This is a genomic window from Methanobacteriaceae archaeon (genome assembly GCA_030656015.1).
Classification (GTDB): domain Archaea; phylum Methanobacteriota; class Methanobacteria; order Methanobacteriales; family Methanobacteriaceae; genus UBA349.
This window is the reverse complement of sequence record JAUSNX010000001.1, coordinates 460,966-517,813: the sequence shown is the minus strand read 5'-3', so window position 1 is coordinate 517,813 and position 56,848 is coordinate 460,966. Positions and strand designations below refer to the sequence as shown.

Genomic DNA, 56,848 nt, shown 5'->3' with positions numbered 1-56,848 from the left:
TAAAATTTTGACTAGAGAAGATGTGGAAGAAGATATAATTCCTATAAAAGAGGCAGAAAGCAAAAATGTTGCTTTTTTAATTGCTGGGGATCCATTAATCGCCACTACACATACTGATATGATGATGGAAGCCAAAAAAAGAGGAATAGAAACTCAAGTCATACACTCATCATCTATACTATCTGCCGCACCAGGAATATCTGGCCTGCAGGCCTATAAATTTGGTAAAGTAACTACGGTGCCTTTTACAGAAGAAAATTTCTTCCCTCATTCTCCTTACCTGGCCATTAAAAACAACCTGGAGCAAGATGCTCATACTTTGGTATTATTGGACATCAGGGCCCATGAAAACAGATACATGACTGTTAATCAAGGTCTAGAATACCTTATGAAAGTGGAAAATGATAGGCAAGAAGGTGTATTGTCGGAGGATACTTTGGCCGTAGCTATTGTCCGCGCGGGTTCTCTACAGCCTCTGGTGAGGGCAGATAAAATAAAAAATTTAATTAAGGAAGACTTTGGAGGCCCATTGCATTGTTTGATAATTCCTTCTAAAATGCATTTTATGGAAGCCGAATATCTGGTGGCCATGGCCGGTGCTCCTGAGGAGATATTGTGAGAGTATATTGTAATTAATTGCTCTGAAGGATATTGTAACTAATTATTAAATATGGTAACATTAATTTCATATTATCAAAAACAATGAATTTCATTAATATCAAGAATAAGAAATTGATTAAGGGGAAATTTTATGAACGATTATATTATAGATGCCCAGGAAATCACCAAGGAGTATGATGGATTCAAAGCAGTGGATGGTTTGAATCTTCAAATAAAAAAAGGTGAAGTATTTGGCTTTTTAGGGCCAAATGGGGCTGGAAAAACCACATCCATTAGTATGATGGTGGGACTGCTTAAACCAACCAGTGGCCAGATATTAATTGATGGTGTTAAAATTGAAAAAATTGACAAGGGTATGATTGGAATATGTCCTCAAGAACTGGTTCTTTGGGAACATTTAACTTGCCTGGAAAGCCTTAAACTCATGGGAGACATGTATGAGGTTCCAGGTGCTATTTTAAAAGAGAGGGCTCAGAAATTATTGGAAGATCTTTTCTTAGATGAGAATGCTAATACTCTAGTGATAAACCTTTCTGGGGGGATGAAACGGCGTTTAAATTTAGCTTTAGCATTAATACACTCTCCGGAGATAGTAGTTCTAGATGAACCCTCTGAAGGTTTGGATCCCCAATCAAGGAGAGTTTTGTGGAACTTTATTAATTCTTTAAGGGATGATGAAGGCAAAACTGTAATTTTAACCACTCATTTAATGGATGAAGCTGACAAATTAAGTGACCGCATTGCCATTATTGACCATGGTAAACTATTGAGACTGGATACTCCTGAAAATCTAAAAAAAGATATTGGTGAAGGGGATGTTGTGGAAATTCTTTTATCTAATCCTGAAGAGAATAATGGCGCCCTAAATATTTTGAAAGAAATGGAAGAAATAGAATCAGTCATAGAAATTAATAATAAATTGGATGTTCGGGCTTTAAATGCAGTTTCTAAACTTCCAGCTATTATGAAAATTTTGGAAGATGAAAAAATTTCAATTGAAGATTTATCAGTTCGACAAAACACTTTAGAAGACGTATTCATTGAATTAACTGGAACGGGGCTGCGAGAATGATTAAATTTTTAAGTATTGCTATAAAAGATTCTAAAGAACTTTTAAGGGATCGAAAGGGCCTTTTCTTGATATTGGGGTTTCCTTTGTTTTTCATGTTAATATTTGGATTTGCTTTTGGTGGAATGGGCCAGGAAAATGAGACTCATAATTTGGCTATTGTGAATTATGATCAAGGAGCGGTATTTCCAACCACTAATGCAAAAATAAACTTTGGTAATAATCTTACCACGGTGCTAAAGGATACCAAGTACGAGGATAGTGAAACCCATATCTTTAATGTTACTAAAACAACTGAAAACAATGCCAATAACATAATTAAAAATAGTAATGCTGATGCTTTACTTATTATACCTAAAAACTTTTCTCAAGCCATGGTTAATTTATTAAGTTCGAATATTAATCAAAATGCCCTCTCAAGCAGTTCTAGTAGTGTTTCTTCAGGTTCTACTTCATCTAATTCAAATGTCACTGCTAAATTAATTATCAGAGGCGACAGTAGTTCGGTCAGCTTTGGTGTGTCTCAAGCCATTTTGGTAGGGATTATTGGAAATTATCAGGATCAAGTAGTTAATAATGTGAAAAAAAGTGTTTCAGGTTCTTCTTCATCGCAGATTGAATATATAAAAACTGATGTGGAATCTGCTTCAGGAACTAGCTCATTTACCACCTTTGACTTTTTAGCTCCTGGAATGATGGTTTTTGCCATACTTTTACTGGCCACTACGGTAGCTTCGGGTTTAACTCGGGAGGTAGAGTCTGGAACATTAAAAAGACTAAAATTATCTAAAATGAGGTCATTTGACCTTTTATTCGGAGGTTTAATACCTTGGTCTTTAATTGCTGCATTACAAATCTTGATACTCCTGGGAGTAGCCATAGCCATTGGTTTTCATTGGCAAGGTGGTACAAACTCCATAATTTTAGCCATGATTGTGGCCATTATTGGAGGGGTCGCTTCTGTGGCTTTAGGAATGATAATTGCATCTTTTGCTCAAAATGACCGTCAAGCTACTAATTTAGGTACATTAGTAACGGTACCCGTATCTTTTTTATCTGGTGCATTTTTCCAGCTCCCTCAAGTGGTCATGGGTAATTTCATGGGAAACACGGTTGAAATATATGATCTACTACCATGGAGACACACACTTTTAGCATTGAGGAGAATTCTTATATATGGTGGGAACTGGAATGATATTTCCTATCAAGTGGCTTGGATGGTTGTTCTTACCGTGATATTGTTTGTCATTGGTGTGGTGCTATTCTCTAAAATGAGACTACAAGCTGAAAAATAATTCAATATTTCTATTAATTAAATTTAATTGAATTTTTGGATTACTGGCAAAAAATCAATAAAAATGAATTATAGGGGACAATAAAGTGGCTGATGATAAAAAAATACACAAGCATGGTGGAAAATCAAGTAGTGAAATTCTAAGTGCTTCGGAAGTTTTAAAAAATGTAGGTTTAAAATCAGGCGATATAATTTTGGATGCTGGCAGTGGGGATGGGTTTATTTCACTAGAAGCATCAGAAATTGTAGGTGAAAATGGTGAAGTCTATGCTGCTGATGTTCACAAACCATCAATGGATATTCTTCGCCAGAAAATTGAAGAAAAAGATTTAAAAAATGTAAATCCGATTCTAGCAGACATAACTTCCAGCATTCCTGTCGCAAATAAATCAATAGATCTATATCTCACCGCCAATGTTTTCCATGGGATAGTGGGTAATGCTGAATTAGATAGTACCATGAAAGAAATCAATCGAGTTTTAAAAGACGATGGAGTTTTAGCTATCGTGGAATTCATTAAAGAAGAAGGAATGCCTGGCCCACCAATGGATGTTCGTCTGGAACCACAAGATGTTGTAGATAATATTAAAAAATATGGCTTTATGGAAAAAGAAGTTAAGCAAACGGGGCCTTATCATTATGTGGTTTTAGCTTCTAAAAAATAAAATCGATTTTTTTCTCTTTTTTGATACAAATTCATTAATTAATTTTTTTCATATTTTATTTTTAATTTTCATTAATTTATCTAATTTAATTTCAAAAAAATAATATAATCTTAATTTTTAAAAATAAGAATGGAAATTTTAAACAAATAAAATTAAATAAAATGTTTGAATTATTTGTTTGATTTTGTTTTGTTAATTAAATTTTATTTTAGTAAAGTGGAGTGTACTTTTCCAAAAAATCAGCATGATTTTTATCTAGCATTCTTAAAAGGGACATGTTCTGTGGGCAAGAACAAGATAAAGACTCAACCAGATTTCTAAGGGTCCCATTTTTTATATTTTCCCTTACTTCTCTAGTTACTAAATCCAAGGTTCTTTTATTATATTCAAAAAGTTCATCTTGCTCTAACTGGTAAATCTGGTATTTTTCAAGGTTATATGAACTTCCAGGAGTCATCATAATATTCAGATAGCTGTAAAATTCACAAATGGCATCTGAAAATAGGTCTATCCCCATATATGAAATTATAGGTATGAAAGAGGCCTCGGCAAATGGGAAACACAGGGTTGTATTGGGGCTGATAGATTCTCTTAAATCTGATATTATTTCTGCTATATCTCGTGGCCGCCGAACCAGCTCATCGGCATTGGCTATTAATAAAGTTTTATAACCCATTTCTTCCAGCTTTTGAGCACATTCAATTCTTAAATCTGAGTATTTGGCTCCATGAACAACTGCAAAAGCATTTTCAATAGATTTATCATCATCTTTGTATTCTGCTGCTTTTTCAATGGTCTTTTCAACAGACCATTCAGCCAATGATAAAGGAACATCATAGGCCATGGGTTCATCAGGGCATATTTCCATGGTTTTTGCATTGATTATGGTGGGAGTTTTCAATTCTCCAATTTCTCCCATACGTGCAGGTCCATCATGGCCTTTTATTTCAATATTTTTGTTTTTAGCCATTTTATCGCCATTATTTATAATTTTTACATGTAAATTTATTTGTGATTTCAATTTTACTTAATTTATAAAATATTTAGACTGATTTATCAAATTAAACTTCTAGATTTAATTCTATATCTTTTAATTAGATAATTTAATTGTATTATATTATATGAATCTTGTTTAATAAAACATGTGAATTCCATTAAATTAACCTGAAAATAATTTTAATAATATTAATTTTTACATCTTTTTTAAATTATTATTTTTAAATTAAAAATCTAATTAATCCCCTGTGTAACTAAAAAGGTTACACTAAGCAAAATTTTAGGAACCTTTATATATGGATATAAATCACAGTTTAATAAGAGAATCCGAGGTTTAAATATAAATAAAACCTGTGAATATTCAAGGTGTGAAAACTAATGTCCGTATTAAAACGCCTTAAAAATATGTTAACCGGGGAAAAAGAAGAGGAAGCAGAAGAGAAGAACTCAGAATCATCTGATAAAAAATCTCCTGAAGCTAAATCTTCTGAAACTTCAAGCAAAACTAAGGAAAAAACTTCTAAAAAATCTAAAAAAGGAAAAAAGGAAACTAAGGCTTCTGGAAAACCTAAAGAGAAAATAGAAGAAACTAAAACCAAAAAAAGTGAAGCTGAAGATTCAAAAATCCCTACTGTAACTGAAGAAGAAAAACCAAAATCTAAAGTGAGTGATAATATGAGTTTATTGCAAAAAGATGAAAACTTAATGAAATCTGATGCTAAAGACAAAGAGTTTTCCGAAACAATCAAAGCAGCTGGCGGTGACAGTTTAGAATACTGTTTCCAATGTGGGACCTGTACTGGATCCTGCCCATCTGGAAGGAGAACTCCTTACCGAGTCAGACAAATTATCAGAAAAACTAACATCGGATTAAAAGATGAAGTAATTTCTGACCCTAACCTATGGATGTGTACCACCTGTTACGCTTGCCAAGAAAGATGCCCACGAGGTATCAAAATTGTGGATGTTGTGAAATTAGCCCGTAACGAAGCAGCTAAAGCTGGATTCATGGCCCCTGCCCACAAAATGACTGGTAAATTCGTTATTGAAAGTGGACACGGTGTACCAATTAACGATGCTACCATGGAACTAAGAAAAAGAGTAGGCCTGGGCGAATTACCACCAACCACTCATTCTTTCCCTGAAGCTCTAGAAGAAGTGCAAACTATCTTAAAAACTACTGGATTTGACTCCCTGATTGGATACAACTGGGAAACAAAGGAAATAGAATAATCAATTTTAGGAGGATCAAAAATGGAAATCGCATACTTCTTAGGATGTATTATGAACAACCGATACCCTGGTATCGAAAAAGCTACTCGAATCCTATTCGACAGATTAGACATTGGATTAAATGACATGGAAGGAGCTTCCTGCTGTCCTGCTCCTGGTGTATTTGGTTCTTTTGACAAAACTACTTGGGCTGCTATTGCTGCTCGTAACATTACCATTGCTGAAGATATGGGAAGCGACATCATGACCGAATGTAACGGTTGTTTTGGCTCCCTCTTCGAAACCAATCACATGTTAAAAGAAGACGAGGAAATGAAGGAAAAAATTAATGCCATCCTCGCCGAAACCGGAAGAGAATTCAAGGGAGATGTCAATGTTAGACACTTAGCTGAAGTGTTATACAATGATGTAGGTCTTGAAAAACTCGCTGAACTAGTTGACCAGCCATTAAACTTAAACGTTGCTGTTCACTACGGATGCCACTTCCTCAAACCAAGTGACGAAATTCAAATTGACAATGCTGAAAAGCCAACCATATTAGACGAAATCGTCGAAACTACTGGTGCAAAATCTGTTCCATATAAGGACAAAATGATGTGCTGTGGTGCTGGTGGTGGAGTAAGATCCAGAGACATTGATGTGGCTCTAGATTTCACCAAAGAAAAACTCAACAACATGAAGGATGCTGGTGTAGACGCTATTGTAAACGTTTGTCCATTCTGTCACTTACAATTTGATGTAGGTCAAATGGAAATTAAAAACAAATACGGCGATGAATTTGACATCCCTGTTTTCCACTTAGCTCAATTATTAGGTCTAGCTATGGGATTAGCTGGTGACGAATTAACTTTAGACAGTCACCAAATCTGCACTGATGACGCTGTCAAAAAGTGCTTAGATTTCTCAGAATTTGATGAAGTCACTGGTGGAGAATAATTCTCCCCATTTTTTCTTTTATTTATTGTTAGGATTAATTGAATTTGCATTCCTTTTAGAATTAATTTTTGGATTTTTTTATTATTATTATTTTTATTACCAAATTTTATAATTCATAAAATTTCATTTTTAATAAAAATTTATTTAAATGAATTTTACAAATATATAATATTGATATTCATTAAGTTTCAGGGGACTAATATAAAATAAAATTCCAGTTTCTTATGAATGTTCAAATTATATTTAAAAACATAATCAAGAGGTGTTTTCATGTTTATTGCAACTCTCACAGGAATATTTGAATTCAAGGATTTACCTGAGGAATATGGATCTTTTGCACAATATAAGGCTGGATTGGAGAAAAGAGAAATCAAGGATAATGATGAAATCGCTGTTTTAAACATACAAGGCACAGAGAGTTATCATATTCTTTTCTTAGATTCTTATAAAGATATAAAAGAAATTCAAGACGAATTGAAAGCTGCCGATGCTAAAGTTAATCACACTACCTTAAAAATACTGGAAGGACATTTATGAGTAGTGGTATTCCAGTAGAGCAAACCTGGCTGATTCTGGTTGACTTATTAACTGATTTGAAAAAAAAAGGTGTGGATGTTCCTACCAAAATCAATGAAGATATAAGATTAATAAAAACATCAATTAACTTTTATAAATCAGATCCCACTCATCCAGATACTATCAAAGAACTAGATCGGATAAATGATTCCATAAATTCTATTCAAAATACTTTAATGGATTTTGCGGAAACTATTGGAAAAGATTATTATACGGAATGGCTTGAAAAACTCAAAAAAGCTTCTTTAGGAGAGGAAGTCTATAAAACACATGAAACCAAATCACGTTTTATTGTAGGTGCACCTCCGGGATTCCAGGTTGCCAGGATAACTTTAAAAGAACCCCTGGCTGAGGACCGAGTTCAAGAAATTGCAGAAGAAAACAATTTAATAATAGAATTTGAGAAAGATGAAGTTATTGCTATTTATGGTGATTCTGGAAATGTAAAAAGCGGATTAAAAGAAATTGGATCTTTTTTTAAGGATTAAATATTTCTTTTATTTTATTTCTTTTAATTAAATTTTAAGATTATATCCATGTTTTTTTTATTTATTATTAATTAACATTAAAAAATTTCTTAGACCAGATATGGTGGGTGATTAATATGAATATTTTAGCAATTAGTGATTTACATGGTTCTACGCATAAAGCTTTAAATAATTATTTAAAGAATAATAAAATAGATTTAATTGTCATAGCAGGAGATATAACTCATTTTGGCCCTGCAGAGCTTGCAGAAGACATATTAAATGAAATTTCTTCATATGATATACCTGTAGTTGCTATTCCTGGAAATTGTGACCCTCAAGGAGTTTCTAGTCAATTGGATAATTCTAATGCCATAAATATTCATGGGAAAAGCACGGCTATAAAAAATGTGGGCATCTGTGGATTTGGGGGATCTAATCTTACTCCCTTTGATACTCCATTAGAGTTTGGTGAAATTGAAATTTTTGAGGAATTGGATAAAATAATGGTGGAAATGAAGGACCAAGATATTAAAATTCTGGTTACACACGCCCCTCCTTTAAATACAAATGCGGATAAACTACCTAATGGTGATCACGTAGGCAGTGAAAGTATCCGGAAAATTATAGAGGATTATAAGCCAAATATTAATATTTGTGGACATATTCATGAAGCACAATCCATTGATCAAATTGGTGAAACAATCATATTAAATCCCGGTCAAATTATGGATGGTGGAGCTTGTCTGGTTCAAATTGATGACGAAACTAACATAATCGACTCCAAAATAATCAAATTATGATTATATGCTTATTGATCTATTTAATTAAAATTATTTTTAAATTGTTAGAGATAAATTGAAAAGTATATTAAACGGTAATTACTATTTAAATATAGTATATACTTTTTTTAAGGTGAAATAATGATGATTATGGTTCAAGGAGAAGTGAGCGGTAAAAAATATACAGAGCCTTTTTCTAAGGGAGTCTTGGCCAGATCTCTTACCCGGGCTGAAATGGATCCTAATAAAGCATACAATATTTCATCTCAAATAGAAGCTCATCTAAAAAAAGAAAATATTGAAATAATCAGTATTGATGATCTGGTTAAAATTGTCTGCGAACGATTAAAAACTGAAAATACTGAAATAGCTGAAAAATACGTGGCCTGGAGAAAAATTCGCAAATGCAAAGAACCATTAATTATTCTAATTGGAGGAGCATCGGGGGTAGGGACTTCATCAATTGCTTTTGAGGTTGCTAACCGTTTAGGAATAAGAAACATGATAAGTACCGATATGATTCGGGAAGTAATGCGTAAAATTGTTTCTAAAGAATTGTTACCCTCTATTTATGAATCAAGTTACACTGCCTATCGTTCTTTAAGAATACCTCCTCCACCTGAGCTTGATGAGGTTTTAATTGGTTTTAGGGACCATGTTGATACAGTAAGTATTGGTGTAGAAGCCGTAATTGAAAGATCTTTAAAAGAAGGAATTAGCATTGTTATTGAAGGAGTTCATATTGTTCCGGGATTTATAAGAGAAGATCTGGTTAATAAAGAGAATGTGGCCATGTTTGTACTCACGGTTTCTGATGAAAATGTACATAAAGGACGTTTTTATTCCAGATGTAGGCAAATGTGGGCCAGAAGACCTCTTAAAAGATATATGAGTTATTTTTGGGCTATTCGAAGAACGCATAAGTACTTTGAAAGTCAGGCCAAGAAAAATAATGTTCCGGTTATTGAAAATATTGACGTGGTAACTACCATTGATTCAATAATTAAGTCTATTACAAAAAGCAATGGGGGCGAAAAAGGTGTTGAAAAATCTGAAAGTAAAAGAGATAATGACTGAAAATGTAATTACAGTAACTCCTGGTGAAGAAGTAGTTTTTGCATTTGAAAAATTGATGAAACACAAGATAAGTGCTTTACCAGTAATTGATGATGAAAAATTGGTTGGTATTGTAACTGCTTCTGATCTTGGCCACAATTTGGTTCTAGACAACTATGAGTTAGGTACAATCGTAGAAAAAGTTATGATTACTGATGTGACATGTGTTGAACCCGATGACACTTTGGATCATGCGATTGATAAAATGAATAAGCATGGATCTGAAGGAGGCATTATAAATCAGCTGGTTGTTATCAATAAAGGTAAAATAAAAGGCATAGTCTCTGATGGGGATATAATCAAAGCTTTAAAATAAAGTTTAATTATCCTTAATTTTATTCTTTATTTGAATTAATTTTCATTAGATATTATTTAAAAATAATTTCATATTTTATTTTAAATTCTTTAAAAAAATTTATTTAATAAATTTTCAATTAAATAAATAAAGTTCATTCAATGCTTGTTGTCTAAAATTTTTAAATATCATTTTTAGTGCATATTATCGCCTATTATCATTTTATATTAGCTAATCATGTCATTAAAATATTAAAAATAAATTTAAATTCAGCAAAATATCCCTAAATAATATTGCAAAAATAGTAACCTTAAAATACTATCAAGATTAATATAAATGCGGGCTAGACTGGAGGGTTAGAGGTCCTCTGTAAGCACATATCCTCTTATGGTGCAGTCGAAGTTCAGAAGGCGGCAAATTAACCGATTTTCAGCCCTAAAATTCAATGCCGAAACCTCGTCCCGCAGGATTAGTGGTGATAGGGCTCTGGCTGGAGGGCTAGAGTAAACTATCTCAATTATGGGAACGGGTCAGGCCTGGAAAGGAGCAGCTCTACCATGAACAGCTGATGCTTGTGGAGCAACGGGGTGGAGTTGGATTTTTGGATCACTGACAATTGGAAGGTTTGTCCACTTCTGAACATGCCTATTTTCAAATCAATTGGATATGATAAAATAAGAAATATTATAATTAATATTTTAATTAATATTTTAATTAAATTTCAATGATATACAATATAATAAACATGATTTTTGCATCCATAAAAGAAACATTTATAACTGATTACATCTAAAAGTCTAAATTACCCTTTTTTCTATGAAATAAAATAAAAATAATAATCTATGCCGGGGTGGCCCAGTCTGGTACGGCGTGGGACTGCTAATCCCATGATCCTTTGGATCTCGCGGGTTCAAATCCCGTCCCCGGCGTTTTATAACTTTTTATGCAATATGTGGTCTTATTAATATTATTTTGTTTTCCAATTTTAAACTAGATTAATTTTATTAAAATAATTTCGATTTAAAAATCAATTAAAATGTAATTAAAAAATATAAAATTATGAATTGGATTTTAAGACTATTTCTACTATTTCTTGAGGCATAGAAGTCCTTTTAGATATTTCTTCAGAATTCATTCCTTTTTTAAAATACCGAATAATCACTACATCCATGGGCTCACCAACTTCGATAATATAATCGTCAGGGTCATAGAAACGCATTACTCTCTGTCCCCAGGGTTGTTGGTGAATTTTATGCAAAAAAGTAGCATTCATATTTTCTAATTTATTTTGGATATTATCTAGATCATCGGATTCAAAATATAGCTCTACACAATTTTTAGGGCCTAAAATTTTATTTTCTTCACTTATTAATTGTTGAAAATGTTTCCGGTCATGAATAGCAAACCCACCATTAAAAGAAATATTTTCACCATGATCCAGATCGACTTCTTGATTTAAGATATCTAAATAGAATTCTTTTGATTTCTGAATGTCCATTACAGTTAGAAGTGAACAGATGTATTTAACTACCAAAATATCAATCTCCTTCTTTTTTAATACTTTGCATAACTTGGAAATAAACTAAAAATATATCTTAATATATTCTCAATTATTTTTATTCCATTAATATTTTATTCTATTTAGGAGTTTACAGTTTTAAGGTGTCATAAAACTATTCTTTTAATTACAATAAGCTATCATCTAATTACTAGATTTTGAAATACCTATTATTATATAGTATCTTAAATAGATTATTCTAAGAGTTATATTTCTAGGAGGCTTTTAAATGGATATGCTATATATTTGGCCATCAATTACTATACTAGTCGTTGTTTTGTTGTTAGTAAAGAATAAAAAATCGTTAAATAAAAATAAAATTATTGAAATTTGTCTTTTGTCTGTATTGCTGATAATGGTTGGTTTAGGATCTATATGGGCCTTTATGGGCCATGTATTCATGTCTGCTCAAATGGCAGCATACATTGGATGGCCTGCTGGAAATCCTTTTCAGCTGGAAGTGGCATTCACAAATCTAGCTTTTGGAATACTGGGTTTACTATGCTGGAAAATACGGGATAACTTTTGGACTGCAACTATTATAGGAATCACAGTTTTTTACTGGGGTGCCGCTTACATCCATGCCATGGAAATCATTAATAAGAGTAATTATGCGCCAGGAAATTCAGGAATTCCAGTATATGTTGATATATTAATACCTTTGATCTTAATTGTTCTTTTAATTGCTTATAAAAAGACGATGGACAAATCTGGAGAAATAGCATAATTTTCTAATTAATTAGCTGATTTAATTAATCTAATTAGTTACCTAATTAATTAAATTCATTTTTTTATTTTAATTTATAATAATTCTAAAAATATCTAAAAAATAGAATTCTATGAATTATTTTAATTTTTTAATTTAGGTTCTTAAAAATTTAAAATTAATTTAAATTATTTTGGGATAAAAACGTTTCTATGACCATTCCCAATCGTTTCATACCTTCTTCAATACTTTTTGGATTGGAATTAGAGAAATTTAATCGCAAAGTATTTTCACCACTGCCATCTGCATGGAATGCTTGGCCTGGTACAAAGGCCACATCTTCTTTTATTGCCATATCAAACAACTCTAAAGTAGATATTCCTTCCGGTAAGGTGACCCAAATAAACATTCCACCTTGGGGTTGGGTGTATTGAACATTTGAAGGAAAATACTTCTCTATCATACTTATCATAGTATTTCGCTGAACTTGGTAAAGATCTCTTATTTTCTGGATATGTTCATCAACTGGATTGTCTTTGAGGTATTGATAAACTATTCTTTGAGTAAAATAGTTTGAATGGAGATCAGAAGCCTGCTTTACAGTAATTAATTTATCCATAACTTCTCCATTGGCCACGATCCAGCCTAAACGCATTCCAGGAGATACAATTTTAGAGAATGAACCAAATAAAATCCCTTCAGGTAAATATGATTTCACAAGGGGAATATCTTCACCTATAAATCTTATTTCGCCGTAGGGATTGTCTTCTATAAAAACAGTCTCATTTTCTTTTAAAAGGCTGGCCAATTCTTTTCGCTTTTTATCAGAGTAAGTTATTCCGGTAGGGTTCTGGAAATTAGTAACTGAGTAAAATATTTTGGGATTTTTTTCAATTAAAATTTTTTCAAGTTCATCCAGGTCTGCACCATTATTTAGCAAAGGCACGGTCTTAAAAACTGGTTCATATAAACTAAAAGCCTGTATTGCTGCTAAGTAAGTAGGATTTTCCAGAACAACTACGTCATCTTTGTTTAAGAAGATTTTTCCAACCAGATCAAGACACTGTTGAGAACCATTGGTAATTAATATTTCATCAGCATCAACTTCCAGGCCATATTTCGAGTATCTCTGGGCGATATATTCCCGAAGTGGCCTGTAACCTTCAGTGGTACTGTATTGCAATGCATCTTTACCATCTTCAGATAAAACTTTATTTACTGAATGGGAAATAGGCTTTACAGGAAAACTCTCAGGACTTGGAAGGCCACCGGCAAAGGATATGATTTCTGGATTTTCGGTAACCTTTAAAATCTCCCGAACAAATGAACGTGGTGTTTTAAACATTCTATCAGCGAATTTATATGAATATTTGGCCTTTTTAGTCATTGAAATACCTATTATGGTTTTAGTAAAAATGAATTATTAATAAATGAATTAATTAAGTAATATTTTATATAATCAATTAGATTCTATTTTATTTAACTATTTTAGCATATGATATGAGGATTATATGAAAGTAAATACTTTTTTTAGATGTGAATTCATCTAGTACTTTCAAAAGTTGTTAAACAGATATGAAAAATGTGAAAATGAGAATCTGGGATATTTTAATTAATTAATAAGGAATACAAAAAAATTAAATAAAATGATTAAATTTTGTCTTTTTTACATATAACTTCTGTTGGACAGCTGTGAACATTGACCATTTTAACTGATGTTACGTCATTTATGATTTTCTGTTCTACGTCATGAGCAATTTCATGAGCTTTTTCTAGTTTTAGATCTTTATTCAATTCTATATGTAATTCTACTGATACATAAGGACCCATATTATTAATTTTTATATCATGGGTTCCTTTAACGCACTCTAAACCCAAAGCAGAAATTTTTACATCATTTATAACCTTAGAAGAGGATACTTTTCCCATAATAATATTAACATTATCTTTCCCAATATGGAATGCTGTATAAATGATTATTAAAGCTATGACCACACCTACTAAAGGATCTAAAATTGGATAACCCAACTGAGAACCTATAACTCCAATCAAAATAGCTATACCTGAAAATATATCCACCTTTTGATGATTACCATCGGCTATAAGAGCCGGACTGTTAATTTTATTCCCAGTTCTTATTAAATAGGTAGTCATAGTGTAATTAATAAATATTCCAATAAGTGCCATAACAGCAGCAATCTTGTCTGGAGGAGTTATAACTTCCCCTAATGCTATTTTAGTATAAACACCCGATATTATTTCATAGGCTACAACTACCAAAAAAACAACAATTATAAGACCAACCAGGGCTTCTGCTTTACCATGACCATAAGGATGATCTTCATCTGCCGGTCTCATCCCTATTTTAAAACCTACAAATGTTATAATTGAAGTTATCACATCAGATAATGTGTGAAAACCCTCTGCAACCAGCGCTGTACTTCCAGATAAAAGCCCCACGGCTATATTAAATATTGTAAGAAATATGTTTCCAAATATGGCCACATATGAAGCTTTTTTACCTATTTTTTTTCTTTCACTACCTTCCAAGAATTCTCACCACAATTTTTATTATTCTATAACAATTGGTTTTGATATTATTAAATTAATTGGTGTAACTTTTAAACAATTATTTTTGTTTTTATTAAATATGCATATCCATTGCTCGATGGGGATATTCAGATTATTTATTAAATTTATTAAACTTATTAAAATTTTCATATTAAATATTTATTTTTTCTAAACGGTCCATTGCAGATTCTATTTCAGAATAAGACACTGCATAAGACATTCTAACATGTTCTGATCCAGCTTTTCCAAATGCCTCTCCTGGAACAGTTACTACTTCATTTGCCAAGGCTTTGGATACGAATTCTTGAGAATCTTTAACATAGGGAAATGTGTAGAATGCTCCTTCTGGTAACTTGCATTCCCATCCCATTTCATTCAATCGACCCACCATTAAGTCTCTTCTTCTCTTAAACTCCCCAACCATTTCATCTACACAATTTTGGGGCCCTTCAATGGCAGCAAGTGCTGCTTTTTGAGATATGGAACTGGCGCAAGCGGTATTGTATTGGTGAATCTTAAGTAATTCTTCAAGGATATCCTCTCTGGCAGCCAAATAGGCCACTCTAAAACCGGTCATGGCATAAGTTTTGGATAAACCATTTATAACAATAGCATTATCTGTGAATTCACCAGGGCTGTGATGTTTTACCCCGTATGTTATTTTTTCATAGATCTCATCAGAGATAATAAAAATATCATTATCTTCGGCCAGTTTACTAATCTTTTTAATTTCTTTTCTTTTCATTACACTTCCAGTGGGATTGGAAGGTGAATTTAGGATTATAGCCTTTGTTTTGGAAGTTATTTTATTTTCAACATCTTCGGCGCTCATTCTAAAATCATTTTCCATTTTTAGAGGTATGGGAATGGGATTGCCCTCTGAAATTTTAATAACTGCATCATATGCTAAAAATCCAGGGTCAGGAATTAAAACATCGTCTCCTTTATTTATTAAGGCCTGGGCACACATGTATAATGCTTCGCTGGCCCCTACAGTAACTATTATGGATTCTGGATCTTTCTGGACATTATTCTCAATATTTAATTTTTTAGAAATGGCCTCTCTCAGTTCTAAGATTCCTTTATTAGCTGTGTAATGGGTGAATCCTTCATCTAGAGATTCAATCACGGCCTGACGTATATGGCGTGGGGTATCAAAATCAGGTTCACCTATACCTAAATTTATTGCATTTTCACTACAAACCTCAAACATCTTTCTTATTTGAGATAATTGGATTGATTTAACTCTATTTGCTGGATTAATCATTATATCAACTCTATTAGTTTATAAAATTCATTTTCATTTTTTATGTTGAATATTGAAATTTATTTTTTTCTATAGTTTATGGTATTCTTAAATATTAAAAATTTAATTAATTTTTATTTTCACTTAATTAATTTCAATTAATTTTTCAGTTAATTTTCAGCTATTAAATGAAGTAATTTAGAACTATTTTTTATTTAAACAAGGCCCACAGTTATAACATGGAGATTCTTCGCACCATGGTGTTTCTGCACCATCCATCATTTTTAAATATTCTTTCTTAAGGAAATCATCTTTTAAACCAATATCTATATTTTCCCAGGGTAGCTTAGCTTCCATATCTTTTCGTGATGTGAATTTATTCCATTCTTTCATTGGAATTTTTTTTATCAATGATTTTTCAATCATAGGCCCGATTTCAGAGCTTCCGTTTGACAAAACATGTTGAATTAAGCCTATTCTAGGACTTTCGATTTTTAAAGGAGTATTTTTGAGATTAGATTTTAAAAAATTGATTTTTGATTTCATTAATTTTAAATCATAGCCTTCCCATTGCAAAGGGGTGTGTGGTTTGGGTATAAGTGGATTTACACTGAAACGAATGGAATTTCTTTTCTTAGAAAGATTCAACAAACTTTTCATTAGTTCTGAAAGCTCTTGAATATCTTTTTGAGTTTCGGTAGGAGAACCAACTAAAAAGTACATTTTAACGTTTAAGCCAAAATTCAAAGCTTCTTTAACCACTTCAAATGTTTTTTCGTCACTAATAGGTTTATTTAAACTTTTTCTAACACAAAAAACTGATTCTGGAGCTAAAGTTATGGTTTTAAGGCCACTTTTCATCAGAGATTCTAGTGTATCTGATGAAACAGATTCTATTCTAAGTGAGGGTGTGGTAACTTTAAAACCCATTTCTAAAAGTCCAGAACATAATTCGTCGATTTTAGAATAATCAGAAACAGCAGCACCAATAAGTGCTATTTTATTGAGTCCAGTAGCATCTCTACCATCTTCAGCTATCTTAAAAAGTTTTTTAAGAGATGTTTCACGACGAGGACGGTATAAATATCCAGCCATACAAAAACGACAGCCTCTAGTACATCCTCTGGACACTCCTAATAAAAAAGATGATCCTAAAGCTGGTTTAAGATTTTTATCATCGGTTTCCGGTACAATCTGGTGAATAGGATGGCAGGCATGATCCATATCATTTACAATAACTCTTTTGGCAGGATAATCTGGTAAATAAACTCCTTCAATATCTAAAAATGATTCAATTTCTTTTTTCGGGTTTTTGAGTTCCAGATATTTATCCAGTAACTGGTCCATTACAGCTTCTGCTTCACCAATAATAAATAAATCCACAAAATCTGACATAGGCGCGGGATTTGATGTTGCACAGGGGCCGCCAGCAATAATTAAAGGATCATTATCGTCACGATATTTTTTTCGAGGTGATATGCCTCCTTTTTTTAGCATATCCAGTACATTAAAGTAGTCTTGTTCATATTGCAGGGAAAAACTAACTATATCGAAGCTTTTCAGAGGGGTTGAGGATTCTAAACTCCTGGAATGGGGATAAACTACTCTTTCACACCACGTATCCTCCCTTGAGTTTAAAAATTCGTAGATAATATGAAATCCCAGTGAAGAGATGGCGGTCCGATAAAGATTTGGATAACATGAAGCAAATCTAAGGCCAACTTTCATTGGATTTTTCAATATGACATTGTGCTCTTTTAGCATAATCTATAATTATATTTAACATATAATCAACATATCGAAATGTTAATCCATAATTTAGTTAATGAAACTAATAAAATATATTTACCCTTAAATTTACCATATATAATTTAATTAAAATGATATTCTATTAAATTAAATTTATAATTATAAGTTTAATACGATTGTATATTATAATGGATTTATTATTAATTAAATAACTTTAAAATTTTTGGAATATCTAAAATAGTTAATAGGTTTGAAAATGGACAAAAAATACAAAAAAGTTGCTGTGGGAGGCACTTTTGATAAATTTCACAAAGGACATCGGAGACTTCTAGAAGAAGCATTTAGAATAGGAGATGAAGTCATTATTGGGGTGACTTCAGACTATTTTGGGGGTAAAAAGGGAGATATAGATCCTTGCGACACAAGAATGTCTAATTTAAGAGATTTTTTATCTCAATATCCTCAGAAATTTAGTGTGGTTCGCTTAGATGATTCATATGGGCCTACTATTCACGAGAGTGAGTTTGATGCTATTGTAGTTAGTAAAGAAACTGAACCTGCGGCCCAGGAAATAAATAAAATTCGAAAAAAGAATAAAATTCCTTATTTAGATATCATTGTAATTGACATGGTGTCTGCTGATGATGGAGTGCCTATTTCATCTACCAGAATTAGAAAAGGGGAAATAGATAGAATGGGCCATATCTTGAATAAAATTCGGAATGCTTTCCGATGATTTTTTAAATTTTAAGCATATTTTAATTAAAAAATACTAAACCCACTTAATTTATAACATAAACAATTAAAATTCGTTCCTTTCAAAATAAACGTGATGATCTTTATGAAATTTAAAAAAGATAATTATATTCCTATTATCATAATTTTTATTATATTTTTCACAGGCTTTTTTTTAAGACTTGAATCTGTGGACCTTCCGGGGGTAAATGAAACTGAAAAAAGTCATTATATGGATAGCAATGGTCTTCCATACATGTATGAACTGGATTCGTACTATAACTTGCGCTTAACCCAGAATTTTATAAAAAATGGCCATATGGGAGATACTATAAAAAATAATGAAAGCTGGGATTCTTTTTCTTATTTTCCTCCTGGAAGACCTGCTGAATATCCTCCACTAATAGTCTGGTTGGCAGCGTTCTCTTATTTTGCGGTAAATTTATTTACCAGCATGCCTCTTAAGGATATTTCTTTTTGGATTCCTTTAATTATAGGTCCCTTAGCAGGTATTGTAGGATATGTTTTTGTCCGTAGATATGCAGGGGAATATGCCGGGTTTGTTACAGGAATTCTTGTTGTTACAGCCCCCATATATCTAATGAGGACATTACCAGGATACTTTGATACAGATATGTTCAATATTATACTTCCATTTTTGACCATACTATTTTTTTCAGTAGCAATTGAAACAGGAAATAAAACTAGAAGAATATTATTTGTTGGGTTATCTGCCATTTTCATGTTTTTATTTTCTCTAGCCTGGACTGGATGGTCTTATTTATTTTATATAATCCTTGCCACAAGCATAGTTTATATAATACTTTGTAAAATTAAAAAAATTAAAATTAAAACATTTGTGGAAGTATTTGCGATATTTTTTGTCGTTTCGACTGTTTTAATTGTTTTATATTCGGGTATAAATGGAATTATTGCCCTAATTCAATATCCACTTAATTTTCTGCCTTTTATTACCGGAACAGAAATTATGGGTGAATGGCCCAATATTTATGAATCTGTTGGTGAACTTCATAAGCCTAGTTTAGAGGAATTTGTATCTGGTGTGGGTATAATTAACCTGGGCCTGGGAATTTTTGGAATTTTTGCGATATTCAGTTTAATGTTACGCAACAATATGCGAAGCAAATATCTGCCTAAATTGAGCTGGTTTGGTTTTATTTTAATTTTTACATGGATATCAATAGCTTTAATTGCTTATTCATCTAGTATACGATTTGGAATGTTACTTATACCTCCTTTGGCAATTTTTTCAGGTTTATTGATTGGAATCGCAGTTCAATATATGAAAAATTCTCCGATTAGTATCTCTAATAATTATTTAAGAACTTTTTTATCAATTTCACTAATTTTAATAATATGTATTCCACCCATAGTGACTGCTGAAAAAAATTTATTGAGTAGAGTTTCAGTTGCTGATGATGATATGGCTAGTGCTGCTTTGTGGATTAATTCTAACACTTCTAATGATACTGTTATAATTACAAACTGGGGATACGGCCATTTTTTAAGCCAATATGCCAACCGGCCAGTTATATTTGACGGAGGATCTCAAAATACGCCCCGTGCATACTGGGTATTCAGGGCATTTACTACAAATAATGAAACATTATCAGCGGGTATAATGCGTATGCTTTCATCCAGTGGTTATGATTCGTATTTGTCCCTTCAAAATCACACTAAAAATACTTCTTTAACTGTAAAAATTATGAATAACATACTAGGAGTTTCAAAGGAGCAAGCTCGATATATTTTAATTTATGATTATAAAATTAACCATTATTTAGCAGAAAAAATATTAAATGATACTCATCCTTCAAATCCTCGCCCTTTTGTTATTTTCACTGATGATGATATGATCTATGGGGGATGGTGGACATTTGTATTTGGGAATTGGAATTTCAATACTGGCAAAAAAGATAATTATACTTATTCTAGAGGTTATAGTAATAATACTACTTCAGTTAAAAAATACGACAATGGTGCTGTATTAGATCTTGAAAATAAAAAAGCATATGTTAATGGGAGTTTGCCATACGCGTTTAGCATTGTAGATAAAAATAATATTAGCACTTTTAATTTAAATAATAAAAGTGATTTTTACATGATTTTTTTAATTGATGAAAAAATGGCGCTGATTATTGATAAAAAATATCAAAATTCGATGTTCACTAAATTACTTCTTAAACAGCCTACTACTCATTTTAAACCCATCTATAGACATAATTCTAGTGTGGTATGGAAAATAAATTAATTAAATATAAATTTTATAGTAAACTACTAATTAAATTATTACTAATTAATTTCTGAATAAATATATTAAATTACTTAATCCTTTTTCAAGTGTGTTAAAAATTAATCTAAAGAAGCAGCATCCATTTTATTTTAATATGGATTTTTTAAGGATACATTTTGCGATTTAAATGCATAAATTTTGTCTTAACTAAAATAAAAATCTATTTTTAAAAAAATATTTTAATTATAATTTATTAATTGTTGGGTCTCTAGCTAATCAATTACGATTCTTATGCCATCTGCTATAGTCTGGGAATATCAAAAACATAAACAACAACTACTAATTAATAAGAATAGCTTTGAACTAATCATTTCGTGTTGCTTAGTTTTTTCATCAATTAACATTTAAACTCCAATAAACTAATCTTATTATCCGTTGGTTGTCGTGTTCACGCCGGATCTGACTTCGTTTACATCTTTTCCGGCGTCTAAACCAGAAGTTTCTGAAAAGTAAGCTCTGTATATGACTAGTGCTGCGATTGCGATTACGATTACTCCACCGAATAATAATATGTATTCTGCGGCACCTTGTCCTGCTTCATCTTTTAAAAAAGACATAGAAATCCTCCTAAAAATGTTATTAATTTAAAATAAAAAAAAATATTGGAAGTTATAATTTGTTAATTGTTGAATCTCTAGCGTTATCAACCACGCTACTTATATTGCCGGCAATGGATGAAGAAATATCAAAAACATAGCCACCAACTATTAGTACAATAACTAGTATTGCTCCAATGAGTAAAATCATTTCTGCACTGATTTGCGCTTTTTCATCAATTAACATTTAAACTCCAATAAACTAATCTTATTATCCGTTGGTTGTTGTGTTCACGCCGGATCTGACTTCGTTTACATCTGTTGCAGCGTCTAGACCGGATGTTTCTCCGAAGTAAGCTCTGTATATTACTAGTGCTGCGATTGCGATTACGATTACTCCACCGAATAATAATATGTATTCTGCGGCACCTTGTCCTGCTTCATCTTTTAAAAAATTCATATGGTACACCTCCAGTTATATATTATAATATCTTATCAAATCTGGTATATAAATATTTAGATATTCAGATTTTTTAAGACCTAAATCTATAATTATTATGTCCTCACTTATACTTTACCTTTTTTTAAAATGTTGTGCAGATTATCACAAAGTATTATCATAATGAATCATAAAATATAATATCATGCCTAAAAAATATGAAGTTCAAAAACTAATTCTTCAGGCATTAAAAAATGGGGATCTTTCAAGAATAGACCTTTTAAATAGCATTAGAAAAGAATCGGGATTATCCATATCTGACAAAACCCTTAATGAATCTTTAATTTATTTATTAAGACAAAATAAAGTGGGTGTGGTTGGTTATGATCTTAAAATTTATGATGGTTTGAATAGGGTTCAATCTATGAAAGCAGATGGTATTATTTTTACCCGTTTTAAAAACGATTCTTTTGAAATCGGTATTTTAATTAGTAAATTAGAGTCTGAAGACATTGAAAATGTGAGAAATGCAATACATAGATTAAAAATCATATTTAAGAATAAAATAAGTTATTTAGAAGATATTAATCTTGATGGGGATTCTGATGCTACATTTAATAAAATTATGCACTATATAAACATTCAAGATGATAATCAGAAAAGAGTTATGACTCAAAAATTTGCACTTGCTTTAAGTGATGAAAAAGATTCTACTGAGACTTTAAGACAATTAATCGCTATTTTCGGAATTAAATAGTTAGATATGCTTCTTAATATAACCTAAGTTTCTTAGAATAGTTGGTAATGTTGTCCATATTTCAAAATCTCATTTATCAAAAAAATATGAATATATTTGAAAAATGAAGTTTCATTACTTTATATTGGTACTATAATTGATAAAATACTGTATCTATAACAGTATAGTTTATTATTTAGAATAATTATATTTATTATATTAATTAATTCAATATATAAAAAGTTAATAAATAGCTTAATTAATTCGCATTTAAATGTTGAGATGACTATTAATTAAGTTGAGAGTTTGACTGAAGTAAACTAATTTAATTTATAATTATTATATTAACTTAACAACAGGGATAATATGAAATTAGGAGGCATCAGATGATTTATTTGCTGATAACTTTGGCAGGAGTGGTTTTTTTATTTTTGGGACTCATTGGGATGTATTTCGGTTTCCAGACACCACCAAACATTCTTTCGTTTTTAGCAGGTCTTATTAGTTTTGTTTTAGGTTTAATGGCAGTTATACTCTTCGCAGGCAAAATTGACTTGAGTTCTTTAAAAAGATCAGTCCCAGTGGCTGATGAAACATCTGAAGTTAAAAGTACTATGACTAAGAGAAGTTTTGAAAATGTTAGGCCTGATAAAAAACCAGTTAAACCTGCAAAGATTGCACCTAAAATAACCCCTAAAAAAGCAGTAGCTGCTACTGAAACTTCAAAGCCAAAAGTTTCTAAATCCCCTGAAGATACTAATGTTAAAAAAACAAAAGTAGATCATCCTATAAAACCTGCAAGAAAACCAAGAAAGTTTTTAAAATTGCCTAAAAAAGGAAAAAAGGATTCTAATAAGTTAAAAGAAACTAGTAAAGAAACTAGTTCAGAGGCTATTTCTAAAATTCCATCAACTGAACCAAGGGGAAATCCTATGAATAGGCCACCAAAGGCACCAATGAAACCATCTAAAAAGTCAAATGGCACTAAATCTAAGGATAATATGGTTCAACCTTCGGAATCTAATTTGACAAAAACAATTAAACCCTCAAAGCAAAAGCCTGTTAAACCAAAATCTAAACATGTAACGCCAGCAAAACCATTTGTAACGGCTGACAAAGATGATAAACATTATGTTAAGGACCGTTTAAATAAGCTGAAGCAGGAATATATTGAGAATGTAGATGATGTAGAAGATCTTATAGAAGAGAGATTAGATTCATTTAGGGGTGCAATTAATCAAATAAGATCAGAATCAAAGGAACCCAGTATAATCTGGTCTTTTGATGCTTCAGATGTTCAGGAAGCAATGAAGGATACTATATTACAAGCAGATACTAAAGTAATTATGATGTATCCTTGGATAAGAAATATAGATGTGGGTATTCTTAAAAAATTCATGGATACTAAAAGTAGAATGATTATTCAAGAGGCAGGACTTGATGATGATGCTTCTGTAGAACTGATTAAAGTGCTTTTAGATAATAATGTTCAAATTAGAACAATGCCTCATATACACACCGTAGCGGTTGTTTCAGATGATAAACATGGTTTAATTATTTCCACGGATCCTATATATGACAGTTTTGAAGTTGGAGTTATTTACAAAGACGAGAAATCTATTCTTGAGATTGAGAAGTTGTTTGAAGAAGCCTGGAGTTTATCCAAAGATATCGTGCTGGGGAATTAATAATGGATCTAAGATGGATGGGGCATTCTGCATTCGAGTTAATCACTGAAGAAAATTTAAAAATTTTAATAGATCCTTTTATTAGCAATAATCCTTCTTGTAGTGTACCTGTGGAAGAGATAGAAGCGGACTTAATTTGCATTACTCATGGCCATGCAGATCACTTTGGAGATGCTCTGGAAATTGCGAATCGTACTGGTGCTTTAGTAATTGCCAATCATGAAATATCTATTTTCTTTTCCAGACAAGGCTTTGAAACTCAGGGCATGAACATTGGTGGTTCTTCTCATTTCCATAATATTAAAATTACCATGGTTGATGCCATACATTCGGCAGATATTGATTTTATGGAAGAAATTACGCCAGGGGGAAAGGCTTGTGGATTTATTTTTGAGCTGGAAAATGGCCGTAAAATCTATCATGCAGGTGATACTTCTTTATTCGGTGATTTAAAATTGGTTGTAGGTGATTTTTACAAACCAGATGTGGCTTTAATCCCGATTGGGGATCGATATACTATGGGCCTAAAAGATGCTTCAACTGCGGTGAAATGGATTTCTCCTAAAATAGTTATTCCCATGCACTACAACACATTTCCGGTAATAGAACAAGATCCTGAAGACTTTATGGATTTAGTTAAAAATAAAATTCCTAATGTCGAGGTAATTATTCTAAATCCCGGTGATATCTACACCGAATGATAAAATTTAATCCATATTAATAGTTATTAATGCCTAAAACTAATCAATTTAATAATTATATTATTTAATTAACTATAATAAAGATTATTTAAAATATTAAATATTATCTAATATCTTAATAATGATTTAAAAGAGTGATAAAATGGTGAATTTTTTTACGAAATTTTTTTCTAAGCTATTCAGAAGGAATCAAAAGCTTAAAATAGGTCTTTACGGCCATCCAAATTCTGGAAAAACAACTTTGGCCAATACCATGTCTGAAGATTGGTTGGGCAAGCCATTAGGTTTGATATCTAACATTCCTCACGAAACCCGAACTGTTTACAAACAGGAAAAGGTTTCTATAAAGCAGGATGGCTATGAACTGGACTTTGATATTATTGATACTCCTGGAATCGCCACCAAAGTAGATTACAAGAATTTCCTTGAATTTGGTCTTAACGAGGTTGAAGCAAAAGAAAGGGCAAAAGAAGCTACAAAAGGCATAATCGAGGCTATTAAATGGCTTGATGATGTCACTGGAGTTTTACTGGTTATGGATGCTACTAAGGATCCTCTGACTCAGGCTAATATCACTATTATTGGAAATTTAGAGGCTAGAAAGATACCATTTGTAATAGTTGCCAATAAAACAGATCTTCCTGAATCATCGCCAGATAGAATAATTTCAGTATTCCCACAGCATACTGTAGTTCCTATTTCAGCATTGCAGGGAGAGAATACTGGTGAGTTATATATGGCAATGATAAGAAAATTTAAATGATTATTTCGATTATAAACGGCTAATTGAATTTCAATAAAGAATTAGTGGGGTTTTAAAATGGAAGGATTAAAAATGGAATTTTTATCATCTGATGCTCTGGAGGGAAGCACCAGTATGGAAAAAATTTCCATGATAATAAATAGGGTTAAATCTGGAGAGATATTAGTTATAGAAGGAGGACTTACTCCTTCTGAAGAAGCAGAACTTATTGAAACTACAATGAGAGAGATTGACATTGAAAATTTTGTTGGAATTGATATTCACACCTTAGAAAGGAACGAAAAATCCTTTTTTGGTTTTTCAAAGAAGAAAACCATAGGTCTGACTATAATTGGCCCAGCAAATGTAATGAGATCTGTCAAGAAAAAATCTAATTTCCTTTCCATGATAGCAGAACTTGGTGATTCTGGTGCATCAGTGCATTAAGTGTGGAGCTATAGTAAAATCATCTGAAGAAATTCTAAAGGGTTGCCCTAAATGTGGTAGTACTTATTTCAAGTTCAAAAGCGAGGGTAAAGAAAAAGAAGTAGAAAAACCAGAGGCAGTAAAAGGTGAATCCATTGAAACCATAATGGTTAAACAGCATGGTATTTATGAAGTAAACTTAACTCCGCTTTTAGAAGATGATTCCATTATAGTTTCTGATGAAGAAGGAAAATATGTTATAGATCTTAATTTCCTATTAAAAAAGAAAATAAAGGAACAGAAAACAAAAGAGATGTAAAAAGAGATATAAATCTTTTATTTTTATATTTATTTCTATACTTCTGAATTCTTTTTGATATGTGATACTAATTTTCTGCTACTTATTTTTAATTTAGGTTTTTGAATAGATACGAATATTTTTAAAATAATCAAATATTCTATCCCCTATTACCTTTATTATTTACAATATCACATTTTCCAGAGGGTAAAACTCTTACAATATCATCTAAGGTCATAATTTTATCTTTATCTATTCTTTTTAAGATTTCCCGGGATATGGCTTCTTTTTTGGTGTAACCTGGTTTTATGACTACATAATTATCCGTATGTTTTTTCAGAGATTCTACTGGCCCGGCCATTATTCTGGGGCCTAAGTAGTCAACAATACCTACAGCAATGCTTACTGTAGCACCTCTAACATAATTTCGACTGCCTCTAATTATAAATGCACCTTTAGATACGAATTCTCCGGATTGGGGAGTTTTTGAAACTTGGTCGGGATGCACCCAATAAACATCATATGAACTAAATCCTTTGGACCAGGCACTGGAAAATGATGCAGCAAAAATAGCCGCTTCTTGAATAGTACTTTCAGGTATTTTAGATGATTCATCACTTGAAATATTAGTAATTTCTGATGTATCGGCCTCAGATTCTTCGGGCTTAATGCCTTCATTCTTTATGATTACGGATGGAGCCCCATGAATATCGGTGTGCATATAGATGTCATTGTTTTCCATATGCTTTTTTACAGCTATTTCATTAGTATTAGCATCTCTGCCACCAATAACTAAAAATCCATCAGAAGATAGGAACCATCTTAACTTTTCAAACCACTTTAGATCCTTTTTGACTCGTTTTTGAGGAACCAAAACTCTTTCCAAAGCTATTTCTTTTTTCTGTTCTACTCTATCTAATTCTTTTTTAGTTCTTTCAATAGCAATTAAAACCCCTTTTATTTTTCGTTTCGCTTTTTTTCCTTTTTCATAATAAACTTCAGCATTATCTGGGATCGGGTTTTTACTATCAATTAATATTCTTTCATCTTCAATATTTAAAAGAAGATTTCCCAGTTTATCAAGAGATTCAACCATCTTAACTTCTTCTAAACCCTTTTTGCGTGCGGATTTAAAAGTTTTTGAAATTTCCATCCAGGAATATTTCTCCCGAGCTTTATGAATAACATTTAAAATTTCTTCTATCTCAGAGTAGTGAGCATAAAGCAGATCTCCTTTTTTGGTAGAGTCAATAATGGTTTGTTTAAAATTTTCTAAGGTATCTTCTTGAATTTTTAATCTTTTAGCGTATTTATTAACTTCCTTTCCCCAAATACTTTCTTGAACTCCTTTTATGTCTGAGCGTACTTTTTCACTGAAATATTCATCTGCAGCTTCATTATAAGTTTCAAAGTGCTGTTTATTTTTATCCTTGTAAATTTCCAATTCCAGAGGTAAAACGTCTTCCTTTCCATTGCTAACAATATTTGGAGAAAATTTATTTTCTAGCAATGGTTGGAAGACATCTTCAATAATATCAAAGAGTTTTTGAAGTTCTTCGGGTGAAATATCCGAGGTTAGGGTATTTTTATCCATTCCTGATCTCAGCACAATTTCCTGTGCATAAATACCACCTAAACCACTTCTGGCCAGTGTCCTTACTAGGTCGCTGTCTGATTTTAAGAAGATCTCTTCCAGTTCTTGCCTTTCAAATTTGAGGGGGTTTATTCCCCTGCTGGGAGGATATTCGTACTCTTCTTTAGATCCTATTTTCCTTTCACTCCACATTTTCCTTTTAAGAGGTAAAATAATCTGCCGGTCTTGATTTAATAAAATAATGTTACCCTTATCAAATAATTCAATTACCAGTGTGTAATCCTCTTCTTTGGAGACTAATATTTCAACTACTCGATCAAAACGGTATTGGCGGATTTCTCTAACTGTTGCACCTTTTAAATATTTTCTAAGAAGCATAGGAAAAGATGGTGGTAACTTGGGGTTTTCAAGCGGATACTGTGACTTATGCATACGCACTCCAGCTTGGAAAACGACATCTACTCGCCCATGTCCAGTCACATGAAATCTAACAACAACCGTATCTTTAGTAGGTTGATAAGCTTTATCAACTCGTGAATCTTTTAATAAATCGTTTAATTCATGACAAATAGCGAATATGTCTACGTTGGACATGTTTTTCATAAAAACACCTTTAATTTTAATAGCAAATATATGGTAGTAAATTGTAATTTAATTATAATGACTTTTTTAGAGATTAGAATAATTTTTTTTTTTTTTGAAAATATTAATTTATAAATCCTCATTAATTATTATGGATGAATATTGATGGAATCATTTATGATAGAATCTGACAATTCAATCAGAAAAATATTTAACTTTTTAGATTTATTAATCCAATTAAGGATAGATAATTTATATAGTATTATAATCAATATGGCTCATATTGAATTTGTTTAATCGTTTGTTTTACTACCTTATAAATCGTAGATTTTTTAAGGGAGTATTTAACTAATAGATTATTAAACTTTTAAATTCTAGCTGTTTATATGCTATTGTTTAAGAGTATTAAAAGAATTTACTGGGGAAATAATCTTTTATTTCCTGAAATTATACTAAAAAAATTATAACTAAATTATGAAATCAGTTTTATTTAATTCTTGGAGGGCATTATTATGGATGTTGATGTTAAAATAGCAAGTATTCATACAGTTGCGGCTGTTGTTGCGGCTTATATTTCATTTATAGTTTCTAATGGTTCAATTGCAGTTTTAGGCAACAATCAAACTTTAGGAGCTCTTTTCGGCCTTGTAGTTTTAATTATTGTCGGAAAATTATGCGAAAAATTGTTGGGTAAAGAAGAAGTTGGGGGATTTAAAGGTTGGTTATGGAGTGGAATAGTTCCTTTCATCTTTATTTGGTTCGTAGCATGGACCATGCTTATTAATCTCTGATTTAATATTCTATATTAAATAATTAATTTTTTATTTTATTTATTTTATTTTCAATTTTTTTATAATTATTTTTAAAATATTAAATTGTGTTAAAATAGTTTTTTTAAAATATTGGGCTGATTTTTAAAATAAAAAAATAAATATTGTGTTTGGATTTTTTGTTAACTAAGGCGCTCCGTAAAATATCCATACAAAAACAAAAAATAGGGCAGATAGTAGTACCAAAGGTGCAATTATCCTGCTTACAGCCACAATAGAACTGATGGTTGAAACAAGTTCTGTAGAATTCGTAGGGCCCCAAATATTTAAATTCTTTATCCTTGCAGATTTACAGCCTACTGAAACTGGTTCTAAATCATCTAATGACTCCTTTGTGCATTGTATAATACATTCAAGGATTTCTTCTTTTTTCTTGGAACCAACAGGGTTGTGACCTCCGGCAAGTGTGTTTACTGAGTGAGTATCTGTGGTCATGACTTCTACTGAGTCGATTCCCAATTTTTTCACAGCTTCAATGATGGTTTTCCGGTATCCAATCACCATATTATTAGAATCTAACAAAATATAAGCCGTATTTTGATTTTCTACATTTACTACTAGAACCTTTATTCCACTCTGTCCAATACCATCTGCTTTAGAAAAATTATCCATAGGGTCATAAGAGCACCCTACTTTGATGCTGTCTCCTTTTGATTCACATTCTATTTTCTCTATAGCATCCATTAAATCGAAAACTTCTTTATTTCCTGGCAGAACTCGACCTGCTTCCCCTTTAAATGAATTATGACAATCAACTAGAATAGTATTTTCAGAATTACATCTGGTTTTTGCCAGGTTCATTAAAGATAAACCAACTCCAAAATCAATATCATCAAATCCCTTTGGTGCAAAAGTAGCTAATAACAGCAGATCATTTCCAAAAAATTGGGCACCAATTTTTGCATTATTTTCTGAGACTCTAATGAATTTACTGGCGTTTTCAGAATAAGAAATATCCTTCAAGGCATCTTTAATAGTTTTTTCCACTTTTTCTATTTCCTTAGCTGAAACAGGGTTAAAATCGTGGGTTGATGGCCCATGGGTTACCATGGTAAAATTATCAAAGCTCTCGGCAAGAGTGGTGGGCATATTACCTCCACCAATACTTCCTATTGGCCCTGGATGAACACAAGGGCTTAAAAATAGTGCTTTAATTCCTTTTGAAGTTTTAAAACTAACTATTCCCACCACAGTTTCTATAGGCTCACCTATATCTTCAAAAACTCCTTCTAAAGCCGAAGAACCTTCAGTAATATGGGATATAAACAAACTCAAAAGCTCTAATGCACCTACTCCCAAATTTTTTCTCATTGGGGATTCAACTACTAGTACAAAAGAATAAATGGCAATAACCAGAATGATAATTGCTATCAAACTTTTTAAAATAAGTCCCAAAACGCTAAAATATCCAATATTATCAAGACGAGTAGTTAAAAATACAACTACAATAAGCATACTAATAATTAGGAGCGGTTGGATAGCGGAAATTGCCACAGAGTTTTTAAAATTAATATTTGAAGTTCCCCATATAACTAGAGTTCGCACTGCAAAAACCATGGCACAACCGAATACTATAGCATTTAAAATGTAATTTGATTCGAAAAAGCTGGATAAACCACATCCAATTAAGTAAATAATCAAAATAATGGCCATAGAAAAGAGAGCTAGAAACATGGACTGTTTCATTTTCATTTTACGGCCTTTAAGGGAGTTAACCCACGGTTGAGTAATGGCTCCACTCATTATGGAACTTAAGCCGAATATTAAAACTCCTGCAGTTCCACCATATAATATATCTGTGCTGAAGCTTCCAGGGGTGGGATCAATAAAAAAACTAATAGAACCAACGATAAAACTTAGAAATACCATTGTAAATAGTGAAATTTTTGTTTGGGGCAGTGTCATGATGAATTTAGAGAGACCCATCACATTGTTTGTACTGGACATTTATTTAACCTCTTATTAAAACTAAAATTATAATAAAATCGTTATTATCAATAATTTTTTCTTTATTTAATTAGTAAATCTTATAATTATTATTATTATTATTTCTGAAACGTATATTAATTGAAATTATAAGTATATTTATTGATTTTCTTAATTAATATTTAAGATATTAAAAATTAATTGTTTAGTTAATTAAATTTTTTTATATAACTATTATTATTCTATACTTATTAAGATATACTTAATTAATTCTTATATTTGATTTATTTCAAATTTAAGTGGGAAATTAACTTTATTCAGCTAATTAATATTAATTGATGGAATTAAGCTAATTTAAATTAGTATATTTTTATTGTATTATTCAAGATAAATTTATTATAATAAATATTATAATAAGTAGTTAAAGCTATTATTATATCTTTTAATGATTAAAGATAGATTATACTTATCAACTTTAAATATTGTCAATTTTAACTTAATACCTTGGAGACTTATAAAATGGAAACTATACTTGATACTCCTTTATCTAAAGAAATAATAGATGATTTAAAAGCAGGTGATGTTGTTTATTTATCGGGAACTATTTTTACTGCCCGGGATAGAGCACATAATCGCATAATTCAAGTGGGTGCTCCTTATGATTTAGAGGGCTCTGTGATATTTCATGCAGGACCTATAATAAAAATGAATGATACCCTCGAAAAATCAGATAATGATTTAGATATGCCTAATGCTAAAATGATCGCGGTTGGCCCTACTACCAGTACCAGGATGAATCCTTTCCAATCTGAGGTTATTGATATGGGTGTAAAGGCCATAGTTGGAAAAGGTGGTATGGATGAAAATACTTCTAAGGCATTAATTCGAAATAAAGCGGTTTATTTAGCAGCAGTAGGTGGATGTGCTGCTCTTTATGTTAATGCCATAAAAAAAATAAAAAATGTTTTTTGGCTAGATCTGGGAGTTCCAGAGGCGATATGGGAACTAGAAGTGGAAAAATTTGGCCCGTTGGTAGTTGCTATGGATTCTAAAGGTACTAATTTATATGAAGAAATTAGAAAAAACATCTCTAATTCAAGAGAAAATATCCAAAATAAATGATTCAATAAGTCTTAAAGGATTCATTGACACGCATATCCATACTTCTCCAGATATTAAACCCCGCATACTAAATGACCTGGAGGTGGCCTATCAAGCAAAAGCGGAAGGTATGGATGCAATAGTTATAAAGTGCCATGTTGAATCAACTTCCGGAAGGGCCTTAATTGCCGAAAATTCAATTAATATCGATGTTTTCGGAGGGATATGTCTTAATAAAAGTTTAGGTGGCTTCAATCCGGACGCGGTTGATGTGGCTGCTCATATGGGTGGTAAATTCGTATGGTTTCCAACTATATCATTAATGGAAATGGTAAATGATTTAAAATATAATAATAATAATAATAATAATAATAATAATAATATTTCTTCTCCTTCAGAAAAATCTAATTTTAAAATTTTTAATCCAGATTGCAATGAATCAATAGAATCTATTTTAAATATAATTGCTCAAAACGATATGGTGCTGGGCACGGGCCATTTAAACCCCTTAGAAATACTTGAACTTATTGATGGTGCTAAATCATGTGGTGTGAAACGCATATTGATTAATCATCCGTTAACTGGGGTAGTTGGGGCTACTATGGAAGAACAAAAAGAAATGGCAAAATATGCTTTTTTAGAACATTGCTTTGTAGCATGTATGCCCTTGCATGATAATTTGAATCCAGATATTATTGCTGAGACAATTGATTATATAGGACCCAAAAAATGTATCCTGGCCACGGACTTTGGCCAAAAACATAACTTAACACCGACTATTGGATTTAAATTTTTTATTAAGTCTATGATGGATAGGGGGATTAGTGAAAAACATATAAATATTATGTGTTCCTTAAATCCTAGAGATTTAATATATTAATTAATATTATTTTAATCATATTATTAAGATAGATTATATAAATGATTATTAATCCAATAATTAAATTTATATAGGTTTTAAACATTTATTTAATTAAATTAAATTGTGTCTTGTATTTGTGGTAAGTGAAATCAATAAAATTTTATTAAAATATTTACTTCATACAATGTTTACAAAAAAATCTATTATCAACCTACTATCAAAATTTATATAAGTTTAATAGATGAATGATTAATAAATTAAATAAATTAAAATTAGGATTTAATTATTATTAATTGAATTAAGTTCAAACTATTTAATTCATTAATGTTTTTAAAAAATAGTAAATATAAATAAAAAATTATTTCAAGTGGTTATTATGACTGATGATAAAGCTGCTCAAAAGGCGGAAAAAGAATTAAAAAAGAGAATAAGGCAGTTTAAGAAATTGTTAAAATCTGAGGAAGAAAAAACAAAATTCTATGATGAGATTTGTGGCTCTGAAGTATTAGTTAGAATGGAGTTGTTTTTACCTTCTGCCAATCCAGACAAGTTTGTAGATGGAGTATTCATTTATATGGATGATTCTGGCAAAATTGTGGATGCTGAATACTACTTCAAAGAAGGAGATGAAGGTGCCATAACTCGTTTAACTGATAAAGATTTGAAAGTTGTAGGGGATCTATTCCAGGATGAATTTTCACTGGAAATAGAATAATTCTATAATTTTTATTTATTTTATTATAAATTAATTATTAGTAATCTAATGATTAAATCGTTACTTAACTTCCTTTTTTCCTAAGGGATTTATTTTTATAAATCTGCTAATGAATAATAAATCTGTGCCTTACAAAGTTTAATTTTTAGATTATTAAGTTATTTTTTTCATTTTTAAAGATTTATCTTATTTTAATTAATATTTTGATTCAAAACTCAGAAAGAAATTTTTTTTATAAGTAAATATTTTTTTAATTAATATTTAAATTAATTATAGAATTGTAAATAAATGGTAATGGATTGCGGTTTAAATTGGGCATAATTATTTAATAGTTATTATGTAATGTTACCTTGTAGATTAGATAGAACTTTGAATAAATTTTTTAATATAATTATATGGCTTTAAAATTGAAATAAAGTAATTATAAAGAAATAATCAATATAAAAATATAAAGAATTAAAACAGGATTTTAATATTAAAACTTTGATACAACTTTAAATAATAATGTTTTAGTTTATTATGTGAATAATCAAATTTGCCACAATTATATATTCTAGAAAAACCAAATATTTTAGCATAATTAATAAAGAGGAATCAGAATTTAGCTTTTTCTCTTAATCATCGTTTTTAATAATTTCAAATAACTTGGAGGATACAAAAAATGCGTAGTTTTGAAAAACTAACTTCCTTAAAAGATTATATCCCTCTTAAAAGGAAGGAGGCTGACGAAAAAAATGTGGGATTGCTTGTCGATGGCCCAAACATGTTAAGAAAAGAATTCAGCCTTAATTTAGATTTAGTAAGGGGAATAATGGCCGAATATGGGAATATGAGGGTGGGTAAGGTTCTTTTAAATCAATATGCTTCTGATAAACTGATAGAAGCAATTGTAAATCAAGGATTTACTCCTATTGTTGTGGCCGGAGATACTGATGTTTATATGGCTGTAGAAGCTATGGAATTAATTTATAACCCTAATATTGATGTTATTGCACTTATGACTCGTGATGCTGATTTTTTACCAATAATTAATAAGGCCAAAGAAAATGGAAAAGATACTATTGTTATAGGGGCAGAACCTGGATTTAGTGCGGCACTTCAAAATTCAGCTGATGATGCTATCATATTAAAAGCTGAAAATGGAAAAGACAAAAATAGTCGCCACAATGAACCAAAAGAGACTATTTAAAGACAATTCTAATCATAATTAATCTTTAAATAAATATCCGTTAATCCATAATGATTTAGAATAATAGAGATGAATTATCTTTATTTGTTGTTTTTGTAGATATTAACCTTAAATTATATTTTTATTTAATTGATTTTTCCATGATTTTTTTATTTATTAATTAAAGATTAATGTAATATCAAATCGTGTTTCTTAAAAATAATTCTCTATAATAATAATAATAATAATAATAATAATAATAATCAATATTTAACCAAAGATTAATAATTTATAATCCAATGAGGTTTCATTTATGATTGTTGAGACTAATATTCATGAAGTTAAAAAGAGAGAGAATTCTCTACTAATAATTAAAAAAATTATACAATCTGATGGTCGAAACCAGATATATGATCTAACTGGACTTTCCGGAGGATTTTTACTTAATGATGAAGATCTAAAACTTTTAGAAACTTATGTGGGACCTGCAATATTTGAAGATCAACTGCTTCAAATGGGGAAAAAACATCTCGGTGGAGAAAAGATTTTAGGTCTTAATAGAACAAGTTCTGGTATATTGGCCACAATATTAGCTCTTGTAAGACCTGAAAGTTATGTAGTTCATTATTTACCAAAATTACCATCTCATCCATCAATTCCTCGTAGTTGTGAACTGGTAGGTGCTAATTACATTGAATTTGACAATTTAGAAAACTTTTTCATACCCGATGACACTTCTTTAATTGTTATAACTGGATCAACCATGGATCATCAGATTATTGACGTAGAAGAATTTAAGGAGATAATCAATAAGGCTAAATCTCATTCAAAGTCTTCAGATGGTGGAGTCCCAGTACTGGTTGATGATGCTTCTGGAGCTAGATTAAGAACTGTAATTTTTAATCAGCCCACTGCCATTGAATTAGGTGCAGATCTGGTAGTTACCAGTACAGACAAGCTTATGGATGGCCCTCGCGGAGGTTTGATGTCTGGAAGTGAAGATTTAATGAATGAAATTAAATCTAAAGCACATCAATTTGGCTTAGAAGCTCAACCTCCTCTGGTGGCAGGCATGGTAAGGGCCTTAGAAAGTTTTAACCCTGAAAATCTTTTAAACTCATTAGAAAAAAAACATGAGCTTAATAAATCTTTAAATTCTAAATTCAAAGGTTTTGAAGAGACACCTACTGGTGTTATGTTATCTCCTGATGTTTTAAAATTACAAATTGAGGAAAAAGGTATCAAAACTTCTTTATCTGCTTCAGATATCTCATTTGTATGGGCCATGATTTTACTTAAAGATCATGGTATTTTAACTATTCCTGCGGTAGGAATGCCTGGAGCATCACCCACTGTGAGGTTTGATTTAGCTGCTAAGGATGCTAAAATTTTAGATTTAGATGAATTAACTGATTTAATTTTAAATTCGCTAAATTTGCTTTTAAATGTGCTTGATGACTCTGAGAAATGTAGAAATATAATTTTTAACTAAAATATAATCTGTTTAATGATAAAATTTAATTTTTAAATAGTTTAGTTAAAAACTAATATTTTCATTTTTTTATTTCATACTATATTTTATTCATGAATCTGCTTAGAGGAGTTAAATATGATTGAGATTGATGGTTCTTTGGGGGAAGGTGGGGGTTCTATAGTTAGAATTTCTACTGCATTATCTGCTCTAACCTCAAAGCCAATTCATATTTTTAATATCCGTGCTAAACGCACTAAAATGGGACTGGCCGCCCAACATCTAAATTCGGTTAAATCTGTGGCCCAAATTTCCAATGCTTCTATTGATGGCTTGCATTTGGGTTCATCTGAATTTGAGTTTCATCCGGGTGAATTAAAAAGTGGAAATTTTCAGTTGAACGTTAAAACTGCGGGCAGTATAGGATTAATATTACAATCTTTCATGATTATAGCTCCTTTTGCTTCTAAGTCTTCTAAAATTCAGATTACTGGTGGAACTGACATTCGATGGGCTCCATCAATAGATTATATTAAAAATGTTACTTTACCAGTATTGGAAAAAATGGGATATGCTGCCAATATAGATTTCATAAAAAGAGGCCACTATCCTAAAGGTGGAGGAGAAGTAAAAGCTGAAATTTTCCCATTAAAAAAGCTTAATCCCATAAATCTATTAAAATCAGAAATAGATTCAATTAAAGGTATTTCTCACGCTTCAAATCTTCCTATTCACGTTGCTGAACGACAAGCATCTTCTGCAGAAAAAATTCTTAAAAAAACAGGTTATGATATTGATATTGAAATAGAACATTCTTCTAATAATTCTGGTCAAGGTTCCGGCATAGTTTTATGGGCACAGGGAAATACGAGATTAGGTGGTAGTTCCATAGGAAAATTAGGTAAACCTGCAGAGACTGTGGGGGAAGAAGCTGCAAATGAATTATTGAACTCTCTTAAAACTAAATCTGCTCTTGATGAGCACATGGGTGATCAAATCATCCCTTACATGGCTATGGCCGGAAAATCTGAGGTAGAAATATCTAATTTGACAATGCATACCCTAACTAATTTAAATGTAGTGCAAAAATTTCTCAGTGTCGAATTTGAAGTAAGCTGTAATGGGAATGCTCTGGACTTTCAGGACTTAGAAAAGAAATTTGAAGTTTCAGGGCAGGTTATTATTAAATCCAAATAATTACAAAAATCATCAGGATAAACTAATGATAATTAATATAATAAAAACAGATATAATAAAAATAATAGTGAAAAAATTAAAAAATAAAAAATAATTTTGCTTTTTTAAGTTTTTTAAAATTTAAGTTTTTTTTAAAGCTTTATCAGAGACTATTTTTTTAAATGTGAAGACATTCACCAGATATTACTTTACGAAGATTACCATTGTCTAATTCTAAAATAAGTGCTCCTTCATTTGTTATACCAACAGCTTCTCCCCTAACTATTTTTCCCAGCTGTTTTCGAACTTCAACACGGCTTCCTATAGTTTTAGACATTCTTCGCCATTCACCAAGTATTTCTGGGAAATTACCTTCTTTAAATTCGTTGTAAGTATCTTCAAATATTTTTAAAAATTCTTGAACTAATTCTGGACCCATAATATCTTCATTTAATTCTTTCTTAAGAGACGTTGCACTTTTTTGAACATCTGATGGAAAATTTTCAGTATTCACATTAGCATCAATTCCAATTCCCACAACCACGTAATCAATTGTGCTGAATTTAGCATTTGCCTCGGTTAATATTCCACAAACCTTTTTAGAACCAATTAATATATCATTGGGCCATTTAATTCCCACATCAAGCCCAAATTTATTTTTTATAGCTTTAGCTACTGCCACTCCAGTCATAAGAGTTAATTGAGGGGCCTCTGATGGGGGAATTTGGGGGCGTAGTATTATTGACATCCAGACTCCTCCAGCGGGTGATATCCACTGTTTACCTCTGCGACCTCTTCCACGAGTTTGGGTTTCTGCAATTATTATTGTACCTTCTGGGGCACCTTCTTCAGCCATTTTTTTAGCTACATTATTGGTTGAGTCAATTTCGCTAAAATAATGAATATTCTGACCGATATAATCTGTTTCAAGGCCTCTTTTTACTTCATAGGGCAAAATGAGGTTTGGTGATTCAACTAATTGTATTCCTACTTCCGGTGACGAATTAAAGTCATATCCCTTTTCTTTCAAAGATTCAATGTTTTCTTTTAATTCTTTTGTATTGATATTAAGTAGAGAAGTAATTTCTTCAAGTAAAACATATTTTCCATCATTTGCATATAAAATTTCTAATATTTGCTCCTGCATGTTAAAACCCCTTTTATAACCATATGATTATTTTAAGTCTGATTTAATTCATTTTACCGAAATTGACTTTAATTAATAATTTTAATTCAATATCTAAATTAATTCAACATAATATTTTTAAAAAATGTAAGGGATTATTTTTGCTTCTGCTGGGATTGAGCAGTACTCCTATAATTTTCCACAGCTGCGGTTATGGCAGCAACTTTTTTATTTGGCAAGAAAGTGGATTTTAAACGGTTAACTCTTTCTTTGTCCTCTAGAACTATTTTTTCCATCTCTTCCATGATTCCTTTACGGTGTTCATCGACAAAATGGGTGTTAAGTTTTCCTGCTCTAAAATCAGGGCTTCTCATCATGGCTTTATGGAAAGGAATGGTTGTTTTGACTCCTAAAATTACATATTCGCTTAGGGCCCTTTCCATACGATTAATAGCTTCGTTACGTGTTCTACCCCATACAATAAGTTTAGAAATCATGGAATCATAGAACGTGGGTATGGAATAATTCATGTATACTCCACTATCTACCCGCACACCAATACCTCCTGGAGATCTATATCCTGTTATTTTACCAGGATTAGGAGCAAATTCGGCCAGAGGATCTTCAGCATTTATACGACATTCTAAGGCATGTCCCATCACGGAAATATCTTCTTGTGCACAACAGATTTCTTTACCAGATGCAATTTTTATTTGCTCTTTAACCAGATCAATTCCAGTTACTATTTCAGTAATGGGGTGTTCTACCTGGATTCTAGTATTCATTTCCAGGAAATAAAAGTCGCCATTGGAGTATAAAAATTCAACGGTCCCAGCATTAGTATAATTAATTGATTCAGCTGCTTTAACCGCAGCAGCACCCATTCTTTCCCTTAATTCATCGGTCATTATGGGGGATGGTGACTCTTCAATTAATTTTTGATGTCTGCGCTGGATAGAACATTCCCTATCTGCTACATGGATAGTGTTTCCGTGTTCATCGGCCATAACCTGGAATTCAATGTGACGTGGTTCTTCCAGGTATTTTTCTATGAATACTGTAGAATCTCCAAAGGCCGAGGCGGCCACAGATTGGGTGGATTCAATAGCTCTTATGAGTTCATCTCTTTCATAGACTGTCCTCATTCCAATACCTCCACCACCAGCAGAAGCTTTTACAATTATGGGATAGCCTATTGATTCAGCTATATCCACTGCTTCTTCAATGGTTGAAATTCCCTTATCAGTTCCGGGAATTACGGGGACACCAGCTTTTCTCATTAACTTTTTAGAAGTAATTTTATCTCCCATTGATTCAATAACCGAACCGGATGGACCTATGAGTTTTATTCCGTGTTTTTCACATTCTTTCCCCAATTTGGAATTTTCGGCCAGAAAACCATAACCTGGATGTATAGCATCGGCACCACATTTTTCAGCAACATCTATAATTTTATCTATGTTTAAATAACTTTGGGAAGGGGTTGATTCACCTATTGAATAAGCTTCATCAGCATATTTGGCAAAAAGAGAATTTTTATCAGCATCAGAGTAAACTGCAACACTTTTAACGCCCAACTCTCTGCAGGCACGCATTACTCGTATTGCTATTTCACCACGATTGGCAATTAGAACTTTGTTAAACATGGCATAGCTCCTTATTTTTGTAAATTACTTATACTCAAACAATTTCTTTATATTAATTATTTTATTCAATTAATTCTTCAATTATATAATATCAAAATTATAATATCTATTTTTTTATTTAACATTTTTACTTATAATTATTATATATGTCAATATAATTAAAATATTAGATGGAAATTATAATTTTCAATATTTTAAATTATCTGATTTAAAAGAGAATTTAAATAATTATTGAACCCAAATCAGAAATATGCTTTTATTATGATTGATAAGTTAATTTTACTAAAATAAATAAATAAATAGATACAATGAAAACTAATTTTAAGCCCATAAAAAAACAAAGACATTTAGAAATGGCTTTAGAATCAATTTCTGGCCACCCTAAACCCAAAATAGAATTGGAGCAATATCACACACCTTCTATAATTGCTTCTGATGTTTTGTGGAATGCTTATAATTTAGGAGATATTGAAGATAAAAATGTAATTGATTTAGGTTGTGGAACTGGAATTTTTGCTTTAGGGTCTGCTATGTTGGGTGCTGAATGTGCTTGTGGGATAGATATTGATCTTGATGCGTTGATTATGGCCCGCGAAACCTCTGAAAAACTGGGTTTAAATGAGAAGATAAATTTTATTGAAATGGATATTAATAATATATCTTCTGAAAAAATAAAGTTTATGGATACTTGTATTCAAAATCCACCCTTCGGATCTCAACTAAAAGTAAAAAAGGGAGCAGATAGAATATTTATGGAAAAGGCCATCCACCTAGCCAATGTAGTATATTCTTTTCACATGGCGGAAACCGAAGATTTTGTGGAAAATTATTTTTCAAATTTAGGTGGTAAAATAACTCAAAAGTTTTATTACACGTTTTCAATTCCTCGAACTTATTCTTTCCATAAACAAGAGGCTAAAAAAATAGAAGTGATTGTAGTAAGAGTTGAAAGAATTAATAAGTAACTTTAGGTTCTTATAATTTTCACAAATGATTCCTTAAGGAGCATATGATTTTATTTTTCAATATTAAAAGTTTTTAAAGGGAACTCCAAACAGAAGGTTTATATACTTAATTAACCAACCTTTACTAACCTACATTCTTAGTGTGAAATATCAATATGCAGTTTGAAACTGCTCAATATTATATTTTGAAAATATGATATGGTGTTAGTATTTTTGCCTAGTCTGGACTATAGCAATGTTTATAATAGATGACGACAAATATTCAAAGATGCTAAAGAAGCATTTATCTATATTTATCCCGGACTCTTTAACTGCGGAAACTACTGATTTAAAACTCAAAACCTATAAGGTTGGAGCGATTGCGAGATCCGCAGCTATATTCAATGCAGACCGGATTGTAGTGTATCATGACGATGCAAACAAAAAAGAGGCAAAATTTATTAGTGATATTCTCACTTATATGAATACACCTCAGTATCTTCGAAAGAAGGTATTTCCGATAAGGAATGAGTTAAAGCATGTGGGTTTACTCCCACCACTTAGAACTCCACACCACCCCACAGGGAAACCCGGCGAAGGCGATTACAGACAGGGACTAACGCTCAAAAGGACCAGAAAAGGGACCTTCGTTGACATAGGGGCGGATAAAACCGCTTTTTGCAAGGAACAACTAACTGTAAATAAAATACTAAGCTTTCGAGTAACCAAGCTGGGTAAAGAGATAATAGTCGAACCGGATGAACCAGAAAATGAGTACTGGGGATATGAGACTTTATCCAATTATAATAATCTTCACCAAAGTTTAAAGACAGTAAAACCGGATTTTGTGGTGGCAACATCCCGTAATGCTGCACCGATAACTTCTATTTTAGATGAAGTGAAATTTAAGGTACAAAACGCCAAACATGTGGCTATTTTGTTTGGTGGTCCTTATTCTGGCTTACCTGATGATATTGGAAGTCAGAATCTGGTGGACTTAGAAGTGAATACTATACCTCTTCAGGGCACCAAAACTGTAAGGACAGAAGAAGCAGTTTTAGCGACTTTGTCTGTTTTTAACTTGCTCTTAAACTCAGATTAATCAAAAAATGGAAATAAAATTGTGAATGTAAGGAGGTAAAATTAAATGGCTAGACATCATCAACCAAGAAAAGGATCAGTTGCATTTAGTCCTAGAAAGCGAGCAGCCAAAGAGACACCAAGAATCAAGTCCTGGCCAATGGCCGATGAGCCGAGATTATTGGGTCTTGCTGGATATAAAGTGGGCATGACTCACGTTATGATGGTAGATAATACTAAAAATTCCCCAACTGAGGGAATGGAGATTTCTACACCTGTTACTATTCTAGAAGTACCACCCATATGTGTGATGGGTATCAGGGCTTATGAAAATACTACTCGTGGTTTAAAAGCCATGGGAGATGTTCTCGCTGACAATTTAAATGAAGAACTATCAAGGAAGATATCACTTCCTAAAGAATACAATAAAGATGCTGCAGTGGAAAAAATTAAAGAAAACCTGCAACATGTTGCTGAGATACGAGTTTTAATTAACACTAATCCCAAAGTAACCAGCGTACCTAAGAAAAAGCCGGAAATATTTGAATGCGGTGTCGGGGGCAAAACCCCTGATGAACAACTAAATTTTGCCATTGAAATGCTGGGTAAAGAAATTAGTGCCAAAGATATTATGGATGATGGAGAATATGTTGACTCCATTGCTATAACTAAAGGTAAAGGTTTTCAGGGCCCAGTCAAAAGATGGGGTATTCGGATTCAGTATGGTAAAGCTGCTAGAAGTAGTAAAGCACGGCACGTTGGTTCCATAGGTCCTTGGACTCCTTCCAGAACTATGTGGACTGTTGCCCAAGCTGGTCAAATGGGATATCACAAAAGAACTGAATATAATAAAAAAATATTAAAAATCGGTGAAGCATCTGAGGCAGACGCTGTTAACCCAGCTGGAGGGTTTGTTAAGTACGGTCTGGTCAAAAATGATTACATAATCATTAAAGGATCAGTTCCAGGCCCTTCAAAAAGATTAATTATTCTAAGAAAAGCTATTAGGTCCAATGGAAAAAATAGTGACGCTCCTCAGATTAACTACATCAGTACAGCATCTAAACAAGGTGTTTAATTTAATTAGAGTGGTTTAAATGAAAAAAATTAAGGTTTATTCATTGGAAGGCGAAGTCACAGAAGAGATTGAACTGCCTGAAATATTCCAGGAAGAATTTAGGCCGGACCTTATAAAAAGAGCCGTTATCTCAGCACAAACTGCCCGGATTCAACCATGGGGTTCTGACCCAATGGCTGGTAAAAGGACAACTGCAGAGTCATACGGTTCTGGACGTGGTGTTGCTAAGGTTCCTCGTATAAAAGGTTCTGGTTCTAGAGCAGCATTTGTAGCTCATGTAGTAGGCGGTAGGAGAGCACACCCTCCACGCCCACAAAAAAACTACCATGAGAAAATCAACCGGAAAGAAAGGCGTTTTGCTATAAGGTCTGCTCTTGCAGCTACCGTTAACCCAGAAATTGTTGAGAATAGAGGCCATAAAGTAGAAAATGTGCCTCAAATTCCAATGGTGGTTGATGATGAGCTCTGCAAGGTCAAGAAAACTAAAGAAACCAGGGAAATTTTCAAAAAGTTAGGCATAATCGATGATGTTGTCCGAGCTAAAGAAGGAAAAAAAATTAGATCTGGTAAAGGTAAAATGCGAGGTCGTAAATATAAGACTCGTAAAGGACCTCTAATAGTTGTGGGTGAAGACAAAGGAATCAGCTTAGGTGCTAGAAACCACTCCGGTGTTGATGTGGTTTTAGTAGAAAATCTTAATGCTGAATTATTAGCTCCTGGAACTCATCCTGGAAGATTAACAGTTTTTACCAAATCTGCTATAGAAAAATTGGGGGAACTCTTCCAATAGGGCAATATTCCCTATTTTAAGAAAAAGGTGAATATTATGGATCCTTATGCAATTATTGTAAAACCTCATGTAACTGAAAAAACCATGAACTTAATCGATCAAAACAATGAACTGACTTTTGTAGTTTTGAGAACCAGTGAGAAATCTGACATTAAGAGAGCTTGTGAAGAACTCTATGATGTTAAGGTGGAAAAGGTTAATACTCATATAAACTCCAAAGGAATAAAATTAGCTTACATCAAGCTTTCTTCTGATGACAAAGCAGAAGATATTGCTGTTAAGATGGGAGTATTCTAAGCTGATATAGTCAGTAACTTGGAGGAAAAAAAATGGGAAAACGTTTAATTTCACAAAGGAGAGGTAGGGGAACTTCTACTTTTAGAAGTGCTTCTCACAGATTTAAAGGTAAGATAGAGTACCGTTCCTATGATTCATTAGAGAAAGAAGGCATCTTAAAGGGTAAAGTTGCAGATATTATGCACGACCCTGGAAGAAGTGCTCCTGTAGCATTAGTAAAATTTGAAAACGGGGAAAAAAGACTTATTTTAGCCCCGGAAAGTATTCAAATTAATGATGAGGTAGCATGTGGAATTTCAGCACCAATCAGTCCTGGAAATTCATTGCCCCTGGGAGAAATTCCGGAAGGTACTCCAATATATAATATTGAAAATCGTCCAGGAGACGGAGGTAAACTCGTAAGATCTTCTGGAACTTATGCTTCTTTGATTACTCATGATGTGGATAAAGCAGTTATTGAGCTTCCATCTGGTGAGTTAAAAGCATTCAATCCTAAGTGCAGGGCTACTATAGGCGTTGTAGCTGGTGGAGGAAGAAGAGAAAAACCATTCCTTAAAGCAGGTAACCGTTACCATGCTCTGAAAGCTAAAGGTAAAAAGTGTGTTACTGTTAGAGGAGTGGCCATGAATGCAGTGGATCACCCACACGGTGGTGGAAACAGGCAACACCCTGGACGACCTACAACCGTATCCAGACATGCCCCACCAGGAAGAAAAGTCGGTTCAATCGCGGCTCGAAGAACAGGTAAGAGGAGATAACCACAACTATTAGGAGGTGGCTTATTGGCACGTAAAGAATTTAAGTATCGCAATCACACTTTGGAAGAATTACAAGAAATGCCTCTGGATAAGGTTATAGAAATATTACCATCCAGGCAAAGGAGATCTCTGAAAAGAGGATTCTTACCAAGGCAAATGAAGGTACTAGAAAGAATTAAAAAATTAAAAAAACAAGGACAAGAAGGTACTAAAGGTGGAAGGCCTCAAATTATTAAAACTCACTGTAGAGACATGATTGTTCTACCAGAAATGGTAGGTATAACTTTTGGTATTTACAATGGTAAAGAATTTGTTCAAGTACAAATCCAACCTGAAATGATTGGTTGTTACTTTGGGGAATTTGCACCTACACGACAAAAAGTTGAACACGGAGACCCAGGAATGGGAGCTACCAGATCATCCATGTTCGTGCCTCTTAAATAAGGAGAATAAACAATGGCTAAAATTAATTATGCTTTTAACGAAGACGATAAGGCCAAAACTGCTAAGGCGATTGGGAAATCTTTAAAAATTTCCCCTAAACACGCTGTAGAATTATGCAGGGAACTTAGAGGAAAAAAACTCGAAAGCGCCAAAGTTTATTTGGAAGAGGTTATTCAGATGGATAAAGCTGTTCCTTTCAAAAGACACAACAAAAAGGTTGGTCACCGTAAGGGATTAACAGGATGGCCTAGTGGCCGTTACCCTGTTAAAGCTGCCACTCAAATATTAAAAGTTTTGGAAAACGCTGAAGCTAATGCAGAATACAAGGGATTGGACGCCGAAAACCTAAAAATCATGCACATTTCTAGTCATCGTGGTTTTATATTAAAGGGATGGACTCCCCGTGCTTTTGGAAGAGCAAGCCCGAATAATACGCCCACTACCCACGTGCAGATTGTCTTAGGGGAGGCTTAGATTTACATGATAGAAAAGGATTTTGTCACAGAGGGCCTTAGAAGAACTAGAATTGATGAATATCTACAAAGTGAACTCGAAAGAGCCGGCTACGGTGGAATGGAAGTTCAAGTTACTCCTCTAGGGACTATGGTAGTTGTTTACGCTGAAAGACCAGGAATGGTTATTGGAAGAGGCGGAAAAACTGTTCGAGGCATAACTCAAAACTTAAAAACCAAATTTGATTTGGAAAACCCACAAGTAGAAGTTAAAGAAGTGGATGTTCCTGAACTCAACCCTAAAATCATGGCCTACAAAATTGCAAACATGTTGCAGAGAGGTATGCATTTTAGAAGAGTGGCCTATACCACCATACGAAGAATTATGGGGTCAGGTGCTCAAGGTGTAGAAGTAACCATATCCGGTAAAATTAGGGGTGCAAGATCTGCTACTGCTAAGTTTTCCGATGGTTACATCAAAAAATGTGGTGAACCTTCCATTCGTTTAGTAAAAGAAGGTTTTGCTACTGTACAACTCAAACCTGGTGTTTTAGGAATCTATGTTAGAATCATGCCACCGGGTGCAGTTCTACCAGATAAAGTTGATATTTTAGCTCCGACTATTGAAGAGACTGTAATTGAAACTGAAGAAACTGTAGAAGTTGAAGTAACTGAAGAACCTTTGGAATCTACTGAAGAAGTAGAACTGGTTGAATCTGAAGAGGAACTAGAAGAACTAGAAGAATCTGAAGAAGAAATCGAAGAGACTGAAGAGGTATCTGAAGTAGTTGAAGAATCTGAGGAAGAAGAAGTATCTGAAGATGTTCCTGAGGAAACTGATGTGGTTTCTGAAGAAGAAGTATCTGAAGATGTTGAAGCTGCTGAAGAGACTGAAACCGAACCAGAATCTTCTGAAAAGCCAGAATCGGAATAATACTTTTAGGGATGAAAAAAATGGCTATCTTAAGAAGTAAAGATGTAAGAGAAATGGATATTGATGAGATCCAGAAGAAGCTGGGTGAACTCAAAGCAGAATATGCTAAAAACATTTCCAAAAGTTCTGCATCAGGGGTCTATGAAAATCCTGGAAAAATCAAGGAACTCAAAAGGACCATTGCTCGCGTTCTTACTATTATGAATGAAAAACAGAAGGAGACATAAATGAAAATCTGCGATGTATGTGGTCTTCCAGATGAACTCTGCGTCTGTGAAGAAATAGCACGAGAAGTTCAGACTGTTAAAGTATTTACAGTACGAAGAAGATTCGGGAAACTGATGACCATTGTAGAGGGCATAGACGAACACGATATCGACATTAAGGAACTTACTAAGGAATTAAAAGCCAGGTGTGCCTGTGGTGGCACAGCTAAAAAAGGTCAGATAGAACTTCAAGGGGACCATAAAAGGAGAGTTAAAGAAGTTCTAGCTAACCTGGGTTTTTCATCCGATACTATTGAAATTCGAGAAATGGATAGGAAACATAATAGAAGAAGATAATTGAATAAATTAGAATTCTAGTTGTTTAATTAGTTTCTAAAATTCATTTATTCCAAATTTTATTCAAATCTCAATTTAAAATATAATGCTTGGGCAATATGATAACTCCACAAAATTTATTTCAGCATGAACTAATTGGTTTAACTGTTGAAATAGTTGAAAGCTCTAATATGGGGCTGGTAGGAATAAAAGGAAAAGTTGTTGACGAAACTCGAAATACAATTCGTGTTGAAGTGGATGATAGGCATGAGTCTATCATTCCTAAAAATGTTGCAATTTTTCATTTCCAAACCCCTGAAGGACAAAAAGTTGAGATTGATGGTAAAATTCTGGTAAGTCGCCCTGAAGACAGAATTAAAAAGAAATTTAGGAAAATTTAATTGGTGATAATATGGTTGGCATCGAGGTTCCAGAACCTAAATCCGAATGTAATGATCCTAACTGCCCTTTTCACGGGTCTTTACCCGTCAGAGGACAAGTACTGGAAGGAATAGTTACTAATGATAAGGCTGAAAGGTCCATTACTGTGGAAAGAAGTTTTTACAAGTTCATTAGTAAATACGAAAGATACGAAAAAAGAAAATCAAGAATTAAAGCTCACAAACCAGATTGTATTGAGTTACAAGTAGGTGACACAGTAAAAATAGCAGAATGCAGGCCTTTAAGTAAGACCAAGCATTTTGTTGTGGTTGAGGTAAAGGGAGAGAAATAAATGAAGGCTATTACATCTAATGTAACCAAAGCTCTACCTGTTGGTGCCCGACTACAATGTGTTGACAATACTGGTGCTCGAGAAGTAGAGATTATATCTGTAAAAGGGTACAAAGGTGTTCGAAGGAGACTAGATGTGGCTGGAGTTGGCGACATGATTATTGTCTCTGTCAAAAAAGGATCTGTGGACATGCGAAAAGAAGTCATGACTGCGGTTGTTGTGAGACAGAAAAAAGAATACCGACGTGCTGATGGTCTACGAATTAAATTTGAAGATAATGCAGCTGTAATTATAAGTCCTGAAGGCGTGATCAAAGGATCCGAAATCAGAGGACCAGTAGCTAAAGAAGCGGCAGACCGATGGCCTGCTGTAGGAAGCGCGGCTAGTATAATTGTTTAATGGTGATTAAATGTCAAAACAACCTAGAAAACAAAGGAAATACATTTACAATGCACCTTTACACGCACGCCACAAACTAATGAGTGTAACCTTAAGCAAGGATCTTCGAGAAGAATTTGGTCGAAGATCTCTTCCTGTGAGAACTGGGGACACTGTGCAGGTTATGCGCGGCGATTTTAAAGATCACGAAGGAAAAGTGGAAAAAGTAGACCTTAAACACTACCGTGTACGAGTAGAAGGTGCTAATACACAAAAACCTGACGGAAATCCAGTTTTCTTCCCAATTCACCCATCTAACTTGGTTATTGTGGAAATGGATTTAAAAGACGAAAAAAGAAACAAAATTATGGAAAGGAAGGGATAATATGGCAAAGATGGGATCAAGAAAACATCTTAAGCGTTATAAATCTCCTAAACACTGGCCCATTCATCCAAAAGAAGATAAATGGACAGTTAAACCTGCTGCTGGACCTCACGCAATAGAAAGTTCACTACCTTTATTGATTGTCATTAGGGACATTCTGGGAATTGCTGATAATTCCCGGGAAGCTAAGAGAATCATTAATAGTGGTGAGATACTGGTAGATGGTGAAGTAAGGAAGGACTATAAATTCCCTGTTGGTTTCATGGACGTATTACAGATTCCTAAAAATGGTGGAGTCTACAGAGTACTGCCTGATGCAAAGGGAAGATTAATTTTACATCCTATCACACAGGAAAATGTAGAATTTAAATTATGTAAAATTGAAAACAAAACCACTGTTAAAGACGGTAAAACCCAACTTAACTTACATGATGGCCGGAACTCTATTACTGAGGATCCGCTTTCTGCGGGTGATGTGGTAAAGCTCAAAGTACCTGAACAAGAAATTTTAGAAGCTATAAAATTCGAAGAAGGTATTATTGGTCTGGTTACTGGTGGTAAACACACTGGTGAGATTGGTAAAATTAAGGAAATTAATATAACCAAATCTTCCATGCCTAACACAGTTGTTATGGAAACTGAAAAAAATAAAACTTTCCTAACATTAAAAGATTATGTTTTCGTTATTGGAAAAGACGAACCTGTTATTTCACTTCCTGGAGGAAACTAAATGAACCCAATGGAAGAAGTAATAATAGCCAAAGCCACCATGAATATTGGTGTTGGTGAAGGTGGAGAACAACTGGCCAGAGCCGAAAAGCTTTTAAATAATATGACTGGTCAGAATTCTGTTCGAACTTACTCAAAAGTTACTAATCCTGAATTCGGTATAAGAAAACATCAACCTATAGCTTGCAAAGTAACCCTAAGGGGCGAAAGAGCAGATAAGGCTATTAAAATGATATTAGATGGTATAGGTAACAAACTGAAATCAAGACAGTTTGATGCGCAGGGTAATGTTTCATTTGGAATTAATGAACATATTGATATCCCTGGAATGAGGTACGATCCAGATATTGGTATTTTTGGAATGAACTTATCAATTACCTTTGAAAAACCAGGATACCGAATTAAAAGAAGGAAAATTCAACGGAAAAAAATCCCAGCTAAACACATGGTAAAAAAAGAAGAAACCATGAAATTTATGCAGGAAAAATTCCAGGTTAAGATTGTTTAAGGGTGAGATTTATGCCAAGAAAATACGGAAAGGCATCCAGAAAATGTTCAAGATGCGGAGATCACTCTGCTCTGGTTAGAAGATACGGGCTCATGTTATGTAGACAGTGCTTCAGAGAACTCGCACCGAAAATCGGATTTAAAAAGTACAACTAGTACAGGAAAGAGGTGTTTAATGTGACTCTTATGGATCCTCTCGCAAATGCCCTGACTAATATGCGAAACAATGAGTTGCAGGGAAATGGAAAATGTAATATTTCCCCTGCTTCTAAATTGATAGGGCGAGTCTTAAGGACTATGCAAAAAGAAGGCTACATTGGTGAATTTGAATATGTAGATGACGGCAAAGCTGGAAAGTTCATTGTGGACTTAGAAGGTAATATTAACCAATGTGGGGTTGTAAAACCTAGACATGCCGTTAAGAAAGATGAATTTGAAAAATTCGAAAAAAGATACTTGCCAGCTAAAAATTTCGGAATAATTATTGTTACCACCCCTCAGGGAATAATGACCCACAAAGAAGCTAAAGAAAAGGGTATTGGTGGCAGATTACTGGCATACATATATTAGGTGATATGATGGTTCTAGCAGCTGTAATTCGGGAAGAAATAGAAGTCCCGGAAGGCGTAAATATTACCCTAAGTGATGAGGTAAATGTAAATGGGCCTCAAGGGAAGCTTTCCAGGAAGTTCATTTACCCAAACATCACCATAAAACAAGAAGAAGATAAAGTAGTCCTGGAAACTCAGTTTCCTAAAAAACAGGATAAAGCAATGATAGGCACTATCCGTTCCCATATCACTAATATGATTCATGGTGTAACTGATGGATTTACTTATCATATGAAAATTGTATACGCTCACTTTCCTATGACTGTTAAAGTGACTGGAAATAAAGTTACTATAGAAAACTTCCTGGGGGAGAGATATCCTCGTACCGCTAAAATAGTGGGAAGTGCAAAAGTCCAAGTGAAAGGTGAAGAAGTAACAATTACTGGTATTAATAAGGAAGACGTGGGTCAAACCATGGCTAATCTGGAACAAGCCACTAAAATTAAGGGACGAGATCCCCGGGTTTTCCAAGATGGTATTTACCTTACTAGTAAAGAATAGGGCTATGAAAACTTATGGTGATTTGAATGAAGAAAAAATTCAAAAGGCAAGAATACGCCAGATATAAAAAGCTTGGTCAAAAGTGGAGAAGGGCCCGAGGAAAAACCAGTAAAATGAGGAGATATGAAAAGGGTAAACCTGCCATGCCTACTGTTGGTTATGGATCTCCAAAAGCTACAAGAGGTTTACACCCTTCTGGTTATCAAGATATTCTTGTTTGTAATGTAAAAGAATTGGAAAAATTGGATCCTAGTATTCAAGCAGGAAGAATTAGTTCCACTGTTGGAAAAAGAAAAAAGGAAATGATGTTATTAAAAGCAAAAGAACTTGGCATTAAAATATTTAACAAATAATGCCCAGTTTTTGAGCTATGTCCATAATTGGAATTTAATATAATTATAAAAATAATTATAAAAATTTAAATAAAATCTTGTAAAATACATTGATTATAATTTAAATCATTAATTCAAAATTATAGAATAAATTATTGGACATATGGATTTGGTTAAAGGGAAATTTAAATAATTTCAGTGCATTGAATCCGTAATTAACATGATTTTTGATAATTATGGCTTCATGGTACTCATGTTAAAACCAATCCAATGAAATGCGCTGCATTTCATGATAAAGGGTATACTTGAATCTAATGGATAATAGTAATTAAATGCATTAATATTAATTATTATATTAATAAATCCATTTTTCAAGTCATTTTATCAGCTCAACGCTGAAAAAGGAGGTTTCTTAAATGAATCTTACTACTCAGAAAAGATTAGCTGCAGATATCCTGAAAGTAGGGGTAAATCGTGTATGGATTGATCCTGAACAAATAGAAGAAGTTTCACGGGCCATAACCAGGGAAAGCGTGAAGCAGCTAATAGACAACAAGGTAATTAGGGCTAAACCTCAACAGGGTATAAGCAGTTACAGGTCAAAGAAAATAGCCCAGCAAAAAAGCAAGGGAAGAAGAAAAGGTAGAGGTAGTATAAAAGGAGCAAAAGGTGCTCGAAGACCCAAGAAAGAAGCTTGGATGACTACCATAAGGGCCTTGAGAAAGGACCTTAAACAGATGAGAGACGACCGGGAAATTAATACTACTACGTATCGTAAACTCTACAGAATGGCAAAGGGCGGTGCCTTCAGAAGTAAATCTTACATGAAAACCTATGCCCGGGATCATGACTTGCTCAGGAAGTAGGAGGAATTAAGTTGGCACACGGATCAAGATATAAAGTAGCATTTAGAAGAAGAAGAGAAGGAAAAACTGATTATCATGCCAGATTAAGATTAATCGATCTTGACAAGTCAAGACTGGTTGTCAGAATTTCTAATAATCATGTTATTGCTCAAATAATCAATGTGGCAGAATCTGGTGATGAGACTGTTGTTTCAGCTCATTCCAAAGAACTACAAAGATTAGGATGGTTAGCTGGAACTAAAAATACTTCAGCGGCTTATTTAACAGGTTACTTATGTGCTAAAAAAGCTTTAAGTAATGATGTTGAAGCAGCGGTTTTAGATATTGGATTAAAACCAGCAATTAAAGGCTCAAAAGTTTTTGCAGCTCTTAAAGGTGCATCTGATGCAGGTTTACATATTCCTCATGGAGAATCTATTCTCCCTGATGAGAGCAGAATAACCGGTGAACACGTAGCAGAATATGCTAAGTCTTTAGATGAAGAAGAGCTCAAGAAAAAGTTCTCCCAATATTTAGATAAAGGACTTTCACCAGTTGATTTACCTGATCACTTTGAAGATATGAAGAAAAAGATTGACGAGGCTGAGGTATAATCATGAACTATAACAAAGAAGAGTGGGAGCCTAAAACTAATTTAGGACGCTTAGTTAAGGAAGGAGTAATTACCGATATCGATGAGATATTTGAAAAAGGACTTCCTATAATGGAGCTAGAAATCGTAGATAAGCTTCTCCCAGATCTAGAAGAAGAAGTTATGGATGTTAACTTGGTTCAAAGGATGCATAAATCCGGAAGAAAAGTTAACTTCCGAGTTATCGTAGCTGTCGGAAATAAAGACGGTTATGTTGGCTTAGGTCAAGGTAAAGCTAGAGAAGTTGGACCTGCTATCAGAAAAGCTGTTGATGACGCTAAATATAACATAATCAAAGTTAGAAGAGGCTGTGGAGACTGGGGTTGTGTTTGTGGAAGAGAACACACAGTTCCATTCAAAGTGTCTGGAAAAAGCGGAAGTGTCAGGGTTACTATAATGCCTGCTCCTGGAGGAGTAGGACTGGCTATAGGAAATGTTGGAAAAACCATCATGAAACTGGCTGGAATAGATGATCTATGGTCCCAAACCAGTGGTCAAACCCAGACTACAGTTAACTTTGCCAGTGCAACCTTTGATGCATTAAAACAGTTGAGCAGAGTCAAAGCCCAGAAAAAAGATTTAAAAAATCTGGGTGTTTGTACCAGCTAATAACAGTTAAATGGTGATAATATGCTAGCAGTAGTAAGGGTAAGAGGTACGGTCGGTGTCAAAAAAGACATCGCAGCTACCATGGATATGTTAAGACTCACCAGGATTAATCACGCCGTTCTAATTAATGAAAACCCAAGTTACAAGGGAATGCTCTTGAAATCTAAGGATTATATAACTTGGGGTGAAATTGATCTAGAAACTTTAACTCAACTCATTACAAAAAGAGGACGAGTTGCTGGTGGAGACAAAATCACTGATGAATATATAAAGGAAAATACTGAATATTCTTCTATTGAAGAATTTGCTAAGGCAGTTCTCGAATCTGAAATAACATTAGAGGATGCTAATATAAAGCAAGTATTCAGATTACACCCTCCAAGAAAAGGATACGAAGGCGTTAAAAATGCTTTCCAAGAAGGTGGAAGTCTAGGGTACAGAAAAGAAGAAATTAGGACACTCATCAAAAAGATGGTGTAATCCTAATTTATTATATTCAATCAATTAATCCAAATCCTGATATAATAGAAATTTTTATAAATATTTTATTATTACAAAAATTTTAGTTTAATATTTATTATTAAAATTTCAGCTTAATTAAATTCCAGGAGAATTTTAAAATGATTAGAACTAAACGGAAAATAAACAAAATGAGAGGGTCCCGAACCATTGGTGGTGGCTGTTCTAAGAAGCGAAGAGGAGCAGGTCACCGTGGTGGAAGAGGTATGGCTGGAAGCCACAAACACCGCTGGACTTGGATTGTTAAATACGATCCAAAACACTTTGGAAAATACGGTTTCAAAAGACCTCAAAAATCAGTAAAAGATGTTATCCCTGTAAATTTAAGTTACTTGGATGAAAAATCAGAGCAATTACTTGAACAAGGATTGGCCAAAAAAGAGAATGATGTCATTGTAATTGATGTCACTGATCTTGGATACAACAAAGTATTAGGTCAAGGAAAAATTACTAAAGCTCTTTTAGTAAAATCCCCGGAATTCTCTGGATTAGCTGAAAAGAAAATTCAGGAAGCTGGTGGAGAATCAGTAACTCTCTAATTTTTTATTATTTATTTTTAGTAAAATTTTTATTAAGGAGTGAAATAATTGATAGAGAAACTACAGCCGATTTTTTCTATTTTACCACAAGTAAAAAACCCAGAACACCGCATTTCATTTAAGGAAAAACTTAAATGGACAGCAATAATAGTAGTATTATATTTTATACTTTGTCAGATTCCTTTATATGGGCTAAGCCCCATTGCTGTGGATCAATTTGCTCAATTAAGAGCGGTTATGGCAGGTAGTTTTGGATCCATTCTGACTCTGGGTATAGGTCCTATTGTATCTGCATCTATTGTGTTGCAGTTGCTGGTGGGTGGTAAGATTTTAAATCTGGATCTTTCCAAGCATGAAGATAAGGCTTTGTTTCAAGGAGCTCAAAAACTCCTGGCTATCATATTTACACTTTTCGAAGCTATAGTAATGGTATTAACCGGAGCAGTAGCAGCTACAAGCCCCTCATTTTTCTGGATTCTCATATTGCAAATGACAATTGGAGGGATTTTAATAATCTTTCTGGATGAGGTTGTTTCTAAATGGGGATTTGGAAGTGGTGTTGGTCTTTTCATTGCAGCAAGTGTATCTCAAGAAATTATTGTGGGATCTTTCAATGTACTTTCTTCACCAACTCAACCTGGTGTTCCTGCGGGAAAAATACCTGCATTTATATACTCATTAACCACTGGGTCTCCGTCATTTGACTATTTACTTCCAGTATTTGCAGTTATTATAGTATTTTTGGTAGTAGTATATGCGGAAAGTATGAGAATAGAAATCCCACTATCTTCTGGTAGAGTTAAGGGAGCCAGAGGAAAATACCCTTTAAGATTTATATATGCTAGTAATATGCCGGTTATTTTGGCTAGTGCATTACTACTCAATGTGCAGCTATTTGCCAACATTTTCCAGAAAATTGGATACCCTATTTTAGGAACTATATCCAATGGACAAGCTGTCAGTGGTCTGGCTTATTTATTAACTCCTCCACGTAGTTTGGATATGTTAATAACCGAGCCTTTACATGTTTTAGTTTATGGCGTAGTGTTTATAGCAATGTGTATATTGTTTGCAGTACTTTGGGTGGAATTAAGTAATATCGGACCTAAAGCCGTTGCTAAACAACTTCATCAAATGGGAATGCAGATTCCTGGCTTTAGAAGCAGTAGAAGGCAGTTTGAAAAGATTTTACAGAAATACATACCAGCTATAACTGTACTGGGTGGTGCATTTGTAGGTCTTCTTGCTTTTGGAGCAGACCTTACTGGAGCTTTAGGTGGAGGTACTGGTGTGCTACTTACTGTGGGAATTGTTTACCGGCTGTATGAAGAGATTGCTCAGGAACAACTCATGGATATGCACCCTATGTTAAGAAAATTCTTAGGAGACTAATCTTTTCTGAGTTAACTTTAGGAGTTAGTAAAATGAAAGTAGTTGTTATTGCAGGAATTCCTGGATCTGGAAGTACGACGGTTTTAGACCATGCATTGGAAAACC

The 56,848-nt window shown here is 32.9% G+C and carries 68 protein-coding genes, 1 tRNA gene and 1 other RNA gene (2 of these 70 running past the window's edge); 57 read left to right on the top strand and 13 right to left on the bottom strand.

Features of this window, described 5'->3' with window-relative positions; translation table 11 throughout:
• The 4 genes from dph5 to Q7I96_02655 form a co-directional block, all read left to right on the top strand.
• A protein-coding gene (dph5, locus tag Q7I96_02670) for a diphthine synthase (GenBank protein MDO9626515.1) crosses the window boundary here: on the top strand, positions 1-619 show its 3' portion. 182 nt of this gene lie to the left of the window's left edge; only the last 619 of its 801 coding nucleotides appear in the window; its start codon lies off the left edge, out of view; it ends in the stop codon at positions 617-619.
• Positions 620-751: 132 nt separating this feature from the next.
• Positions 752-1,693 (top strand): ATP-binding cassette domain-containing protein, encoded by a 942-nt coding sequence (locus tag Q7I96_02665; GenBank protein ID MDO9626514.1) that lies wholly within the window; start codon positions 752-754, stop codon positions 1,691-1,693.
• Positions 1,690-2,985, top strand: coding sequence for an ABC transporter permease (locus Q7I96_02660; protein MDO9626513.1), 1,296 nt, complete (start codon positions 1,690-1,692; stop codon positions 2,983-2,985). The genes Q7I96_02665 and Q7I96_02660 overlap by 4 nt, the downstream gene beginning before the upstream one ends.
• An 85-nt stretch (positions 2,986-3,070) precedes the next feature.
• Complete coding sequence (locus tag Q7I96_02655; protein MDO9626512.1) at positions 3,071-3,649, top strand: class I SAM-dependent methyltransferase; 579 nt, start codon at positions 3,071-3,073, stop codon at positions 3,647-3,649.
• 208 nt (positions 3,650-3,857) lie between these two features.
• Here Q7I96_02655 and Q7I96_02650 read toward each other — a convergent pair whose 3' ends face one another.
• Positions 3,858-4,619: an archaeosine tRNA-ribosyltransferase gene (locus tag Q7I96_02650; protein MDO9626511.1), complete on the bottom strand. Its 762-nt coding sequence runs from the start codon at positions 4,617-4,619 to the stop codon at positions 3,858-3,860.
• A gap of 404 nt (positions 4,620-5,023) precedes the next feature.
• Here Q7I96_02650 and hdrC point away from each other — a divergent pair, with 404 nt between their 5' ends.
• From hdrC to Q7I96_02605, 9 genes are all read left to right on the top strand, one after another.
• Positions 5,024-5,878: a CoB--CoM heterodisulfide reductase subunit C gene (gene hdrC / locus Q7I96_02645; GenBank protein ID MDO9626510.1), complete on the top strand. Its 855-nt coding sequence runs from the start codon at positions 5,024-5,026 to the stop codon at positions 5,876-5,878.
• Positions 5,879-5,899: 21 nt separating this feature from the next.
• Complete coding sequence (hdrB, locus tag Q7I96_02640; protein ID MDO9626509.1) at positions 5,900-6,814, top strand: CoB--CoM heterodisulfide reductase subunit B; 915 nt, start codon at positions 5,900-5,902, stop codon at positions 6,812-6,814.
• Positions 6,815-7,084: 270 nt separating this feature from the next.
• The gene (locus tag Q7I96_02635; protein MDO9626508.1) at positions 7,085-7,351 is read left to right on the top strand and encodes a DUF749 domain-containing protein; all 267 of its coding nucleotides are present in this window, start codon (positions 7,085-7,087) and stop codon (positions 7,349-7,351) included.
• The gene (locus Q7I96_02630; protein MDO9626507.1) at positions 7,348-7,878 is read left to right on the top strand and encodes a DUF2096 domain-containing protein; all 531 of its coding nucleotides are present in this window, start codon (positions 7,348-7,350) and stop codon (positions 7,876-7,878) included. The genes Q7I96_02635 and Q7I96_02630 overlap by 4 nt, the downstream gene beginning before the upstream one ends.
• A gap of 116 nt (positions 7,879-7,994) precedes the next feature.
• Positions 7,995-8,660, top strand: coding sequence for a metallophosphoesterase (locus tag Q7I96_02625; protein MDO9626506.1), 666 nt, complete (start codon positions 7,995-7,997; stop codon positions 8,658-8,660).
• Positions 8,661-8,783: 123 nt separating this feature from the next.
• A complete protein-coding gene (locus Q7I96_02620; protein ID MDO9626505.1) occupies positions 8,784-9,716 on the top strand; it encodes a 2-phosphoglycerate kinase in 933 nt (310 codons plus the stop codon).
• Positions 9,679-10,071 (top strand): CBS domain-containing protein, encoded by a 393-nt coding sequence (locus Q7I96_02615; GenBank protein MDO9626504.1) that lies wholly within the window; start codon positions 9,679-9,681, stop codon positions 10,069-10,071. The genes Q7I96_02620 and Q7I96_02615 overlap by 38 nt, the downstream gene beginning before the upstream one ends.
• Positions 10,072-10,386: 315 nt before the next feature.
• Positions 10,387-10,701: signal recognition particle sRNA (ffs, locus tag Q7I96_02610), an RNA gene on the top strand.
• A gap of 193 nt (positions 10,702-10,894) precedes the next feature.
• Positions 10,895-10,979: transfer RNA gene (locus Q7I96_02605), tRNA-Ser, on the top strand.
• Positions 10,980-11,107: 128 nt separating this feature from the next.
• On the opposite strand, the gene Q7I96_02600 is transcribed toward Q7I96_02605, so the two are convergent.
• Complete coding sequence (locus Q7I96_02600; GenBank protein MDO9626503.1) at positions 11,108-11,584, bottom strand: VOC family protein; 477 nt, start codon at positions 11,582-11,584, stop codon at positions 11,108-11,110.
• Positions 11,585-11,837: 253 nt separating this feature from the next.
• On the opposite strand from Q7I96_02600, the gene Q7I96_02595 reads away from it, so the two are divergent.
• Positions 11,838-12,335 carry a hypothetical protein gene (locus Q7I96_02595; protein MDO9626502.1) on the top strand — a complete coding sequence of 166 codons (498 nt, stop codon included), beginning with the start codon at positions 11,838-11,840 and terminating at the stop codon, positions 12,333-12,335.
• A gap of 157 nt (positions 12,336-12,492) precedes the next feature.
• Here the strand turns inward: Q7I96_02595 and Q7I96_02590 are convergent, their stop codons facing one another.
• The 4 genes from Q7I96_02590 to Q7I96_02575 all read right to left on the bottom strand — a co-directional run bounded on the left by Q7I96_02590 (position 12,493) and on the right by Q7I96_02575 (position 17,895).
• Positions 12,493-13,659, bottom strand: coding sequence for a PLP-dependent aminotransferase family protein (locus Q7I96_02590; GenBank protein ID MDO9626501.1), 1,167 nt, complete (start codon positions 13,657-13,659; stop codon positions 12,493-12,495).
• Between the two features lie 305 nt (positions 13,660-13,964).
• Positions 13,965-14,864, bottom strand: a complete 900-nt coding sequence (locus tag Q7I96_02585; GenBank protein MDO9626500.1) for a cation diffusion facilitator family transporter — start codon at positions 14,862-14,864, stop codon at positions 13,965-13,967.
• 172 nt (positions 14,865-15,036) lie between these two features.
• Complete coding sequence (locus Q7I96_02580; GenBank protein MDO9626499.1) at positions 15,037-16,152, bottom strand: pyridoxal phosphate-dependent aminotransferase; 1,116 nt, start codon at positions 16,150-16,152, stop codon at positions 15,037-15,039.
• Positions 16,153-16,335: 183 nt separating this feature from the next.
• Positions 16,336-17,895 (bottom strand): radical SAM protein, encoded by a 1,560-nt coding sequence (locus tag Q7I96_02575; GenBank protein ID MDO9626498.1) that lies wholly within the window; start codon positions 17,893-17,895, stop codon positions 16,336-16,338.
• A gap of 241 nt (positions 17,896-18,136) precedes the next feature.
• On the opposite strand from Q7I96_02575, the gene Q7I96_02570 reads away from it, so the two are divergent.
• On the top strand, positions 18,137-18,616 hold the full coding sequence (locus Q7I96_02570; GenBank protein ID MDO9626497.1) for a phosphopantetheine adenylyltransferase: 480 nt from the start codon (positions 18,137-18,139) through the stop codon (positions 18,614-18,616).
• A 105-nt stretch (positions 18,617-18,721) separates the two neighbouring features.
• Complete coding sequence (locus Q7I96_02565) at positions 18,722-20,887, top strand: STT3 domain-containing protein (GenBank protein MDO9626496.1); 2,166 nt, start codon at positions 18,722-18,724, stop codon at positions 20,885-20,887.
• A gap of 410 nt (positions 20,888-21,297) precedes the next feature.
• Here Q7I96_02565 and Q7I96_02560 read toward each other — a convergent pair whose 3' ends face one another.
• Genes Q7I96_02560 through Q7I96_02550 form a run of 3 tightly spaced genes read right to left on the bottom strand, consistent with a single transcriptional unit; the run spans position 21,298 to position 21,925 of the window.
• Positions 21,298-21,486, bottom strand: coding sequence for a class III signal peptide-containing protein (locus tag Q7I96_02560; GenBank protein ID MDO9626495.1), 189 nt, complete (start codon positions 21,484-21,486; stop codon positions 21,298-21,300).
• A gap of 52 nt (positions 21,487-21,538) precedes the next feature.
• The gene (locus Q7I96_02555; GenBank protein MDO9626494.1) at positions 21,539-21,712 is read right to left on the bottom strand and encodes a class III signal peptide-containing protein; all 174 of its coding nucleotides are present in this window, start codon (positions 21,710-21,712) and stop codon (positions 21,539-21,541) included.
• A gap of 24 nt (positions 21,713-21,736) precedes the next feature.
• Complete coding sequence (locus Q7I96_02550) at positions 21,737-21,925, bottom strand: class III signal peptide-containing protein (protein ID MDO9626493.1); 189 nt, start codon at positions 21,923-21,925, stop codon at positions 21,737-21,739.
• Between the two features lie 184 nt (positions 21,926-22,109).
• Between Q7I96_02550 and Q7I96_02545 the strand changes: the two genes are divergently transcribed.
• The 6 genes from Q7I96_02545 to Q7I96_02520 all read left to right on the top strand — a co-directional run bounded on the left by Q7I96_02545 (position 22,110) and on the right by Q7I96_02520 (position 26,516).
• Positions 22,110-22,661: a hypothetical protein gene (locus Q7I96_02545; GenBank protein ID MDO9626492.1), complete on the top strand. Its 552-nt coding sequence runs from the start codon at positions 22,110-22,112 to the stop codon at positions 22,659-22,661.
• Positions 22,662-23,026: 365 nt separating this feature from the next.
• The gene (locus Q7I96_02540; GenBank protein ID MDO9626491.1) at positions 23,027-24,328 is read left to right on the top strand and encodes a hypothetical protein; all 1,302 of its coding nucleotides are present in this window, start codon (positions 23,027-23,029) and stop codon (positions 24,326-24,328) included.
• Between the two features lie 2 nt (positions 24,329-24,330).
• Positions 24,331-25,029 carry a metal-dependent hydrolase gene (locus Q7I96_02535; GenBank protein MDO9626490.1) on the top strand — a complete coding sequence of 233 codons (699 nt, stop codon included), beginning with the start codon at positions 24,331-24,333 and terminating at the stop codon, positions 25,027-25,029.
• Positions 25,030-25,171: 142 nt separating this feature from the next.
• Positions 25,172-25,792, top strand: a complete 621-nt coding sequence (locus Q7I96_02530; GenBank protein ID MDO9626489.1) for an Era-like GTP-binding protein — start codon at positions 25,172-25,174, stop codon at positions 25,790-25,792.
• A 57-nt stretch (positions 25,793-25,849) separates the two neighbouring features.
• Positions 25,850-26,218, top strand: a complete 369-nt coding sequence (locus Q7I96_02525) for a DUF2073 domain-containing protein (GenBank protein ID MDO9626488.1) — start codon at positions 25,850-25,852, stop codon at positions 26,216-26,218.
• Positions 26,202-26,516: a Zn-ribbon containing protein gene (locus Q7I96_02520; protein MDO9626487.1), complete on the top strand. Its 315-nt coding sequence runs from the start codon at positions 26,202-26,204 to the stop codon at positions 26,514-26,516. The genes Q7I96_02525 and Q7I96_02520 overlap by 17 nt, the downstream gene beginning before the upstream one ends.
• Positions 26,517-26,655: 139 nt before the next feature.
• On the opposite strand, the gene rqcH is transcribed toward Q7I96_02520, so the two are convergent.
• Complete coding sequence (gene rqcH, locus Q7I96_02515; protein ID MDO9626486.1) at positions 26,656-28,692, bottom strand: ribosome rescue protein RqcH; 2,037 nt, start codon at positions 28,690-28,692, stop codon at positions 26,656-26,658.
• Between the two features lie 476 nt (positions 28,693-29,168).
• Here rqcH and Q7I96_02510 point away from each other — a divergent pair, with 476 nt between their 5' ends.
• Positions 29,169-29,462, top strand: a complete 294-nt coding sequence (locus tag Q7I96_02510) for a hypothetical protein (GenBank protein MDO9626485.1) — start codon at positions 29,169-29,171, stop codon at positions 29,460-29,462.
• Positions 29,463-29,627: 165 nt separating this feature from the next.
• On the opposite strand, the gene Q7I96_02505 is transcribed toward Q7I96_02510, so the two are convergent.
• Positions 29,628-31,448, bottom strand: coding sequence for a DUF2070 family protein (locus tag Q7I96_02505; protein ID MDO9626484.1), 1,821 nt, complete (start codon positions 31,446-31,448; stop codon positions 29,628-29,630).
• A gap of 498 nt (positions 31,449-31,946) precedes the next feature.
• On the opposite strand from Q7I96_02505, the gene Q7I96_02500 reads away from it, so the two are divergent.
• The 6 genes from Q7I96_02500 (at position 31,947) to rtcA (ending at position 37,941) form a co-directional block, all read left to right on the top strand.
• Positions 31,947-32,549 (top strand): FumA C-terminus/TtdB family hydratase beta subunit, encoded by a 603-nt coding sequence (locus Q7I96_02500; GenBank protein ID MDO9626483.1) that lies wholly within the window; start codon positions 31,947-31,949, stop codon positions 32,547-32,549.
• On the top strand, positions 32,494-33,408 hold the full coding sequence (locus Q7I96_02495) for a DUF6282 family protein (protein MDO9626482.1): 915 nt from the start codon (positions 32,494-32,496) through the stop codon (positions 33,406-33,408). Before Q7I96_02500 ends, Q7I96_02495 begins: the two co-directional genes overlap by 56 nt.
• Before the next feature lie 358 nt (positions 33,409-33,766).
• The gene (locus Q7I96_02490; protein MDO9626481.1) at positions 33,767-34,105 is read left to right on the top strand and encodes a hypothetical protein; all 339 of its coding nucleotides are present in this window, start codon (positions 33,767-33,769) and stop codon (positions 34,103-34,105) included.
• 661 nt (positions 34,106-34,766) lie between these two features.
• The gene (locus tag Q7I96_02485) at positions 34,767-35,294 is read left to right on the top strand and encodes a TIGR00288 family NYN domain-containing protein (GenBank protein MDO9626480.1); all 528 of its coding nucleotides are present in this window, start codon (positions 34,767-34,769) and stop codon (positions 35,292-35,294) included.
• Positions 35,295-35,586: 292 nt separating this feature from the next.
• Entirely contained in the window at positions 35,587-36,765 is a 1,179-nt protein-coding gene (locus Q7I96_02480; protein MDO9626479.1) for a TIGR03576 family pyridoxal phosphate-dependent enzyme, read from the top strand.
• Positions 36,766-36,882: 117 nt separating this feature from the next.
• Positions 36,883-37,941 carry an RNA 3'-terminal phosphate cyclase gene (rtcA, locus tag Q7I96_02475; GenBank protein ID MDO9626478.1) on the top strand — a complete coding sequence of 353 codons (1,059 nt, stop codon included), beginning with the start codon at positions 36,883-36,885 and terminating at the stop codon, positions 37,939-37,941.
• A 157-nt stretch (positions 37,942-38,098) separates the two neighbouring features.
• Here the strand turns inward: rtcA and Q7I96_02470 are convergent, their stop codons facing one another.
• Together Q7I96_02470 and Q7I96_02465 are read right to left on the bottom strand one after the other, a co-directional pair.
• Entirely contained in the window at positions 38,099-39,067 is a 969-nt protein-coding gene (locus Q7I96_02470) for a biotin--[acetyl-CoA-carboxylase] ligase (protein ID MDO9626477.1), read from the bottom strand.
• Positions 39,068-39,201: 134 nt separating this feature from the next.
• Positions 39,202-40,692 carry an acetyl-CoA carboxylase biotin carboxylase subunit gene (locus tag Q7I96_02465; protein ID MDO9626476.1) on the bottom strand — a complete coding sequence of 497 codons (1,491 nt, stop codon included), beginning with the start codon at positions 40,690-40,692 and terminating at the stop codon, positions 39,202-39,204.
• Positions 40,693-41,000: 308 nt separating this feature from the next.
• On the opposite strand from Q7I96_02465, the gene Q7I96_02460 reads away from it, so the two are divergent.
• From Q7I96_02460 to Q7I96_02325, 28 genes are all read left to right on the top strand, one after another.
• Positions 41,001-41,657, top strand: coding sequence for an METTL5 family protein (locus Q7I96_02460; GenBank protein MDO9626475.1), 657 nt, complete (start codon positions 41,001-41,003; stop codon positions 41,655-41,657).
• A gap of 268 nt (positions 41,658-41,925) precedes the next feature.
• Positions 41,926-42,738: a putative RNA uridine N3 methyltransferase gene (locus tag Q7I96_02455; GenBank protein ID MDO9626474.1), complete on the top strand. Its 813-nt coding sequence runs from the start codon at positions 41,926-41,928 to the stop codon at positions 42,736-42,738.
• A 45-nt stretch (positions 42,739-42,783) separates the two neighbouring features.
• Positions 42,784-43,794: a 50S ribosomal protein L3 gene (rpl3p, locus tag Q7I96_02450; GenBank protein MDO9626473.1), complete on the top strand. Its 1,011-nt coding sequence runs from the start codon at positions 42,784-42,786 to the stop codon at positions 43,792-43,794.
• 19 nt (positions 43,795-43,813) lie between these two features.
• On the top strand, positions 43,814-44,584 hold the full coding sequence (gene rpl4p / locus Q7I96_02445) for a 50S ribosomal protein L4 (protein MDO9626472.1): 771 nt from the start codon (positions 43,814-43,816) through the stop codon (positions 44,582-44,584).
• A 36-nt stretch (positions 44,585-44,620) separates the two neighbouring features.
• On the top strand, positions 44,621-44,881 hold the full coding sequence (locus Q7I96_02440) for a 50S ribosomal protein L23 (protein ID MDO9626471.1): 261 nt from the start codon (positions 44,621-44,623) through the stop codon (positions 44,879-44,881).
• A 32-nt stretch (positions 44,882-44,913) separates the two neighbouring features.
• The gene (locus Q7I96_02435) at positions 44,914-45,639 is read left to right on the top strand and encodes a 50S ribosomal protein L2 (protein MDO9626470.1); all 726 of its coding nucleotides are present in this window, start codon (positions 44,914-44,916) and stop codon (positions 45,637-45,639) included.
• Between the two features lie 24 nt (positions 45,640-45,663).
• Complete coding sequence (gene rpsS / locus Q7I96_02430; protein MDO9626469.1) at positions 45,664-46,083, top strand: 30S ribosomal protein S19; 420 nt, start codon at positions 45,664-45,666, stop codon at positions 46,081-46,083.
• Positions 46,084-46,095: 12 nt separating this feature from the next.
• Positions 46,096-46,557 (top strand): 50S ribosomal protein L22, encoded by a 462-nt coding sequence (rplV, locus tag Q7I96_02425; GenBank protein MDO9626468.1) that lies wholly within the window; start codon positions 46,096-46,098, stop codon positions 46,555-46,557.
• A 6-nt stretch (positions 46,558-46,563) separates the two neighbouring features.
• The gene (locus tag Q7I96_02420) at positions 46,564-47,469 is read left to right on the top strand and encodes a 30S ribosomal protein S3 (protein ID MDO9626467.1); all 906 of its coding nucleotides are present in this window, start codon (positions 46,564-46,566) and stop codon (positions 47,467-47,469) included.
• Between the two features lie 20 nt (positions 47,470-47,489).
• A complete protein-coding gene (gene rpmC, locus Q7I96_02415; GenBank protein ID MDO9626466.1) occupies positions 47,490-47,696 on the top strand; it encodes a 50S ribosomal protein L29 in 207 nt (68 codons plus the stop codon).
• Positions 47,697-48,032 (top strand): stress response translation initiation inhibitor YciH, encoded by a 336-nt coding sequence (yciH, locus tag Q7I96_02410; protein ID MDO9626465.1) that lies wholly within the window; start codon positions 47,697-47,699, stop codon positions 48,030-48,032.
• A gap of 98 nt (positions 48,033-48,130) precedes the next feature.
• Entirely contained in the window at positions 48,131-48,412 is a 282-nt protein-coding gene (locus tag Q7I96_02405) for a ribonuclease P protein component 1 (protein MDO9626464.1), read from the top strand.
• A gap of 11 nt (positions 48,413-48,423) precedes the next feature.
• Complete coding sequence (locus tag Q7I96_02400) at positions 48,424-48,744, top strand: 30S ribosomal protein S17 (GenBank protein MDO9626463.1); 321 nt, start codon at positions 48,424-48,426, stop codon at positions 48,742-48,744.
• Complete coding sequence (locus Q7I96_02395; protein ID MDO9626462.1) at positions 48,745-49,143, top strand: 50S ribosomal protein L14; 399 nt, start codon at positions 48,745-48,747, stop codon at positions 49,141-49,143.
• A gap of 10 nt (positions 49,144-49,153) precedes the next feature.
• The gene (gene rplX, locus Q7I96_02390) at positions 49,154-49,507 is read left to right on the top strand and encodes a 50S ribosomal protein L24 (protein ID MDO9626461.1); all 354 of its coding nucleotides are present in this window, start codon (positions 49,154-49,156) and stop codon (positions 49,505-49,507) included.
• Between the two features lies 1 nt (position 49,508).
• Positions 49,509-50,237, top strand: coding sequence for a 30S ribosomal protein S4e (locus Q7I96_02385; GenBank protein ID MDO9626460.1), 729 nt, complete (start codon positions 49,509-49,511; stop codon positions 50,235-50,237).
• Positions 50,238-50,744: a 50S ribosomal protein L5 gene (locus Q7I96_02380; protein ID MDO9626459.1), complete on the top strand. Its 507-nt coding sequence runs from the start codon at positions 50,238-50,240 to the stop codon at positions 50,742-50,744.
• 2 nt (positions 50,745-50,746) lie between these two features.
• Positions 50,747-50,899: a 30S ribosomal protein S14 gene (locus tag Q7I96_02375; GenBank protein MDO9626458.1), complete on the top strand. Its 153-nt coding sequence runs from the start codon at positions 50,747-50,749 to the stop codon at positions 50,897-50,899.
• Positions 50,900-50,920: 21 nt separating this feature from the next.
• Positions 50,921-51,313 (top strand): 30S ribosomal protein S8, encoded by a 393-nt coding sequence (locus Q7I96_02370; GenBank protein ID MDO9626457.1) that lies wholly within the window; start codon positions 50,921-50,923, stop codon positions 51,311-51,313.
• 8 nt (positions 51,314-51,321) lie between these two features.
• Positions 51,322-51,855 (top strand): 50S ribosomal protein L6, encoded by a 534-nt coding sequence (locus Q7I96_02365; protein MDO9626456.1) that lies wholly within the window; start codon positions 51,322-51,324, stop codon positions 51,853-51,855.
• A 26-nt stretch (positions 51,856-51,881) separates the two neighbouring features.
• Positions 51,882-52,208: a 50S ribosomal protein L32e gene (locus Q7I96_02360; protein MDO9626455.1), complete on the top strand. Its 327-nt coding sequence runs from the start codon at positions 51,882-51,884 to the stop codon at positions 52,206-52,208.
• Between the two features lie 395 nt (positions 52,209-52,603).
• Positions 52,604-53,053 carry a 50S ribosomal protein L19e gene (locus Q7I96_02355; GenBank protein ID MDO9626454.1) on the top strand — a complete coding sequence of 150 codons (450 nt, stop codon included), beginning with the start codon at positions 52,604-52,606 and terminating at the stop codon, positions 53,051-53,053.
• Positions 53,054-53,064: 11 nt separating this feature from the next.
• Positions 53,065-53,646: a 50S ribosomal protein L18 gene (locus Q7I96_02350; GenBank protein ID MDO9626453.1), complete on the top strand. Its 582-nt coding sequence runs from the start codon at positions 53,065-53,067 to the stop codon at positions 53,644-53,646.
• A gap of 2 nt (positions 53,647-53,648) precedes the next feature.
• Complete coding sequence (rpsE, locus tag Q7I96_02345; GenBank protein ID MDO9626452.1) at positions 53,649-54,293, top strand: 30S ribosomal protein S5; 645 nt, start codon at positions 53,649-53,651, stop codon at positions 54,291-54,293.
• Between the two features lie 21 nt (positions 54,294-54,314).
• On the top strand, positions 54,315-54,773 hold the full coding sequence (gene rpmD / locus Q7I96_02340) for a 50S ribosomal protein L30 (protein MDO9626451.1): 459 nt from the start codon (positions 54,315-54,317) through the stop codon (positions 54,771-54,773).
• Between the two features lie 140 nt (positions 54,774-54,913).
• Positions 54,914-55,351: an uL15 family ribosomal protein gene (locus tag Q7I96_02335; protein MDO9626450.1), complete on the top strand. Its 438-nt coding sequence runs from the start codon at positions 54,914-54,916 to the stop codon at positions 55,349-55,351.
• Positions 55,352-55,399: 48 nt separating this feature from the next.
• Complete coding sequence (secY, locus tag Q7I96_02330; protein ID MDO9626449.1) at positions 55,400-56,743, top strand: preprotein translocase subunit SecY; 1,344 nt, start codon at positions 55,400-55,402, stop codon at positions 56,741-56,743.
• Positions 56,744-56,775: 32 nt separating this feature from the next.
• Positions 56,776-56,848: the 5' end (the start) of an adenylate kinase gene (locus Q7I96_02325; protein ID MDO9626448.1), read on the top strand. It continues 485 nt past the right edge of the window; the window shows 73 of its 558 coding nt (coding positions 1-73); it begins with the start codon at positions 56,776-56,778; its stop codon lies beyond the right edge, outside the window.

Bases quoted from the DNA above. Each gene is read 5' to 3' on its own strand.
- Q7I96_02665 (MDO9626514.1), top strand. From the start codon at position 752: ATGAACGATTATATTATAGATGCCCAGGAAATCACCAAGGAGTATGAT.
- Q7I96_02660 (MDO9626513.1), top strand. From the start codon at position 1,690: ATGATTAAATTTTTAAGTATTGCTATAAAAGATTCTAAAGAACTTTTA.
- Q7I96_02650 (MDO9626511.1), bottom strand. From the start codon at position 4,619: ATGGCTAAAAACAAAAATATTGAAATAAAAGGCCATGATGGACCTGCA.
- hdrC (MDO9626510.1), top strand. From the start codon at position 5,024: ATGTCCGTATTAAAACGCCTTAAAAATATGTTAACCGGGGAAAAAGAA.
- hdrB (MDO9626509.1), top strand. From the start codon at position 5,900: ATGGAAATCGCATACTTCTTAGGATGTATTATGAACAACCGATACCCT.
- Q7I96_02635 (MDO9626508.1), top strand. From the start codon at position 7,085: ATGTTTATTGCAACTCTCACAGGAATATTTGAATTCAAGGATTTACCT.
- Q7I96_02630 (MDO9626507.1), top strand. From the start codon at position 7,348: ATGAGTAGTGGTATTCCAGTAGAGCAAACCTGGCTGATTCTGGTTGAC.
- Q7I96_02625 (MDO9626506.1), top strand. From the start codon at position 7,995: ATGAATATTTTAGCAATTAGTGATTTACATGGTTCTACGCATAAAGCT.
- Q7I96_02620 (MDO9626505.1), top strand. From the start codon at position 8,784: ATGATTATGGTTCAAGGAGAAGTGAGCGGTAAAAAATATACAGAGCCT.
- Q7I96_02595 (MDO9626502.1), top strand. From the start codon at position 11,838: ATGGATATGCTATATATTTGGCCATCAATTACTATACTAGTCGTTGTT.
- Q7I96_02590 (MDO9626501.1), bottom strand. From the start codon at position 13,659: ATGTTTAAAACACCACGTTCATTTGTTCGGGAGATTTTAAAGGTTACC.
- Q7I96_02580 (MDO9626499.1), bottom strand. From the start codon at position 16,152: ATGATTAATCCAGCAAATAGAGTTAAATCAATCCAATTATCTCAAATA.
- Q7I96_02575 (MDO9626498.1), bottom strand. From the start codon at position 17,895: ATGCTAAAAGAGCACAATGTCATATTGAAAAATCCAATGAAAGTTGGC.
- Q7I96_02570 (MDO9626497.1), top strand. From the start codon at position 18,137: ATGGACAAAAAATACAAAAAAGTTGCTGTGGGAGGCACTTTTGATAAA.
- Q7I96_02565 (MDO9626496.1), top strand. From the start codon at position 18,722: ATGAAATTTAAAAAAGATAATTATATTCCTATTATCATAATTTTTATT.
- Q7I96_02560 (MDO9626495.1), bottom strand. From the start codon at position 21,486: ATGTCTTTTTTAAAAGATGAAGCAGGACAAGGTGCCGCAGAATACATA.
- Q7I96_02555 (MDO9626494.1), bottom strand. From the start codon at position 21,712: ATGTTAATTGATGAAAAAGCGCAAATCAGTGCAGAAATGATTTTACTC.
- Q7I96_02550 (MDO9626493.1), bottom strand. From the start codon at position 21,925: ATGAATTTTTTAAAAGATGAAGCAGGACAAGGTGCCGCAGAATACATA.
- Q7I96_02545 (MDO9626492.1), top strand. From the start codon at position 22,110: ATGCCTAAAAAATATGAAGTTCAAAAACTAATTCTTCAGGCATTAAAA.
- Q7I96_02540 (MDO9626491.1), top strand. From the start codon at position 23,027: ATGATTTATTTGCTGATAACTTTGGCAGGAGTGGTTTTTTTATTTTTG.
- Q7I96_02535 (MDO9626490.1), top strand. From the start codon at position 24,331: ATGGATCTAAGATGGATGGGGCATTCTGCATTCGAGTTAATCACTGAA.
- Q7I96_02530 (MDO9626489.1), top strand. From the start codon at position 25,172: ATGGTGAATTTTTTTACGAAATTTTTTTCTAAGCTATTCAGAAGGAAT.
- Q7I96_02525 (MDO9626488.1), top strand. From the start codon at position 25,850: ATGGAAGGATTAAAAATGGAATTTTTATCATCTGATGCTCTGGAGGGA.
- rqcH (MDO9626486.1), bottom strand. From the start codon at position 28,692: ATGAAAAACATGTCCAACGTAGACATATTCGCTATTTGTCATGAATTA.
- Q7I96_02505 (MDO9626484.1), bottom strand. From the start codon at position 31,448: ATGTCCAGTACAAACAATGTGATGGGTCTCTCTAAATTCATCATGACA.
- Q7I96_02500 (MDO9626483.1), top strand. From the start codon at position 31,947: ATGGAAACTATACTTGATACTCCTTTATCTAAAGAAATAATAGATGAT.
- Q7I96_02495 (MDO9626482.1), top strand. From the start codon at position 32,494: ATGAAGAAATTAGAAAAAACATCTCTAATTCAAGAGAAAATATCCAAA.
- Q7I96_02490 (MDO9626481.1), top strand. From the start codon at position 33,767: ATGACTGATGATAAAGCTGCTCAAAAGGCGGAAAAAGAATTAAAAAAG.
- Q7I96_02485 (MDO9626480.1), top strand. From the start codon at position 34,767: ATGCGTAGTTTTGAAAAACTAACTTCCTTAAAAGATTATATCCCTCTT.
- Q7I96_02480 (MDO9626479.1), top strand. From the start codon at position 35,587: ATGATTGTTGAGACTAATATTCATGAAGTTAAAAAGAGAGAGAATTCT.
- rtcA (MDO9626478.1), top strand. From the start codon at position 36,883: ATGATTGAGATTGATGGTTCTTTGGGGGAAGGTGGGGGTTCTATAGTT.
- Q7I96_02470 (MDO9626477.1), bottom strand. From the start codon at position 39,067: ATGCAGGAGCAAATATTAGAAATTTTATATGCAAATGATGGAAAATAT.
- Q7I96_02465 (MDO9626476.1), bottom strand. From the start codon at position 40,692: ATGTTTAACAAAGTTCTAATTGCCAATCGTGGTGAAATAGCAATACGA.
- Q7I96_02460 (MDO9626475.1), top strand. From the start codon at position 41,001: ATGAAAACTAATTTTAAGCCCATAAAAAAACAAAGACATTTAGAAATG.
- Q7I96_02455 (MDO9626474.1), top strand. From the start codon at position 41,926: ATGCTAAAGAAGCATTTATCTATATTTATCCCGGACTCTTTAACTGCG.
- rpl3p (MDO9626473.1), top strand. From the start codon at position 42,784: ATGGCTAGACATCATCAACCAAGAAAAGGATCAGTTGCATTTAGTCCT.
- rpl4p (MDO9626472.1), top strand. From the start codon at position 43,814: ATGAAAAAAATTAAGGTTTATTCATTGGAAGGCGAAGTCACAGAAGAG.
- Q7I96_02440 (MDO9626471.1), top strand. From the start codon at position 44,621: ATGGATCCTTATGCAATTATTGTAAAACCTCATGTAACTGAAAAAACC.
- Q7I96_02435 (MDO9626470.1), top strand. From the start codon at position 44,914: ATGGGAAAACGTTTAATTTCACAAAGGAGAGGTAGGGGAACTTCTACT.
- rplV (MDO9626468.1), top strand. From the start codon at position 46,096: ATGGCTAAAATTAATTATGCTTTTAACGAAGACGATAAGGCCAAAACT.
- Q7I96_02420 (MDO9626467.1), top strand. From the start codon at position 46,564: ATGATAGAAAAGGATTTTGTCACAGAGGGCCTTAGAAGAACTAGAATT.
- rpmC (MDO9626466.1), top strand. From the start codon at position 47,490: ATGGCTATCTTAAGAAGTAAAGATGTAAGAGAAATGGATATTGATGAG.
- yciH (MDO9626465.1), top strand. From the start codon at position 47,697: ATGAAAATCTGCGATGTATGTGGTCTTCCAGATGAACTCTGCGTCTGT.
- Q7I96_02405 (MDO9626464.1), top strand. From the start codon at position 48,131: ATGATAACTCCACAAAATTTATTTCAGCATGAACTAATTGGTTTAACT.
- Q7I96_02400 (MDO9626463.1), top strand. From the start codon at position 48,424: ATGGTTGGCATCGAGGTTCCAGAACCTAAATCCGAATGTAATGATCCT.
- Q7I96_02395 (MDO9626462.1), top strand. From the start codon at position 48,745: ATGAAGGCTATTACATCTAATGTAACCAAAGCTCTACCTGTTGGTGCC.
- rplX (MDO9626461.1), top strand. From the start codon at position 49,154: ATGTCAAAACAACCTAGAAAACAAAGGAAATACATTTACAATGCACCT.
- Q7I96_02385 (MDO9626460.1), top strand. From the start codon at position 49,509: ATGGCAAAGATGGGATCAAGAAAACATCTTAAGCGTTATAAATCTCCT.
- Q7I96_02380 (MDO9626459.1), top strand. From the start codon at position 50,238: ATGAACCCAATGGAAGAAGTAATAATAGCCAAAGCCACCATGAATATT.
- Q7I96_02365 (MDO9626456.1), top strand. From the start codon at position 51,322: ATGGTTCTAGCAGCTGTAATTCGGGAAGAAATAGAAGTCCCGGAAGGC.
- Q7I96_02360 (MDO9626455.1), top strand. From the start codon at position 51,882: ATGAAGAAAAAATTCAAAAGGCAAGAATACGCCAGATATAAAAAGCTT.
- Q7I96_02355 (MDO9626454.1), top strand. From the start codon at position 52,604: ATGAATCTTACTACTCAGAAAAGATTAGCTGCAGATATCCTGAAAGTA.
- rpsE (MDO9626452.1), top strand. From the start codon at position 53,649: ATGAACTATAACAAAGAAGAGTGGGAGCCTAAAACTAATTTAGGACGC.
- rpmD (MDO9626451.1), top strand. From the start codon at position 54,315: ATGCTAGCAGTAGTAAGGGTAAGAGGTACGGTCGGTGTCAAAAAAGAC.
- Q7I96_02335 (MDO9626450.1), top strand. From the start codon at position 54,914: ATGATTAGAACTAAACGGAAAATAAACAAAATGAGAGGGTCCCGAACC.